The organism is Pseudomonas fluorescens, assembly GCF_902497875.1.
In the GTDB taxonomy this organism is placed as follows: domain Bacteria; phylum Pseudomonadota; class Gammaproteobacteria; order Pseudomonadales; family Pseudomonadaceae; genus Aquipseudomonas; species Aquipseudomonas fluorescens_BR.
The window spans coordinates 115,343-172,440 of the sequence record NZ_CABVHY010000015.1; the positions used below are offsets into that span (position 1 = coordinate 115,343).

Annotated in this window: 48 protein-coding genes, 3 tRNA genes and 1 pseudogene (1 of these 52 cut by a window edge); 44 read left to right on the top strand and 8 right to left on the bottom strand. The window is 58.8% G+C overall.

Annotated elements, in window-relative coordinates; genetic code table 11:
* The 3 genes in view from carB to F8N85_RS16850 are tightly spaced (at most 28 nt apart) and all read left to right on the top strand, a layout consistent with a single transcriptional unit that may run on beyond the window.
* On the top strand, positions 1 to 2,349 hold the 3' portion of the coding sequence (carB, locus tag F8N85_RS16840) for a carbamoyl-phosphate synthase large subunit (RefSeq protein WP_150804683.1). 873 nt of this gene lie to the left of the window's left edge; only the last 2,349 of its 3,222 coding nucleotides appear in the window; its start codon lies off the left edge, out of view; the stop codon is at positions 2,347 to 2,349.
* On the top strand, positions 2,346 to 2,822 hold the full coding sequence (gene greA, locus F8N85_RS16845) for a transcription elongation factor GreA (RefSeq protein WP_150804684.1): 477 nt from the start codon (positions 2,346 to 2,348) through the stop codon (positions 2,820 to 2,822). Before carB ends, greA begins: the two co-directional genes overlap by 4 nt.
* Before the next feature lie 28 nt (positions 2,823 to 2,850).
* Complete coding sequence (locus F8N85_RS16850; protein ID WP_150804685.1) at positions 2,851 to 3,255, top strand: MFS transporter; 405 nt, start codon at positions 2,851 to 2,853, stop codon at positions 3,253 to 3,255.
* Between the two features lie 9 nt (positions 3,256 to 3,264).
* On the opposite strand, the gene F8N85_RS16855 is transcribed toward F8N85_RS16850, so the two are convergent.
* Positions 3,265 to 3,573, bottom strand: a complete 309-nt coding sequence (locus tag F8N85_RS16855) for a YhbY family RNA-binding protein (protein WP_150804686.1) — start codon at positions 3,571 to 3,573, stop codon at positions 3,265 to 3,267.
* Between the two features lie 116 nt (positions 3,574 to 3,689).
* Between F8N85_RS16855 and rlmE the strand changes: the two genes are divergently transcribed.
* The 17 genes from rlmE (at position 3,690) to F8N85_RS16940 (ending at position 19,714) form a co-directional block, all read left to right on the top strand.
* The gene (gene rlmE / locus F8N85_RS16860) at positions 3,690 to 4,322 is read left to right on the top strand and encodes a 23S rRNA (uridine(2552)-2'-O)-methyltransferase RlmE (RefSeq protein WP_150804687.1); all 633 of its coding nucleotides are present in this window, start codon (positions 3,690 to 3,692) and stop codon (positions 4,320 to 4,322) included.
* 199 nt (positions 4,323 to 4,521) lie between these two features.
* Positions 4,522 to 6,429 carry an ATP-dependent zinc metalloprotease FtsH gene (gene ftsH, locus F8N85_RS16865; RefSeq protein WP_150804731.1) on the top strand — a complete coding sequence of 636 codons (1,908 nt, stop codon included), beginning with the start codon at positions 4,522 to 4,524 and terminating at the stop codon, positions 6,427 to 6,429.
* Positions 6,430 to 6,437: 8 nt separating this feature from the next.
* Entirely contained in the window at positions 6,438 to 7,289 is an 852-nt protein-coding gene (gene folP, locus F8N85_RS16870; protein ID WP_150804688.1) for a dihydropteroate synthase, read from the top strand.
* A gap of 16 nt (positions 7,290 to 7,305) precedes the next feature.
* Positions 7,306 to 8,643 carry a phosphoglucosamine mutase gene (gene glmM, locus F8N85_RS16875; protein ID WP_150804689.1) on the top strand — a complete coding sequence of 446 codons (1,338 nt, stop codon included), beginning with the start codon at positions 7,306 to 7,308 and terminating at the stop codon, positions 8,641 to 8,643.
* 66 nt (positions 8,644 to 8,709) lie between these two features.
* A complete protein-coding gene (gene tpiA / locus F8N85_RS16880; RefSeq protein ID WP_150804690.1) occupies positions 8,710 to 9,465 on the top strand; it encodes a triose-phosphate isomerase in 756 nt (251 codons plus the stop codon).
* 4 nt (positions 9,466 to 9,469) lie between these two features.
* Positions 9,470 to 9,853, top strand: a complete 384-nt coding sequence (gene secG / locus F8N85_RS16885) for a preprotein translocase subunit SecG (RefSeq protein WP_150804732.1) — start codon at positions 9,470 to 9,472, stop codon at positions 9,851 to 9,853.
* A 28-nt stretch (positions 9,854 to 9,881) separates the two neighbouring features.
* Positions 9,882 to 9,967: transfer RNA gene (locus tag F8N85_RS16890), tRNA-Leu, on the top strand.
* A 95-nt stretch (positions 9,968 to 10,062) separates the two neighbouring features.
* Positions 10,063 to 10,139 (top strand) — tRNA-Met (locus F8N85_RS16895).
* A gap of 141 nt (positions 10,140 to 10,280) precedes the next feature.
* Positions 10,281 to 10,739: a ribosome maturation factor RimP gene (gene rimP / locus F8N85_RS16900; protein WP_150804733.1), complete on the top strand. Its 459-nt coding sequence runs from the start codon at positions 10,281 to 10,283 to the stop codon at positions 10,737 to 10,739.
* A 47-nt stretch (positions 10,740 to 10,786) separates the two neighbouring features.
* On the top strand, positions 10,787 to 12,268 hold the full coding sequence (nusA, locus tag F8N85_RS16905) for a transcription termination factor NusA (protein WP_150804691.1): 1,482 nt from the start codon (positions 10,787 to 10,789) through the stop codon (positions 12,266 to 12,268).
* Between the two features lie 27 nt (positions 12,269 to 12,295).
* On the top strand, positions 12,296 to 14,812 hold the full coding sequence (infB, locus tag F8N85_RS16910; protein ID WP_150804692.1) for a translation initiation factor IF-2: 2,517 nt from the start codon (positions 12,296 to 12,298) through the stop codon (positions 14,810 to 14,812).
* A gap of 159 nt (positions 14,813 to 14,971) precedes the next feature.
* Positions 14,972 to 15,373, top strand: a complete 402-nt coding sequence (gene rbfA, locus F8N85_RS16915) for a 30S ribosome-binding factor RbfA (RefSeq protein ID WP_007942872.1) — start codon at positions 14,972 to 14,974, stop codon at positions 15,371 to 15,373.
* 3 nt (positions 15,374 to 15,376) lie between these two features.
* Positions 15,377 to 16,294: a tRNA pseudouridine(55) synthase TruB gene (gene truB, locus F8N85_RS16920; RefSeq protein WP_150804693.1), complete on the top strand. Its 918-nt coding sequence runs from the start codon at positions 15,377 to 15,379 to the stop codon at positions 16,292 to 16,294.
* Positions 16,295 to 16,411: 117 nt separating this feature from the next.
* The gene (gene rpsO, locus F8N85_RS16925) at positions 16,412 to 16,681 is read left to right on the top strand and encodes a 30S ribosomal protein S15 (RefSeq protein WP_003176135.1); all 270 of its coding nucleotides are present in this window, start codon (positions 16,412 to 16,414) and stop codon (positions 16,679 to 16,681) included.
* A gap of 194 nt (positions 16,682 to 16,875) precedes the next feature.
* The gene (gene pnp, locus F8N85_RS16930; RefSeq protein ID WP_150804694.1) at positions 16,876 to 18,981 is read left to right on the top strand and encodes a polyribonucleotide nucleotidyltransferase; all 2,106 of its coding nucleotides are present in this window, start codon (positions 16,876 to 16,878) and stop codon (positions 18,979 to 18,981) included.
* 218 nt (positions 18,982 to 19,199) lie between these two features.
* Positions 19,200 to 19,275 (top strand) — tRNA-Thr (locus tag F8N85_RS16935).
* A gap of 133 nt (positions 19,276 to 19,408) precedes the next feature.
* Positions 19,409 to 19,714 carry a DUF6388 family protein gene (locus F8N85_RS16940; RefSeq protein ID WP_150804695.1) on the top strand — a complete coding sequence of 102 codons (306 nt, stop codon included), beginning with the start codon at positions 19,409 to 19,411 and terminating at the stop codon, positions 19,712 to 19,714.
* An 80-nt stretch (positions 19,715 to 19,794) separates the two neighbouring features.
* On the opposite strand, the gene nadC is transcribed toward F8N85_RS16940, so the two are convergent.
* Positions 19,795 to 20,643, bottom strand: coding sequence for a carboxylating nicotinate-nucleotide diphosphorylase (nadC, locus tag F8N85_RS16945; RefSeq protein WP_150804696.1), 849 nt, complete (start codon positions 20,641 to 20,643; stop codon positions 19,795 to 19,797).
* A 329-nt stretch (positions 20,644 to 20,972) separates the two neighbouring features.
* Here nadC and F8N85_RS16950 point away from each other — a divergent pair, with 329 nt between their 5' ends.
* From F8N85_RS16950 to F8N85_RS16975, 5 genes are all read left to right on the top strand, one after another.
* On the top strand, positions 20,973 to 23,189 hold the full coding sequence (locus F8N85_RS16950) for a DUF1631 domain-containing protein (protein WP_150804697.1): 2,217 nt from the start codon (positions 20,973 to 20,975) through the stop codon (positions 23,187 to 23,189).
* 62 nt (positions 23,190 to 23,251) lie between these two features.
* A complete protein-coding gene (gene ampD / locus F8N85_RS16955; RefSeq protein ID WP_150804698.1) occupies positions 23,252 to 23,812 on the top strand; it encodes a 1,6-anhydro-N-acetylmuramyl-L-alanine amidase AmpD in 561 nt (186 codons plus the stop codon).
* Positions 23,809 to 24,645, top strand: a complete 837-nt coding sequence (gene ampE, locus F8N85_RS16960; protein WP_150804699.1) for a regulatory signaling modulator protein AmpE — start codon at positions 23,809 to 23,811, stop codon at positions 24,643 to 24,645. Before ampD ends, ampE begins: the two co-directional genes overlap by 4 nt.
* A gap of 1,673 nt (positions 24,646 to 26,318) precedes the next feature.
* Positions 26,319 to 27,023, top strand: coding sequence for a methyl-accepting chemotaxis protein (locus F8N85_RS35795; protein ID WP_412072499.1), 705 nt, complete (start codon positions 26,319 to 26,321; stop codon positions 27,021 to 27,023).
* A gap of 201 nt (positions 27,024 to 27,224) precedes the next feature.
* Positions 27,225 to 27,614 carry a hypothetical protein gene (locus tag F8N85_RS16975; RefSeq protein WP_150804702.1) on the top strand — a complete coding sequence of 130 codons (390 nt, stop codon included), beginning with the start codon at positions 27,225 to 27,227 and terminating at the stop codon, positions 27,612 to 27,614.
* Here F8N85_RS16975 and F8N85_RS16980 read toward each other — a convergent pair whose 3' ends face one another.
* Together F8N85_RS16980 and cra are read right to left on the bottom strand one after the other, a co-directional pair.
* Positions 27,615 to 28,391, bottom strand: coding sequence for a TatD family hydrolase (locus F8N85_RS16980; RefSeq protein ID WP_150804703.1), 777 nt, complete (start codon positions 28,389 to 28,391; stop codon positions 27,615 to 27,617).
* 2 nt (positions 28,392 to 28,393) lie between these two features.
* Positions 28,394 to 29,389 carry a catabolite repressor/activator gene (gene cra, locus F8N85_RS16985; protein ID WP_150804704.1) on the bottom strand — a complete coding sequence of 332 codons (996 nt, stop codon included), beginning with the start codon at positions 29,387 to 29,389 and terminating at the stop codon, positions 28,394 to 28,396.
* A 295-nt stretch (positions 29,390 to 29,684) separates the two neighbouring features.
* Here cra and ptsP point away from each other — a divergent pair, with 295 nt between their 5' ends.
* From ptsP to purT, 5 genes are all read left to right on the top strand, one after another.
* Positions 29,685 to 32,546: a phosphoenolpyruvate--protein phosphotransferase gene (ptsP, locus tag F8N85_RS16990; protein WP_150804705.1), complete on the top strand. Its 2,862-nt coding sequence runs from the start codon at positions 29,685 to 29,687 to the stop codon at positions 32,544 to 32,546.
* Positions 32,546 to 33,487, top strand: a complete 942-nt coding sequence (gene pfkB / locus F8N85_RS16995; protein WP_150804706.1) for a 1-phosphofructokinase — start codon at positions 32,546 to 32,548, stop codon at positions 33,485 to 33,487. Before ptsP ends, pfkB begins: the two co-directional genes overlap by 1 nt.
* Positions 33,488 to 33,498: 11 nt before the next feature.
* Positions 33,499 to 35,238: a PTS fructose-like transporter subunit IIB gene (locus tag F8N85_RS17000; RefSeq protein ID WP_150804707.1), complete on the top strand. Its 1,740-nt coding sequence runs from the start codon at positions 33,499 to 33,501 to the stop codon at positions 35,236 to 35,238.
* Positions 35,239 to 35,409: 171 nt separating this feature from the next.
* Positions 35,410 to 36,951 (top strand): alkaline phosphatase D family protein, encoded by a 1,542-nt coding sequence (locus F8N85_RS17005; RefSeq protein WP_150804708.1) that lies wholly within the window; start codon positions 35,410 to 35,412, stop codon positions 36,949 to 36,951.
* A gap of 252 nt (positions 36,952 to 37,203) precedes the next feature.
* A complete protein-coding gene (gene purT, locus F8N85_RS17010) occupies positions 37,204 to 38,385 on the top strand; it encodes a formate-dependent phosphoribosylglycinamide formyltransferase (protein WP_150804709.1) in 1,182 nt (393 codons plus the stop codon).
* Between the two features lie 236 nt (positions 38,386 to 38,621).
* On the opposite strand, the gene F8N85_RS17015 is transcribed toward purT, so the two are convergent.
* Together F8N85_RS17015 and F8N85_RS17020 are read right to left on the bottom strand one after the other, a co-directional pair.
* Entirely contained in the window at positions 38,622 to 39,878 is a 1,257-nt protein-coding gene (locus F8N85_RS17015; RefSeq protein WP_150804710.1) for an HlyC/CorC family transporter, read from the bottom strand.
* Between the two features lie 12 nt (positions 39,879 to 39,890).
* Positions 39,891 to 40,703 carry an inner membrane protein YpjD gene (locus F8N85_RS17020; protein WP_150804711.1) on the bottom strand — a complete coding sequence of 271 codons (813 nt, stop codon included), beginning with the start codon at positions 40,701 to 40,703 and terminating at the stop codon, positions 39,891 to 39,893.
* Positions 40,704 to 40,913: 210 nt separating this feature from the next.
* Here F8N85_RS17020 and ffh point away from each other — a divergent pair, with 210 nt between their 5' ends.
* The 11 genes from ffh (at position 40,914) to F8N85_RS17075 (ending at position 51,655) form a co-directional block, all read left to right on the top strand.
* Complete coding sequence (gene ffh / locus F8N85_RS17025) at positions 40,914 to 42,290, top strand: signal recognition particle protein (protein WP_150804712.1); 1,377 nt, start codon at positions 40,914 to 40,916, stop codon at positions 42,288 to 42,290.
* A 250-nt stretch (positions 42,291 to 42,540) separates the two neighbouring features.
* Positions 42,541 to 42,792, top strand: coding sequence for a 30S ribosomal protein S16 (gene rpsP / locus F8N85_RS17030; RefSeq protein ID WP_025854836.1), 252 nt, complete (start codon positions 42,541 to 42,543; stop codon positions 42,790 to 42,792).
* Positions 42,793 to 42,797: 5 nt separating this feature from the next.
* Positions 42,798 to 43,337: a ribosome maturation factor RimM gene (gene rimM / locus F8N85_RS17035; protein ID WP_150804713.1), complete on the top strand. Its 540-nt coding sequence runs from the start codon at positions 42,798 to 42,800 to the stop codon at positions 43,335 to 43,337.
* The gene (trmD, locus tag F8N85_RS17040; RefSeq protein WP_191636196.1) at positions 43,319 to 44,092 is read left to right on the top strand and encodes a tRNA (guanosine(37)-N1)-methyltransferase TrmD; all 774 of its coding nucleotides are present in this window, start codon (positions 43,319 to 43,321) and stop codon (positions 44,090 to 44,092) included. Before rimM ends, trmD begins: the two co-directional genes overlap by 19 nt.
* Before the next feature lie 45 nt (positions 44,093 to 44,137).
* Positions 44,138 to 44,488, top strand: a complete 351-nt coding sequence (gene rplS / locus F8N85_RS17045; RefSeq protein ID WP_003175895.1) for a 50S ribosomal protein L19 — start codon at positions 44,138 to 44,140, stop codon at positions 44,486 to 44,488.
* Between the two features lie 358 nt (positions 44,489 to 44,846).
* Positions 44,847 to 45,743, top strand: a complete 897-nt coding sequence (gene xerD / locus F8N85_RS17050) for a site-specific tyrosine recombinase XerD (protein ID WP_150804715.1) — start codon at positions 44,847 to 44,849, stop codon at positions 45,741 to 45,743.
* A 318-nt stretch (positions 45,744 to 46,061) separates the two neighbouring features.
* Positions 46,062 to 46,793 carry a thioredoxin fold domain-containing protein gene (locus tag F8N85_RS17055; RefSeq protein WP_150804716.1) on the top strand — a complete coding sequence of 244 codons (732 nt, stop codon included), beginning with the start codon at positions 46,062 to 46,064 and terminating at the stop codon, positions 46,791 to 46,793.
* Positions 46,794 to 46,929: 136 nt separating this feature from the next.
* Complete coding sequence (locus F8N85_RS17060; RefSeq protein ID WP_150804717.1) at positions 46,930 to 48,234, top strand: homoserine dehydrogenase; 1,305 nt, start codon at positions 46,930 to 46,932, stop codon at positions 48,232 to 48,234.
* 91 nt (positions 48,235 to 48,325) lie between these two features.
* Positions 48,326 to 49,735: a threonine synthase gene (gene thrC / locus F8N85_RS17065; protein ID WP_150804718.1), complete on the top strand. Its 1,410-nt coding sequence runs from the start codon at positions 48,326 to 48,328 to the stop codon at positions 49,733 to 49,735.
* 119 nt (positions 49,736 to 49,854) lie between these two features.
* Entirely contained in the window at positions 49,855 to 51,216 is a 1,362-nt protein-coding gene (locus F8N85_RS17070) for a transporter substrate-binding domain-containing protein (protein ID WP_150804719.1), read from the top strand.
* Positions 51,217 to 51,367: 151 nt separating this feature from the next.
* Positions 51,368 to 51,655, top strand: a complete 288-nt coding sequence (locus F8N85_RS17075) for a DUF3509 domain-containing protein (RefSeq protein WP_150804720.1) — start codon at positions 51,368 to 51,370, stop codon at positions 51,653 to 51,655.
* A 168-nt stretch (positions 51,656 to 51,823) separates the two neighbouring features.
* On the opposite strand, the gene F8N85_RS17080 is transcribed toward F8N85_RS17075, so the two are convergent.
* A complete protein-coding gene (locus F8N85_RS17080) occupies positions 51,824 to 52,756 on the bottom strand; it encodes a TIGR02285 family protein (RefSeq protein ID WP_150804721.1) in 933 nt (310 codons plus the stop codon).
* Positions 52,710 to 53,909: a CaiB/BaiF CoA transferase family protein gene (locus F8N85_RS17085; protein WP_150804722.1), complete on the bottom strand. Its 1,200-nt coding sequence runs from the start codon at positions 53,907 to 53,909 to the stop codon at positions 52,710 to 52,712. Before F8N85_RS17085 ends, F8N85_RS17080 begins: the two co-directional genes overlap by 47 nt.
* A 149-nt stretch (positions 53,910 to 54,058) precedes the next feature.
* Between F8N85_RS17085 and F8N85_RS17090 the strand changes: the two genes are divergently transcribed.
* The 3 genes and pseudogenes from F8N85_RS17090 to F8N85_RS17100 all read left to right on the top strand — a co-directional run.
* Entirely contained in the window at positions 54,059 to 54,601 is a 543-nt protein-coding gene (locus F8N85_RS17090) for a YaeQ family protein (RefSeq protein WP_150641486.1), read from the top strand.
* A gap of 66 nt (positions 54,602 to 54,667) precedes the next feature.
* Entirely contained in the window at positions 54,668 to 56,377 is a 1,710-nt protein-coding gene (gene recJ / locus F8N85_RS17095; RefSeq protein WP_150804723.1) for a single-stranded-DNA-specific exonuclease RecJ, read from the top strand.
* 210 nt (positions 56,378 to 56,587) lie between these two features.
* Positions 56,588 to 57,098: pseudogene (locus tag F8N85_RS17100) on the top strand (hypothetical protein); the annotation flags it as partial.

Sequence of the window (57,098 nt, forward strand, 5' to 3'; positions counted from 1 at the left end):
ACCGGTCGCATGGTCGTGATCGAGATGAATCCGCGGGTATCGCGTTCTTCGGCGCTGGCCTCCAAGGCCACCGGCTTCCCGATTGCCCGGGTCGCGGCCAAACTGGCGATCGGCTACACCCTCGACGAACTGCAGAACGAAATCACCGGTGGCAAGACCCCGGCGTCCTTCGAGCCGTCCATCGACTACGTCGTGACCAAGCTGCCACGTTTCGCCTTCGAGAAGTTCCCCAAGGCCGACGCGCGCCTGACCACGCAAATGAAATCGGTCGGCGAAGTCATGGCCATCGGCCGGACCTTCCAGGAATCCCTGCAGAAAGCCCTGCGCGGCCTGGAAGTGGGCGTTTGCGGGCTTGACCCGAAACTCGACCTGAGCAACCCGGAAAGCATGGGCGTGCTCAAACGCGAACTGACTGTGCCGGGCGCCGAGCGTATCTGGTACGTCGCGGATGCCTTCCGTGCCGGCATGACCGTCGAAGACATCTTCGGCATGAACATGATCGACCCATGGTTCCTGGTGCAGATCGAAGATCTGGTCAAGGAAGAGGAGCGGGTCAAGACCCTCGGTCTGGCCACTATCGACCGCGACGTGATGTACCGCCTCAAGCGCAAAGGCTTCTCCGATGCGCGTCTGGCCAAGCTGCTGGGCGTGACCGAGAAGGCCCTGCGTCGCCATCGTCACAAGCTTGAGGTCTATCCGGTCTACAAGCGTGTCGACACCTGCGCCGCCGAGTTCGCCACCGATACCGCCTACATGTATTCGACCTACGAGGAAGAGTGCGAGGCCAACCCGTCGACCCGTGACAAGATCATGATCCTGGGCGGCGGTCCGAACCGCATCGGCCAGGGCATCGAGTTCGACTACTGCTGCGTGCACGCGGCACTGGCACTGCGCGAAGACGGGTACGAGACCATCATGGTCAACTGCAACCCGGAAACCGTATCCACCGACTACGACACTTCCGATCGCCTGTACTTCGAACCAGTAACCCTGGAAGACGTGCTGGAAATCGTCCGCGTCGAGAAGCCCAAGGGTGTGATCGTCCAGTACGGCGGCCAGACTCCACTGAAACTGGCTCGCGCCCTGGAAGAAGCCGGCGTGCCGATTATCGGTACCAGCCCTGACGCCATCGACCGCGCCGAAGACCGTGAGCGTTTCCAGCAGATGGTCGAGCGCCTGAACCTGCGTCAGCCGCCGAACGCTACCGTTCGCAGCGAAGACGAAGCGATTCGCGCTGCCGGCAAGATCGGTTACCCGCTGGTGGTGCGTCCGTCCTACGTACTGGGCGGTCGGGCGATGGAAATCGTCTACGAAGAAGAAGAACTCAAGCGTTACCTGCGCGACGCGGTGAAAGTGTCCAACGACAGCCCGGTGCTGCTGGATCACTTCCTCAACTGCGCCATTGAAATGGACGTCGACGCGGTCTGCGACGGCACCGACGTGGTGATCGGCGCGATCATGCAGCACATCGAACAGGCAGGCGTGCACTCCGGTGACTCCGCTTGCTCGCTGCCGCCGTACTCGTTGCCTGCGCACATCCAGGACGAAATGCGTGAGCAGGTCAAGAAAATGGCCCTGGAACTCGGTGTGGTCGGCTTGATGAACGTTCAGTTGGCGCTGCAAGGCGAAGACATCTACGTCATCGAAGTCAACCCGCGCGCTTCGCGTACCGTGCCATTCGTCTCCAAGTGCATCGGTGTTTCCCTGGCAATGATCGCGGCTCGCGTCATGGCCGGTAAAACCCTGAAGGAAATCGGCTTCACCAAGGAAATCATCCCGAACTTCTACAGCGTGAAAGAGGCGGTGTTCCCGTTCGCCAAATTCCCTGGCGTTGACCCGATCCTCGGCCCTGAGATGAAGTCCACCGGTGAAGTGATGGGCGTCGGCGATACGTTCGGCGAAGCCTTTGCCAAAGCCCAGATGGGTGCCAGTGAAGTGCTGCCGACCGGCGGTACCGCATTCATCAGCGTGCGTGACGATGACAAGCCGCTGGTTGCAGGCGTGGCCCGTGATCTGATCAACTTGGGTTTCGAAGTGGTCGCCACTGCCGGTACTGCCAAGCTGATTGAAGCCGCAGGTCTGAAAGTGCGCCGTGTGAACAAGGTGACCGAAGGTCGTCCGCACGTGGTCGACATGATCAAGAATGACGAAGTCACGCTGATCATCAACACCACCGAAGGTCGTCAGTCGATCGCTGATTCGTACTCCATTCGTCGTAATGCCTTGCAGCACAAGATTTACTGCACCACTACCATTGCTGCTGGCGAAGCCATCTGCGAAGCGCTCAAGTTCGGTCCCGAGAAGACCGTGCGTCGCTTGCAGGATCTACACGCAGGATTGAAGGCATGATCAAATACCCAATGACCGTCCAGGGCGCAAAAGCCCTGGAAGAAGAGCACGCTCACCTGACCAAGGTCGTCCGTCCGAAGCTCAGCCAGGATATCGGTACGGCCCGCGAGTTGGGCGACTTGAAGGAAAACGCTGAATACCATGCCGCCCGCGAACAGCAGGGCATGGTCGAGGCGCGGATCCGTGCTATCGAAGGCCGCATGCAGAACGCGGTGATCATCGATGTCACGAGCATTCCTCATACCGGCAAAGTGATTTTCGGCACCACCGTCGAAATCGCCAATGTTGAAACCGATGAAAGCGTCACGTATCACATCGTTGGTGAAGACGAGGCTGACTTCAAGCAAGGCAAGATTTCGGTCGGCTCACCGCTGGCTCGCGCCTTGATTGCCAAGGAAGAGGGTGATGTGGTGGCAGTCAAAACGCCTGGCGGCGTTATCGAGTACGAGATTGTCGAAGTTCGTCACATTTGAACTGAGGCGCCCGCTACGAGCGGGCGCCATGCTCTGGCAGCTGACCCAGATGTTGTGGGTGGGCGGCGTGTGGCTGCTGCACATTGGTCTGCTACCGGTGCTGGGGCAAATTGGCCTGGCACCGCTGCTGATCGAAGAGATTGGTAATCTGTTGAGTGCGCTGCTGGTAGGATTTGCGGCAGTGTGCGTGACTCTGCAGCTTCTGGTGCTGATACGGGCCTTGGGCCTGTCGAGTCTGTGGCGCGATATTCGTGGGCAATTGCTGCTGATGGCGCTGTATGGGTGCGGGATGTATTTCGCGGTGCGCATCGGTTTGCCGGAAGCGCTTCGCTGGCAGTTGTTCAGCTATCTGGTCTTGGGGTTTTCCGGTCTTGTGCTGGTACTGCAGCCAGTGCCAGGATGGAGCGGCAGGGTGCGCGAAGCACACCCTTGACCCTTGAAATCACTTGAAGCGATGAACGTTCGACAGCTGCTTGTTGACGCTGAAGTTCTTGCGGTAAATCAACGCCATTTTGCCGATGACTTGCACCAGATCCGCCTTGCCGGCCTTGCACAATTCGGCAACGGCACCGAGGCGCGATTCGCGTTCGAGGATGTTGAGCTTGATTTTGATCAGCTCGTGATCGCTCAATGCGCGTTCCAGTTCGGCTAACACACCTTCAGTCAAACCGTTATCAGCCACAGTCAATACTGGTTTCAGATGGTGGCCAATGGATTTGTACTGTTTCTTCTGCTCTTGAGTGAGCGGCATAATCTGACCCCTGTGTCTGATCTTGTAAAAAGCGGCGGCCAGTTTACCCGAGCGAGTCCGGGACCGCCCAGTTAATCACGACCCGTTTATTTTTGAGTTTATTTTTGAGGTGGCCTGTGGCCCGTTCCAAGACAAGCCTTAAATGGCTGCAAGAACATTTCAACGACCCATTCGTGAAAATGGCGCAAAAAGACGGGTATCGCTCCCGTGCCAGCTACAAGCTGCTGGAGATCCAGGAAAGGGACCGTTTGATCCGTCCAGGCATGAGCGTGATCGACCTGGGCGCCGCGCCAGGGGGCTGGTCCCAGGTGACCAGTCGTCTGATTGGCGGGCAGGGGACCCTCATCGCTTCGGACATCCTTGAAATGGACAGCATCCCCGATGTGACCTTCATTCAGGGCGACTTTACTGAAGACGCGGTACTGGCGCAGATCCTCGAGGCGGTCGGAAATAAAGAAGTAGACCTTGTGATTTCCGATATGGCCCCCAATATGAGTGGACTGGCATCCGTTGATATGCCGAGATCGATGTTCCTGTGCGAGTTGGCACTGGATCTGGCGACTCGGGTACTCAAGCCGGGTGGTGATTTCCTGATCAAGGTTTTCCAGGGTGAGGGTTTCGACGAGTACCACAAGAACGTGCGCAAGCAGTTCGAGAAGGTTACGACGCGCAAGCCGAAATCGTCGCGCGACCGCTCCCGCGAGCAGTACCTGCTGGGCCGTGGTTTCCGCGGGCGCAGCGAGGAGTAGGGAATTTTCGACCGAGGCGATAGGATTTTCGTATTTCGCCTTGTGAGCATTAGCGAATATTGTGTAGAAAGTGTTTCACAAAGGGTTACAGACAGCGCCTGCCAGAGCTGTAGGTAATGTAGTAAGTTAGGCCGGTGAATATCATGCGAAGCGCGCGCCAGTAGCGGAGCTTGCTTCAGAGGGTAGTTAATTGAACGATATGGCAAAGAATCTGATCCTGTGGTTGATCATCGCGGCTGTCCTGGTGACGGTGATGAACAACTTCTCCAGCCCTAACGAGCCGCAGACCCTCAACTATTCCGACTTCATCCAGCAAGTGAAGGATGGCAAGGTCGAGCGCGTCGCTGTAGATGGTTATGTGATCACCGGCAAGCGCGCCGATGGCGACAGCTTCAAGACCATTCGTCCGGCGATCCAGGACAATGGCCTGATCGGCGACCTGGTGGAAAACAATGTGGCTGTCGAAGGCAAGCTGCCTGAGCAGCAAAGCATCTGGACCCAACTCCTGGTCGCCAGCTTCCCGATCCTGGTGATCATCGCCGTGTTCATGTTCTTCATGCGCCAGATGCAGGGCGGTGCGGGCGGCAAGGGCGGGCCGATGAGCTTCGGCAAGAGCAAGGCACGCCTGCTGTCCGAAGACCAGGTGAAAACTACCCTGGGCGACGTTGCCGGCTGTGATGAAGCCAAGGAAGAAGTGGGCGAGCTGGTCGAGTTCCTGCGCGACCCGGGCAAGTTCCAGCGCCTGGGCGGTCGTATTCCGCGCGGTGTGCTGATGGTCGGTCCTCCAGGTACTGGTAAAACCTTGCTGGCCAAGGCGATTGCCGGCGAAGCCAAAGTGCCGTTCTTCACCATTTCCGGTTCCGATTTCGTCGAGATGTTCGTCGGTGTCGGCGCCAGCCGTGTTCGCGACATGTTCGAACAGGCCAAGAAACACGCACCCTGCATCATCTTTATCGATGAAATCGATGCCGTCGGTCGTCACCGTGGCGCCGGCATGGGTGGTGGTCACGATGAGCGCGAGCAGACTCTCAACCAGTTGCTGGTAGAGATGGATGGTTTCGAAATGAATGACGGCATCATCGTCATTGCCGCAACCAACCGTCCTGACGTGCTCGACCCGGCATTGCTGCGTCCAGGCCGTTTCGACCGCCAGGTCGTGGTGGGTCTGCCGGACATTCGTGGTCGCGAACAGATTCTGAAAGTTCACATGCGTAAAGTGCCGATGGGTGACGACGTCGCTCCGGCAGTCATCGCACGGGGTACTCCAGGCTTCTCCGGTGCCGATCTGGCCAACCTGGTGAACGAAGCCTCGCTGTTTGCTGCCCGCACGGGCAAACGCGTGGTCGAGATGAAAGAGTTCGAACTGGCCAAGGACAAGATCATGATGGGCGCAGAGCGCAAATCCATGGTCATGTCCGAAAAAGAGAAGCAGAACACGGCTTACCACGAAGCGGGTCACGCTATCGTCGGTCGTGTTGTGCCTGAGCATGATCCGGTCTACAAGGTCTCGATCATCCCTCGCGGTCGTGCGCTGGGTGTGACCATGTTCCTGCCGGAAGAAGACCGCTACAGCCTGTCCAAGCGTGCATTGATCAGTCAGATCTGCTCGCTGTACGGCGGCCGGATTGCTGAAGAAATGACCCTGGGCTTCGACGGTGTCACCACCGGTGCCTCCAACGACATCATGCGCGCCAGCCAGATTGCGCGGAACATGGTGACCAAATGGGGTCTGTCGGAAAAACTCGGTCCGCTGATGTACGCCGAAGAAGAAGGCGAAATGTTCCTGGGTCGCGGCGGCAGCCAACACGCCAGTTTCTCGGGCGAGACCGCGAAGCTGATCGACTCCGAGGTACGCAGCATCATTGACCAGTGCTACGGCACGGCCAAGCAGATCCTCACCGATAACCGCGACAAGCTCGACGCCATGGCAGATGCCTTGATGAAGTACGAGACCATCGATGCCGAGCAGATCGACGACATCATGGCAGGTCGGACTCCACGCGAGCCTCGTGACTGGTCGGGTGGTACCGGTACTTCCGGAACACCTCCGGTAGTGCAGGGTGAGCGTCCGGAAACGCCCATCGGTGGTCCGGCTGCCGACGTCTAAGGTTTGAAATGACTTCTGTACAGTCCTCGACCCGGTTGCCTTGCGGCAACCGGGTTCTTGATTTGGCCCACACGCACGTGATGGGTATTCTTAATGTTACTCCTGATTCCTTCTCCGACGGTGGCCGTTTCAGCCAGCTGGATGCGGCCTTGCGCCATGCCGAAGCAATGGTTGCGGCGGGTGCTACGCTGATCGATGTCGGCGGTGAGTCGACCCGGCCTGGTGCGCGGGTGGTTTCCCCGACCGAAGAACTTGAGCGTGTGGCGCCCATTGTCGAGCGGATCCATCGTGAACTGGATGTGATCATCTCGGTCGATACCTCGACACCCGCGGTCATGCGTGAAACCGCGCGACTGGGTGCGGGTCTGATCAACGATGTGCGTGCATTGCGCCGTGATGGAGCGCTTGATGCAGCAGCAGCCACGGGGCTTGCGGTGTGTCTGATGCATATGCTCGGCGAGCCCGGGGATATGCAGGACGATCCACGGTACCAGGACGTGACCCGCGAAGTGGGTGCGTTCCTGGCCGAGCGCATGGCCCAGTGTGAGTCGGTGGGGATCCCTGCCGAGCGGATCATTCTCGATCCAGGCTTCGGTTTTGCGAAAAACCTGCAGCACAATTTGAGTCTGTTCAAACATATGGAAGCGCTGCATGCCTTGGGCCGACCTCTCCTGGTCGGAGTTTCGCGCAAGAGCATGATCGGCATGGCATTAAATCGTCCGGTCGGAGAGCGGCTGCACGGCGGTCTGGCTCTCGCGGCGCTGGCTATGGTCAAGGGTGCGCGGATCTTGCGCGTGCATGACGTGGCCGAAACAGTAGATGTGGTACGGATGATCGCAGCAGTAGAATCAGCCGAATAAGAATGATGGAGTACTTATGACGAAAAAATATTTTGGCACTGACGGCATTCGCGGTCGGGTCGGCGAATTCCCTATTACTCCTGATTTCATGCTCAAGCTCGGTTGGGCTGCGGGCATGGCCTTTCGCAGCATGGGCGCCTGTCGGGTGCTGGTGGGCAAGGACACGCGGATCTCCGGCTACATGTTCGAATCTGCCCTGGAGGCCGGTCTGTCCGCCGCTGGGGCTGATGTAATGCTCTTGGGGCCGATGCCGACACCGGCAATCGCCTACCTGACCCGCACCTTCCAGGGCGAGGCCGGTATTGTGATTAGTGCTTCGCACAACCCGCATGACGACAATGGCATCAAATTCTTTTCCGGACAGGGCACCAAGCTGCCGGACGATATCGAATTGATGATCGAAGAGCTGCTCGAAGCGCCGATGACAGTCGTCGAGTCGAGCAAGATCGGCAAAGTTTCGCGGATCAACGATGCGTCCGGTCGGTATATCGAATTCTGTAAAAGCAGCGTGCCGACCGGTACCAGTTTTTCCGGTCTGAAGATCGTTATCGATTGCGCCCACGGTGCTACCTACAAGGTGGCTCCAAGCGTCTTTCGTGAGTTGGGTGCGCAGGTCACCGTGCTGTCCGCTCAACCCAATGGTTTGAACATCAATGACAACTGTGGCTCGACTCATATGGGTCAACTGCAGGCAGCCGTGCTCGCCGAACATGCCGATCTGGGTATCGCCTTCGATGGCGATGGCGATCGGGTATTGATGGTCGATCACACGGGCGCGATAGTCGATGGTGATGAATTGTTGTTCATCATTGCCCGCGATCTGCATGAGCGTAATAAGCTGCAGGGTGGTGTGGTCGGGACTCTGATGAGTAATCTGGGGCTGGAGCTGGCTCTGGCTGACCTGGGTATCCCGTTCATCCGTGCCAATGTCGGTGACCGCTATGTGATTTCCGAGCTGCTTGAGCGCAACTGGCAGGTTGGCGGTGAGAACTCCGGGCACATTGTCTGTTTCCAGCACACCACTACCGGCGATGCGATCATTGCGGCGCTGCAGGTCTTGATGGCCTTGAAGAGTCGTGGCGAGAGTCTGGCGCAGTGCCGTCAGGCGGTGCGCAAGTGTCCTCAGGTTCTGGTCAATGTGCGTTTCTCGGGCGGTGCGAATCCGGTCGAGGATGCCGCGGTAAAAGAGGCGTGTGCCCGTGTTACCGCACAGATGGCTGGGCGTGGACGGGTGCTGTTGCGCAAATCCGGCACCGAGCCATTGGTTCGCGTAATGGTCGAAGGTGATGACGAAACCCAGGTTCGCGGTTATGCCGACGAGCTGGCAAAACTGGTTGCTGAAGTTTCTGCCTGATTTCGGCTTGCCAGTGTTGATGCGGTTGGGTAACATCTGCGCCCACTTTGACCGACGAGGTACAGCATGCGTCGCCCTATGGTAGCTGGTAACTGGAAGATGCACGGTACCCGCGCCAGCGTCGCTGAGCTGATCAATGGCCTTAGTCATATGGCCTTGCCGAGCGGTGTTGATGTTGCGGTATTCCCGCCTTGCTTGTTTGTCAATCAAGTGATTGATGGCTTGAAAGGCACGTCGATTTCGGTCGGCGCGCAGAATTCTGCGGTGGAAGCCATGCAAGGTGCCTTGACTGGTGAAATTGCGCCAAGTCAATTGGCGGATGCAGGTTGTTCCCTGGTACTGGTTGGGCATTCCGAACGTCGCCTGATCATGGGTGAACAGGACGGTGTGCTCAATCGCAAGTTTGCAGCGGCCCAGGCCTGCGGTCTGATTCCGGTGTTGTGTGTAGGGGAAACCCTCGAGCAGCGCGAAGCCGGAAAGACGCTGGAGGTTGTCGGGCGTCAGCTGAGTAGTATCATTGAAGAGCTGGGCGTCGATGCGCTTGCAAAGGCAGTCATCGCTTACGAGCCGGTCTGGGCCATTGGCACCGGGCTGACTGCTTCACCGCAACAGGCGCAGGATGTGCACGCAGCCATCCGCGCGCAGTTGGCGGCAGAAAATTCTGAAGTCGCACAAGGTGTGCGACTTCTATACGGCGGCAGCGTGAAGGCGGCCAATGCGGTCGAACTGTTCGGCATGCCGGATATCGATGGGGGGCTCATTGGTGGAGCTTCCCTGAATGCAGATGAGTTCGGTGCGATTTGTCGCGCCGCGGGAAACTGAAAAAATGCTGGAAACAGTCGTAGTCGTTTTTCATCTGCTGGGCGCGTTGGGCGTAATTGCTCTGGTATTGCTGCAGCAGGGTAAAGGTGCGGACGCTGGCGCGTCTTTCGGAGCAGGTGCTTCAAATACTGTGTTCGGAAGCCAAGGTTCCTCTACCTTTCTTAGTAAGTTTACTGCTATACTTGCCGCAGGTTTCTTCATAACCAGCTTAGGGTTAGGTTACTTTGCTAAAGAGAAGGCTCAAGAGCTGACTCAAGTAGGTTTGCCAAATCCAGCAGTGTTGGAAGTTCCAGTGCAAAAACCGGCTTCTGATGATGTACCGGTGCTTCAAGAGCAAAAGTCGGCACCTACTGCGACTGACGTACCTCCAGCTCAAGAGCAAAAGTAAGAAGGGTTTCAGGTAGTATTGTTGTATTGCCGAGGTGGTGGAATTGGTAGACACGCAACCTTGAGGTGGTTGTGCCCATAGGGTGTAGGGGTTCGAGTCCCCTTCTCGGTACCAATTATCAGGAGAGCCCGCTGTTGCGGGCTTTCTTGTAGGTGGAGGTTCGATTGACCCTGAAAGGGATCGGTCGTATACTTCCGCCCCAGCTTTGTCGCGGGGTGGAGCAGTCTGGTAGCTCGTCGGGCTCATAACCCGAAGGTCGTCGGTTCAAATCCGGCCCCCGCAACCAGTTTTAGCGGAGCCCCTTTTCAGGGGCTTTTTGTTAGCTGGACACTTTATAACGGCGTTATTCGACGGCGTTTCAGGGATGGGCGCTTCGCCCATTTTTTTTTATTTATACAGCATGCAAAACATGCACGAGGGGGTTCAGGTGTCGAGCAAGCTAGAACAGTTGCAGGCCTTGCTGGCCCCGGTGGTCGTGGCCCTTGGCTATGAATGCTGGGGTATTGAGTTTTCAGCTCAAGGTCGCCACTCACTGCTACGCGTTTATATCGATAAGGAAGGCGGTGTTTTGGTGGATGACTGCGCCATCGTCAGCCGTCAGATCAGCGGTCTCCTGGATGTTGAAGATCCGATCGCTGTTGAATACACCCTTGAAGTTTCCTCGCCTGGCATGGAACGCCCACTGTTCACTCTTGAGCAGTTTGCAAAATTTGCCGGTGAACAAGTGAAGATCAAGCTGCGCTCGCCTTTTGAAGGTCGACGCAATTTTCAAGGCCTTCTGCGCGGCGTAGAAGAGCAGGACATCGTGGTGCTGGTTGAAGATCATGAGTTCCTGTTGCCGATCGATATGATCGACAAGGCCAACATTATTCCCAGTTTTGACTGAGACGCGGATCCCGCGGATCCAATGGCTTGCGAAAGGCGAGGCGTACGATGAGCAAAGAAGTACTGCTGGTTGTTGAGTCGGTATCCAATGAAAAGGGCGTACCGGCAAACGTTATTTTTGAAGCGCTGGAGCTGGCTCTGGCCACTGCTACCAAAAAACGTTTCGAAGACGAAGTTGACCTGCGTGTGGAAATCAATCGCCACACCGGTGCCTATGAAACTTTCCGTCGCTGGGCGGTAGTCGAAGAAGCAGATCTGGACGATCCAGCTATCGAGATGTGGGTCGAGCAGGCTCAGGAAGCCCAGCCTGGTGCTAAAGCTGGCGACATCGTTGAAGTCAAAATCGATTCGATCGAGTTTGGCCGCATCGCTGCACAGACCGCCAAACAGGTGATCGTGCAGAAAGTCCGCGAAGCCGAGCGTGCTCAAGTCGTTGATGCCTATCGCGAGCGTCTGGGAGAAATCATCTCCGGCACCGTGAAGAAAGTCACCCGCGACAACGTGATCGTTGACCTGGGCAACAACGCTGAAGCGTTGCTGGCTCGTGAAGACATCATCTCGCGCGAAACTTTCCGGGTAGGCGTGCGTCTTCGTGCGCTGCTCAAGGAAATCCGCACCGAGAACCGCGGCCCGCAGCTGATCCTGTCGCGTACCGCGCCGGAAATGCTGATCGAGTTGTTCCGCATCGAAGTGCCGGAAATTGCTGAAGGCCTGATCGAAGTAATGGCAGCGTCCCGTGATCCGGGTTCGCGCGCCAAGATCGCGGTCCGCTCCAAAGATAAACGCATCGACCCGCAAGGCGCTTGCATCGGTATGCGCGGTTCGCGCGTCCAGGCAGTGTCGGGTGAGTTGGGTGGTGAGCGTGTGGACATCGTCCTGTGGGACGATAACCCTGCGCAGTTCGTGATCAATGCCATGTCACCGGCTGAAGTCGCGGCAATTATTGTTGACGAAGATGCCCATGCAATGGACATCGCCGTTGGCGCAGACAATCTGGCTCAGGCCATCGGTCGCGGTGGTCAGAACGTGCGTCTGGCTAGCCAGTTGACTGGCTGGACCCTGAACGTGATGACCGAATCGGACATCCAGGCTAAGCAGCAAGCAGAAACCGGCGACATCCTGCGCAACTTCATCGACGAGCTGGAAGTCGACGAAGATCTGGCACAGGTACTGGTCGATGAAGGCTTCACCAGCCTGGAAGAGATTGCCTACGTACCGTTGGAAGAAATGCTCAACATCGACGGCTTTGACGAAGATACCGTCAACGAGCTTCGCGCTCGTGCCAAGGATCGTTTGTTGACTAAAGCCATCGCTACTGAGGAAAAGCTGGCAGACGCCCATCCGGCCGAAGACCTGCTCTCGCTTGAGGGTATGGACAAGGATTTGGCGATGGAACTGGCGGTGCGCGGCGTAATTACCCGCGAAGACCTGGCCGAGCAGTCTATTGACGACCTGCTCGACATCGACGGCATTGACGATGATCGTGCCGGCAAGTTGATCATGGCCGCCCGAGCCCATTGGTTCGAGTAATTAGGCGCGGCCTGAGGAGAGAAGTGCATGACGCAAGTCACGGTGAAACAACTGGCCGATGAGGTCAAAACACCGGTAGAGCGCCTGTTGCAGCAGATGCGTGAGGCAGGTCTGCCGCACACCGCCGCCGAGCAAGATGTGACCGACAGTGAGAAGCAGGCTCTGCTGACTCACTTGAAAAGCAGCCACAAGGCGAAAGTGGAAGAACCGCGCAAGATCACTTTGCAGCGTAAAACCACCAGCACACTGCGTGTTGCTGGCAGCAAAAGTATCAGCGTTGAAGTCCGCAAGAAGAAAGTCTTCGTACAGCGCAGCCCGGAAGAAATCGAAGCCGAGCGCAAACGCGAACTGGAAGAACGTCGCGCAGTAGAAAATGCTGCTCGTCAAAAGGCTGAAGAAGAAGCCAAGCGTCGCGCCGAAGAAGAAGCGCGTCGCCAGCCTGCTACTGCGCAATCGTCCGCAAATGACGCTGTTGCAGCGCCTGCTGTTGTCGCCGCACCTGTGCGTGAAGCCGCTCCTGTAGTGGCTGCTGCACCGGTTGCCGACGCTCGCAAGCGTGATGAGCAACGTCGCCCGGACAAACCACGCAGTGATGACAGCAGTCGTCGCAGCGATGGCGAGCGCAAAAGCAATGCTCCGCATCGTGCAACCGTTAAAGAGAAGGCTCCGGCTCCACGCGTTGCCCCTCGTACTACCGACGAAGAAAGCGATAGCTTCCGTCGTGGTGGTCGCGGCAAGGCCAAGCTGAAGAAACGTAACGCCCACGGTTTCCAGAGCCCAACCGGCCCAGTGGTTCGTGACGTGCAGATCGGCGAGACCATCACTGTTGGCGAATTGGCCCAGCAGATGTCGGTCAAGGCTGCTGAAGTCATCAAGTTCATGTTCAAGATGGGCACTCCGGCGACCATCAACCAGGTACTCGATCAGGAAACTGCTCAACTGGTAGCTGAAGAACTGGGCCACAAAGTGACCCTGGTCAGCGACACCGCCCTGGAAGATTCCCTGGCAGAATCGCTGAAGTTCGAAGGCGAGGCATTCTCCCGTGCGCCAGTCGTGACCGTAATGGGCCACGTTGACCATGGTAAAACCTCGCTGCTCGACTACATCCGTCGTGCCAAGGTAGCTGCTGGCGAAGCCGGTGGTATCACCCAGCACATCGGTGCTTACCACGTTGAAACCGAACGCGGCATGGTCACCTTCCTCGACACCCCAGGTCACGCCGCGTTTACCGCAATGCGTGCTCGTGGTGCCAAGGCGACCGACATCGTGATTCTGGTAGTTGCGGCGGACGACGGCGTAATGCCGCAGACCATCGAAGCTGTTCAGCATGCCAAGGCTGCCGGTGTTCCACTGGTTGTTGCAGTGAACAAAATCGACAAGCCGGGTGCCGATCTCGATCGTATTCGTAGCGAACTGTCGGTCCACGGCGTCACGTCCGAAGAATGGGGTGGTGATACTCCGTTCGTTTCAGTGTCCGCGAAAATGGGTACTGGCGTTGACGACCTGCTGGAAGCAGTTCTGCTGCAAGCCGAGGTTCTCGAGCTGAAAGCAACCCCGTCCGCTCCTGGTCGTGGCGTTGTGGTTGAATCGCGTCTCGACAAAGGTCGTGGTCCGGTTGCAACCGTTCTGGTTTCTGACGGTACGCTGCGTCAAGGTGACATGGTCCTGGTCGGTTCGAACTTCGGCCGTATCCGGGCGATGCTTGACGAAAACGGCAAGCCGATCAAAGAAGCCGGTCCATCGATTCCGGTCGAGATTCTCGGCCTGGACGGTACGCCGGAAGCTGGCGACGAGCTGAGCGTAATGACTGACGAGAAGAAGGCGCGTGAAGTTGCCCTGTTCCGTCAAGGCAAGTTCCGCGAAGTCAAACTGGCTCGTGCTCACGCTGGCAAGCTGGAAAACATCTTCGAGAACATGGGTCAGGAAGAGAAGAAGACGCTTAACATCGTCCTCAAATCCGACGTCCGTGGCTCGCTGGAAGCTCTGCAGGGCGCCCTCGGCGGCCTGGGTAACGACGAAGTGCAAGTGCGCGTAGTCGGTGGCGGTGTCGGTGGTATCACCGAGAGCGACGCCAACCTGGCACTGGCCTCCAACGCTGTACTGTTCGGCTTCAACGTGCGTGCCGATGCCGGCGCGCGCAAGATCGTCGAGCAGGAAGGTCTGGATATGCGTTACTACAACGTGATCTACGACATCATCGAAGACGTCAAGAAAGCCCTTACCGGCATGCTTGGCAGCGACGTCCGGGAGAACATCCTGGGTATTGCTGAAGTCCGCGACGTGTTCCGTTCGCCGAAGTTTGGTGCGATCGCCGGCTGTATGGTTCTGGAAGGTGTGGTTCACCGCAACCGTCCGATCCGTGTACTGCGCGAAGACATCGTTATTTTCGAAGGCGAACTCGAATCCCTGCGCCGCTTCAAGGACGATATGTCCGAAGTGCGTGCCGGCATGGAATGCGGTATCGGCGTCAAGAGCTACAACGACGTCAAGCCGGGCGACAAGATCGAAGTCTTCGAGAAGGTCCAGGTTGCTCGCAGCCTCTAAGTCGCGAGCTCCAAGAGCCATGGTGGGTCATAGCGTGCAAATGCGCTGCGCTCACTCGGGACTCTAAACGCAACGCCCGGTCCGGCTTCTGCCAGGCCGGGCGTTTGCCGCTTTCAGACCACACGGGTTTCACCGTGGGTCAGTGACAGGTAACGATACATGGCAAAAGAATATAGCCGTACCCAGCGTATCGGCGATCAGATGCAGCGCGAGCTGGCACAACTGATCCGTCGTGAAGTCAAAGATCCGCGCGTCGGTCTGGTCACCATTACCGCTGTTGAAGTCAGCCGTGACGTCGGTCACGCCAAGATTTTCATCACCGTGATGGGCCAGGACAACGCCGAGGACATCGCCCAGAGCATCAAGGTGCTCAACTCCGCCGCCGGCTTCCTGCGTATGCAGCTGGCTCGCGAGATGAAGCTGCGCAGCGTTCCACAGCTGCACTTCCACTACGATGAAAGCGTTGTGCGTGGTGCTCATCTGTCGGCGTTGATCGAGCGCGCCGTGGCTGAGGACAACCAGCACCCGGTCGCGGCTGAACCAGAAGACGCCAAGGAGTAATCGGTGGCTCAGGTCAAACGTATCCGTCGTAATGTCAGTGGCATCATCCTGCTCGACAAACCGTTGGGGTTTACCTCCAACGCGGCGTTGCAGAAGGTTCGCTGGCTGCTCAATGCCGAGAAGGCCGGGCATACCGGCAGTCTTGATCCGCTCGCCACTGGCGTGTTGCCGTTGTGCTTCGGTGAGGCCACCAAGTTCTCGCAATACCTGCTCGATTCCGATAAGGCTTATGAAACCCTGGCGCAACTGGGCAAAACGACCACTACGGCGGATGCCGAAGGTGAAGTTTTGCTGGAACGCCCGGTGACCGTTGGTCGCGCCGATGTAGAAGCTGTTTTGCCGAACTTTCGTGGTCAAATCAGTCAGATACCACCGATGTACTCGGCCCTCAAGCGTGATGGCCAGCCTTTGTACAAGCTCGCTCGTGCAGGTGAAGTGGTGGAGCGCGAACCGCGTTCTGTTACTATTGCGCGCTTGGAATTGCTAGCGTTCGAGGGTGATACTGCCCGGCTGGCAGTGGATTGCAGCAAAGGCACCTATATCCGCACCCTGGTGGAGGATATCGGTGAGCAACTCGGTTGTGGCGCTTACGTGGCAGAATTGCGACGTACCCAGGCCGGGCCTTTCACGCTGGCCCAGACGGTCACGCTGGAAGAGTTGGAAGCAGTACATGCCGAAGGCGGCAATGAAGCGGTCGATCGCTTCCTGATGCCATCGGACAGCGGCCTGCTGGATTGGCCGCTGTTGCAGTTCTCGGAGCACAGCTCGTTCTACTGGCTCAACGGCCAACCGGTCCGAGCCCCGGATGCACCGAAGTTCGGCATGGTACGGGTACAGGATCATAACGGTCGCTTCATCGGTATCGGTGAAGTGAGCGAAGACGGGCGCATCGCGCCGCGTCGACTGATTCGGTCAGAATGACCGGAAGAGGGTGGCTGTTAACAGGCACGGTCACTACTCATTTTTAGATACAGGGATTTGTCCCTGGCCTGTTGAAGCTGTTTCTTTGAAACAGTTTCCTGATAAAAGGATTGCCTCATGGCTCTCGACGTTCAAGAAAAAGCTCAAATCGTAGCTGACTACCAGCAAGCTGTTGGTGACACTGGTTCGCCAGAAGTGCAAGTTGCACTGCTGACCCACAACATCAACAAACTGCAAGGTCACTTCAAGGCCAACGGTAAAGATCACCACTCCCGTCGTGGTCTGATCCGCATGGTAAACCAGCGTCGCAAGCTGCTGGACTACCTGAAAGGCAAGGATCTGGGTCGTTACCAGGCTCTGATCGGTCGCCTGGGTCTGCGTCGCTAATAAGCGATTGCGCTAGAGGTTGGTTGTTTGCTGTGCGTCAGTGGGTTTCCCGCTGGCGCATGGCAGGCTCCCAGCCTCAAGTTTTATCTGGATACACGTTTTACCCTGGACAGGCGTTGGGCCGATTCCCGACATTGCCCAAGAATTTCGCAAGAAGACAAGTTCCCCAAGAGCCACAAAGAAGGTAGGACACCGTGAACCCGGTAATCAAAAAATTCCAGTTCGGTCAGTCGACCGTTACCCTCGAGACCGGCCGTATCGCCCGTCAGGCCTCCGGCGCAGTATTGGTCACCGTTGACGACGACGTCAGCGTGTTGGTGACTGTCGTCGGTGCCAAACAAGCCGATCCAGGCAAGGGCTTCTTCCCTCTGTCTGTTCACTACCAGGAAAAGACTTACGCTGCCGGTAAGATCCCTGGCGGTTTCTTCAAGCGCGAAGGCCGTCCTTCCGAGAAAGAAACCCTGACTTCCCGACTGATCGACCGTCCGATCCGTCCGCTGTTCCCGGAAGGTTTCATGAACGAAGTGCAGGTTGTCTGCACCGTTCTGTCCACCAGCAAAAAGACTGATCCAGACGTTGCTGCAATGATTGGTACGTCTGCTGCGCTGGCAATCTCCGGTATTCCGTTCGATGGCCCGATCGGCGCTGCCCGCGTTGCGTTCCACGAAAGCACCGGCTACCTGCTGAACCCGACTTACGAACAATTGAAAGCTTCGAGCCTGGACATGGTCGTTGCCGGTACTTCGGAAGCTGTGTTGATGGTTGAATCGGAAGCCAAAGAGCTGACCGAAGACCAGATGCTGGGTGCCGTACTGTTTGCTCACGACGAGTTCCAGGTGGTGATCAACGCCGTTAAAGAACTGGCCGCCGAAGCTGCCAAGCCGACCTGGACCTGGGCTCCTGCGCCTGAAGCCACTGCTCTGCTGGGCGCTATCCGTGCCGAGTTCGGCGACGCGATCTCCCAGGCTTACGCCATCACCGTCAAGGCTGACCGTTACACTCGCCTGGGCGAACTGAAAGACCAGGTGGTTGCCACGCTGTCCGGCGCAGAAGGCCAACCGACTTCGGCTGAAGTCAAAGCCGCTTTCGGTGAAATCGAATACCGCACCGTTCGCGAAAACATCGTTAACGGCAAGCCACGTATCGACGGCCGCGACACCAAGACCGTTCGTCCGCTGAACATCGAAGTTGGCGTTCTGCCGAAGACCCACGGTTCGGCTCTGTTCACCCGTGGCGAAACTCAGGCTCTGGTAGTCGCGACTCTGGGTACTGCCCGTGACGCACAGCTGCTGGACACCCTGGAAGGCGAGAAAAAAGACCCGTTCATGCTGCACTACAACTTCCCTCCGTTCTCGGTAGGTGAGTGTGGTCGCATGGGTGGCGCCGGTCGTCGCGAAATCGGTCACGGTCGTCTGGCTCGTCGTTCGGTTCAGGCCATGCTGCCTGCCGCCGACGTGTTCCCGTACACCATCCGTGTTGTGTCGGAAATCACCGAGTCCAACGGTTCCAGCTCCATGGCTTCGGTCTGCGGTGCTTCCCTGGCTCTGATGGACGCCGGTGTGCCGATGAAGGCACCGGTTGCTGGTATCGCCATGGGTCTGGTCAAGGAAGGCGAGAAATTCGCCGTGCTGACCGACATCCTGGGTGACGAAGACCACCTGGGCGACATGGACTTCAAAGTAGCCGGTACCGCCAAAGGTGTTACCGCGCTGCAGATGGACATCAAGATCAAAGGCATCACCGAAGAAATCATGGAAATCGCTCTGGGCCAAGCCCTGGAAGCGCGCCTGAATATCCTCGGCCAGATGAACCAGATCATTGCTCAGTCCCGCACCGAGCTGTCGGAAAATGCTCCGACCATGATCGCGATGAAAATCGACACCGACAAAATCCGTGATGTCATCGGTAAAGGCGGCGCGACCATTCGTGCGATCTGTGAAGAGACCAAGGCTTCGATCGACATCGAAGACGACGGCTCGATCAAGATCTTCGGCGAAACCAAGGAAGCGGCTGAAGCGGCTCGTCAGCGCGTTCTGGGCATCACCGCTGAAGCTGAAATCGGCAAGATCTACGTGGGCAAGGTTGAGCGCATCGTCGACTTCGGCGCATTCGTCAACATCCTGCCTGGCAAGGACGGTCTGGTGCACATCTCGATGCTGAGCGACGCTCGCGTAGAGAAAGTGACCGACATCCTGAAAGAAGGCCAGGAAGTGGAAGTTCTGGTACTGGACGTGGACAACCGCGGCCGTATCAAGCTGTCCATCAAGGACGTAGCAGCAGCCAAGGCTTCGGGCGTTTAATTACCCCCACGCTTAGCGCTTGATCAAGCAAACGCCCCGACTGGTTCGGGGCGTTTTGCTGTGTGCAGGAAAGTCAAAAGATCGCAGCCTGCGGCAGCTCCTACAGGTCTTGCGTACGACCGCAATTACGCGGGTGGACCGGATCGGCGTAGGAGCTGCCGCAGGCTGCGATCTTGGCAGTTGCCTGACCTTGATGTCAGTGCTAGGTTTAGCCCAGCGCCGGTGTAGCTCAGTCGGTAGAGCAGCGCACTCGTAACGCGAAGGTCGCAGGTTCGATTCCTGTCTCCGGCACCAGCGAGACTTGTTTTCAGATGATCCCGAATGGTTCTGAAGGCCAGACAAACCGGGCTTCAAACGGTTTTTTTGCGTCAGAGAGATCCTTGATGATCCAGATCCATCTTCCATTCCCCAGATCAGCGAGAACGACATGACTGTTAAAGAATTGACACAAGAAGCCAGGCACGAAGAAGCCCTCAAGAAGTACGTGCTTGATGCGCCCCAGTTGGTGGAAGAGATCAAGGACTTGAGTCCCGACGATCAGAAAGACCAGATCCAGTGGGCATTCGAGGACGAGGCAGAAGCTCAGGGCTTGCAGCCGTGGGAACTGACCCTCAAGTACACCACGAGCCCCGAAGAGTTCGAGGCCGCGCGCCTGGCGCTGCACAAGGAAGCGGCAGAGGTCCTGGGCGTCGAGTGGGAAGAGTACTGCGAGATGAACAATCTGGTCGTTTGACAGCAACTTCAAGCTGCAAGCCATAAGCTGCGTGTCTAAACCCAGCTTGCGGCTTACAGCTTGAAGCTTGCAACTGCTCCTCAGATACTGAGGCGCATCGACAGATCGACTGCCTTCACATCCTTGGTCATTGCCCCGATAGAGATGTAGTCCACACCGGTTTCGGCAATCGGCAGCAAGGTGCTTTCGTTGATCCCGCCGCTTGCCTCTAGCTTGGACCTGCCAGCGTTGAGGCGCACCGCTTCGCGCATGTCATCGAGGCTCAGTTCGTCGAGCATGATGATGTCGGCACCGGCATCGAGCGCCTCCTTCAACTCCTCAAGACTTTCCACCTCAACTTCCACCGGCTTGCCCGGGGCGATCTTGTGGGCGGCACTGATTGCCTGCGCGATGCCACCGCAGGCGGCGATATGGTTTTCCTTGATCAGGAAGGCGTCGTACAGGCCGATACGGTGGTTGTGGCAGCCACCGCAGGTGACGGCGTACTTCTGCGCCAGGCGCAGCCCAGGCAGCGTTTTGCGGGTATCCAGCAGTTTGACTTGAGTCTCGGCGACGTGATCGGCGTAGTACTGCGCCCGGGTGGCAACCCCGGAGAGCAACTGCAGGAAATTCAGCGCGCAACGTTCGCCGCTGAGGAGCGAACGAGCGGGGCCCTCGAGGTGAAACAGCACCTGATTGGGGCTGACCCGCTCACCGTCACGTACCTGCCAATGCACCGCAACCCGAGGGTCCAGTTGCCGAAACACCGAATCGACCCAGGCGGTGCCGCTGATGACAGCAGCATCGCGGGTGATGATGGTGGCTTTGGCCAGGCGTCCGGCCGGGATCAGTTGGGCGGTGATATCGCCGCTGCCGATGTCTTCAAGCAACGCACGGCGCACGTTGGCTTCGATTTCGGCGGTCAGGTCGGCGAGATGTAGATTCGGCATAACGGGCTCCACAAACAAAGTGGCTCGATTATAGGGCCATGCCGTGAGCGAACCCAAGGCGCCAACACCTTCACTTCGCTCTGAAGCCTGCATTTGGTCGCATCAGTGGAGCCGATCGGCCTGGGTGAGACGTCCCGGCGTGAGGCCTGTTTCAAAATGAAATGCAAGGGTTGCTAGCATAGGCGGTATCTTTTGCAAGATAATCTGCCTTGTAATTGACGTCATGGCTTTGACGTCTTTGCGATCCGTAAGCTTCAGTTCAGTGTTTCGGCACTCGTTCACTGTATGCGTTGAGACGGAACCAGGAATCACCGTTACAGGAGACTTGGATGCACAATGACGGGAATGTAGTGCCTTTGCGCAAGGTCGCTACCCATCAGGCGAGCCCTTCGCCGCTCCCCCGCCTGCCCACCATTCTGTTTCAGGTTCGTGACAAGGCCGCCCAGCAGCTCAAGCAGGGCTTGCAGGCATTGTTCGATAATGCCGACGACACCTTGTTCGAAATGGCTGACAGCGCTCAGAACACTGTTGATCAAAACAGGCTTTTCGAGGCGATGCGCGACTTGCGGCTCAAGCGCAAAAGCATGGAACGTGGTTTTCTCGAGCAGTTCCTCGAGGCTTTTGCCGGCCTCATTCAGTACGACCAGGCGCGAGCGTCGTTGCCCCGGGCGCCAACCTGCGATCCCGTGATGCAGACACCCAATGATGAGCTGGAAAGAGCCGTGGCGCTGGATGCCATGGTCACCAGGGTGCTCAGTCGCGACGGTTTTGCCCTTGATCAATTGACTGCTCGCTTGAGCGCGCTGCTTGGCAAACGGCTCGATGATCTGCACAACCCGATGGGACCGACCCTGCTCTGCGAGTATTTCTTGCAGGCCGGGCGCAATCTCGGGGTAGAGATCAAGGTCAAGCTGATCATTCTCAAACTGTTCGAGAAGTACGTGCTCAGTGAGGCTGACCAACTCTATGCCGAAGCCAATCAACTGTTGATTGTCACCGGTGTTTTGCCCCATCTCAAAGTCGCCCCGGCTCGTCGAGCGTCGGATCGATCGACCGCCAGCGCGGATACCCGGTCAACCGAACCCGGCACGACCAAGACCCGCAGTGTGCAGATCGACGAGGGCGTGCAGGAAGTGTTCGCCGCGTTGCAGGAGTTGCTGCTTCACGTCAGGGGCAGCGTGGCACCGACCCTGGAAGCTTGTGCGCAGATTCAGCCTATTTCGACGGGGGATCTGCTGCGACTGCTCTCGCATCTCCAACAGTATGTGCCCGGACCCAATGCCCAGGATGATTTCGATCTGCGCAATCAGCTTGAGCAGCTGCTGACCCGGGTCAGTGTCAAAAGCGGCAAGTCGCGGGTTGTCGGCGTGGCTGACGAGGACGTGATCAACCTGGTGGCGATGCTCTTCGAGTTTATCCTCGACGATCGAAATCTGCCCGATTCGCTCAAGGCGCTCATCGCTCGCTTGCAGATTCCGATGCTGAAGGTCGCGGTGCTGGACAAGAGTTTTTTCAGTCGCGCCAGTCATCCGGCCCGGCGCCTGCTCAATGAAATCGCCGCCGCCGCTCTGGGCTGGGGCGAGTGCGACGATCACCAGCGCGACAGCCTGTACCTGCGAATCGAGCAGGTGGTACAGCGGCTGTTGAATGACTTTGCCGACGATCCGGCGATCTTCTCGGAACTGCTGGCCGACTTTCTCGCTTTCACCCGTGACGAGCGCCGTCGCAGTGAGCTGCTGGAGCAGCGCACCCGTGACGCCGAAGAAGGCCGGGCGAAGACGCAACAGGCTCGTCGGTGCGTCGAGCAAGCCCTGAATCAGCGGTTGTTGGGCAAAGTCCTGCCGCAGGTCGTCGTTGGTTTTTTGCAGGAGGCCTGGAGCAACGTGTTATTGCTGGCTTGCCTCAAGCACGGTGAACAGTCGGCCGAGTGGCAGGCTGGCTTGCAGACCATGGATGAGTTGATCTGGAGCGTTCAGCGCCACGAGGACGCAGAGGCGGGTCTGCAGCTGCTCAATCTGGTGCCAGGGCTGCTCAAGGCGTTGCGTCAAGGCTTGAGCAGTGCGGCGTTCGATCCTTTTGCCACCCGCGAGTTTTTCAGTCAGTTGGAAAAGTTGCACGTGCAGGTGTTCGAGCCGACCGGGCAGAAACAGGCCGGGGCGCACGACGAAGGATTTGCGGCGATGGTCGAGGTGCTTCAGGAGAATGTCCTGAGGACTGCCGACGAGGGGCCGATCGAAGTGGCGGTACGTCTGGCCGAGGATGACGCCGGCCTGCTTCAGGTCAGTCAGTTGCGTCCGGGGTGTTGGGTCGAGTTCCAGGAAGACGAGGAAAACACGCTGCGTTGCAAGCTGGCGGCGATTATCCAGTCATCGGGCAACTACATTTTCGTCAACCGTACCGGCATGAAAGTGCTGGAGCGAACCCCTATCGTGCTGGCTCTGGAATTCCGCCGAGGAGCTGTGCGAAAACTCGATGACACCTTGTTGTTCGATCGGGCACTGGAATCGGTACTCGGTAACTTGCGCCGACTCAATCGTGGCAAGTGATCGCAACCTGGGTGCCTATCGCGGCATACTGGGCCATCAAAGTCGTCGTGGAAGGAACCTGTATGCAGTTGGACCCCGTTAGCGGTTGGTTTCAGGGGGTACGTCATTGCCCGTCGCCAAACTTCAATGGGCGCCCTGCGGGTGAGATTTCTCTGCTGGTGATCCATAATATCAGTCTGCCGCCGGCGCAGTTCGCGACGGGCAAAGTGCAGGAGTTTTTCCAGAATCGCCTGGATATCACTGAGCATCCCTATTTTGCCGGGATAGCTGACCTTAGGGTGTCCGCTCATTTTTTGATCGAGCGTGACGGCGCAATCACTCAGTTTGTCTCCTGTCTTGAGCGTGCCTGGCACGCGGGCGTCTCACGCTTCGATGAGCGCGAGGGCTGTAATGATTTTTCCTTGGGTATCGAATTGGAAGGCACTGACGAGCTACCGTTCACTGATGCTCAGTATCAGTCGCTGATAGCCTTGACCCGGCAACTACGGGAGGCCTTCACCGCGATCACCTTGCAGCGCATCTGTGGCCATAGTGATATTGCCCCGGGGCGCAAGACGGATCCGGGGCCGGCGTTCGACTGGACACGCTTTCGCGCTGCCTTGGGTAAAGGGGATGGACAATGAGTTTTCTGGTGTTACTGCTGGCAGTCTGGATCGAGAAGTTCTCGGCCTTGCGTCATCGGGTCCAGCGCGACAGTGGATGGCTGCGCGAATTGGCCAAGCTGGAGGCCAGTCCTCGACTGGCGAAGCGGCCCTGGCTGGTGTTGACGCTGCTGGTGCTGCTGCCGGTCGCCGTGCTGGGGTTGTTGCTGGTCGTGCTGGACCCGGTTGCCTATGGTTTGTTGGCCTTGCCGATACATTTGCTGGTGGTGATCTACAGTCTCGGGCGCGGGGATTTGTTGGGCGGCCTGGGGCCGTTTCGTGATGCCTGGCGTCGTGAAGACTTGCAAGCCGCTGCTCATGTCGCCAAGCGTGACCTGGATATCTGCGCCGACAGCGGCGAGCAGCTGCTGGGGCGGGTTCAAGGGTACTTGCTGTGGGAGGCCTATCAAGGCTTTTTTGCGGTGATTTTCTGGTACTTCCTGCTGGGTCCGGTGGCGGCGTTGAGCTATCGCTTGCTGGCGTTGGCCGCTGAGCACGGGAAAAATCCGCAGCTGGTCGAAACCGCCGCGCAAATGCGCCATGCCTTCGATTGGTTGCCGGTGCGATTGCTGGCGGCAAGCTTTGCACTGGTCGGCAACTTTGTTGCGGTCGGCCGGGTGATGTTGCATGAGTTGCTCAACTGGAATATCAGTGCCGCGCAGCTGGTGGAAAAAGTCGGCCTGGTGGCCGGCGAGATCCCTGCCCCAATAGTCGGTGCTGATGGCATTAGCAGTCTGGACGGGTTGTGGGAACTGCTGCTCCGAGCCGCGGTGCTCTGGTATGCCGGTTTTGCATTGTGGACAGTGTTGTTCTGATAACACTGAACATCATTTGTGGCGAGGGTGGCTTGTTGTGGCGAGGGGGCTTGCCCCCGCTGGAGCGCGAAGCGGTCCTGAAACCAGTCACCGCATGTTCTCAGGTAGTACGCGTGCACCGGGTTTACGACTGCTTCGCAGCCGAACGGGGGCAAGCCCCCTCGCCACAGTAAGTCCCTTGGCCACAAGGGACCTAATCACCCTCCAAGGGACCGTTTCTCCCGCGGTTAACCTTAAGTTACAAAACTTCCTGCCGATTTAAGTTATACAAGCACCAGTGCTAAATAGTGGCTTTTTGCTGCCGTTGTACGCATGCCCATAACAATAATAGGTAAGGGAGACTTCTTGTGAAGAGCTTGCTCTATCCCGCCGTCGCACTGATGAACCGCTTGAGCTTCGGCATGAAGTTCAGCCTGATCAGTGTCCTGTTTTTCCTGCCGATGCTGGTGACCAACTTCTATCTGGTCCGTGATTCCTATCGCGAATTCCAGGGCACCCAGGTTGAATTGCAAAGCCTTGACCTGCTGGGTAGCAGCCTGACACTGCGGCGGGATCTGGAAACCCTGAATAACCTGGTGCAAATCAACGTCACGCTTGGTCAATCCGGCAAGGCCGGCGATGTCGAGTCGAAGATCGCTGCGCTTGAGCAGAGTGTCCTGGAGCGTATGCAGGGGTTGTCGGCCATGACCATCGACCCCGAGCAGATCAGCGTCTTCGATGGCAAACGCGATGAAATGATTGCGGCGTTCAAGGCGCAGCAAGCCGAGACCTCCTTGCAAAGCAAAAGCGCGTTGATCGGCAAGTTGCTCGGCAGCGCACAGATTTTCAGCCAGATCATTGCCAGCCAGTCAGGCTTGAGCCGCGATAATCAAAGCGATATGCGCCAGTTGAGTGAGCTGATTACCAGTGTCACCCCGCAAGTCACGCAAATTCTCGGCGAAGGTCGGGCCATCGGCAGCTATTCCCTGGGCCAGGGCTTTCTCAACTCGTCCTCGAGTACTCGCTTCGATGAGCTGTTACAGCAAATTGAAAAGCTTCAAGCCGAGTACGGTTTGAAATTGCAGGATGCGCTAGGCTCGAGCAAGGCCGCCCACGCAGCTCTGGAGCCAATGGCCAGCGCCAGTCGAAGCACGCTCAAGCAGGGCAGCGAGCTGTTCGAAGAACAGGTGGTGATGGTCGATACGCTGGATGCCCCTTGGCAAGCCTTTTACGATCAGGTCAGCGGGCTGATGGCGCAAACCTATGAACTCAATGAGGCCACGTTGAAATTCCTCGGTGTGGAGTTGCAGCAACGTCTGGAACAGAACCGCACGCATATGGTGTTGCTGGTGGTAGCTCTGGCGGCGGTCTTCCTGTTGATTGTTTACCTCTACGGCGGTTTCTATTATTCCACCCGCACCACGCTCAAACGTCTGGGGGAGGTCATGGACAAGGTCGCGGCGGGGGATATGACCGTCTCCTTCACCGCGCAAAGTCGCGATGAGTTAGGGGAGTTGGGCAACGTGTTCAATGGCACCGTGGCGAAGATCCATGACCTGATCGAGCTGGTGGGCAAGACCGTCAGTGAAGTCGAGCGTCAGGCCGGCCAAGTGGAATCGGTGTCGGCTCAGAGCAATCAGGCAGTGGCCGGCCAGCGCAGCCAGATCGAGCAGGTGGCGACGGCGATGAATCAGATGTCAGCGACTTCCCAGGAAGTCGCCCGTAGCGCAGCGGCGGCGGTCAGCAGTGCTCACAGCGTCAACGACGAAACCATCAGTGGACGTGGCCTGGTGGAGTCGCAACAGGGCAGCATTGCCCAGTTGGCCAGCGAGATCGACCAGTCAGTGTTGGTGATCAATCAATTGGCCAGCGATAGCCAGTCCATCAGTCGTGTGCTGGAGGTGATCAAAAGCATTGCCGAGCAGACCAACCTGTTGGCGCTCAACGCGGCCATCGAGGCTGCGCGTGCCGGTGAGCAGGGTCGCGGTTTCGCGGTAGTGGCCGACGAGGTCCGGACCCTGGCCAAGCGCACTCAGCAATCGACTGAAGAAATCGAGCAGATGATTGCCAAGCTGCACAGCGGTGTTGGCGCGGCGGTGAAGGCCATGGGCGTCAGCCATCAGATGGCCAACGGTACGGTCAGCCAGTCGGAAAAGGTTCAGCAGGCACTGGAAAACATTCTCGGCGCTGTGGGGATGATCGTCGATCAGAACCAGCAGATTGCGGCGGCGGTGGAACAGCAAACAGCGGTGGCCCACGATATCGATCAGAATATCGTCGAAATCAACCGTGCCGGAGAGCGCACGGCCGAAGGCGCGCACCAAACCGAAAACGCCAGTCGTCAGCTGTCGGCACAGGTAGTGCAGTTGAAGCAGTTGATCAGCGCGTTCCGGGTTTGAGTTAGAAAAGCCAACACTCAGTCGGCGGCTTTCAGGCCGCCGACTGTGAGGGCGCTGTATACAACCTGTAGTACTTATTTCCTGTATGCGTGAAGTATTTCCTGTTTTCCTCTCTGATCTGATTTTTCCTCTGCAATGGAGGAAGATTCGTACCTCTTGATCAGCGGGCTATGCCCGACGTAACCCTGAGGGAACCAGGTTATGACTGCTACAACGATGGGAATCAAAGGGCATTGCGCCCATTGTCAGATCACACTGGTGCTTAAACCCTGGCAACTGAATGCCATCGCGATCAATGAAGCGTTCGCTTGTGCAAATTGTCAGAGAACTTTGCAGCTCAGCTGCCCGAAACAGCTCAGGCGTCTCAAGTCGCTGGATTCGCTCGGCATGCTGCGGGCGGGCATGCTGGTGTTGATCTGCACCGCGTTATTGGTCGCGTTGGTGATGGAATGGGTGGGGCTGATCAGTGTGGTGGCACAGCTCAATTTTTCGCTGATCGCCATCTTGCTCTACTTCATCATTCTGCGTTTTGCCCGGCACCGACAGCGTATGACGCTGATCCTGCAAGCCGCCAAGGCTCATGTCGACTGATTACCAGTTGAACAATTCACAGGCGTTGGCAGTGCTGGCTGCGGCCAGTTGCTGCGGGCTGACGGCCATGATCTCGGCCAGCGCGGCCCAAATCGCCGGCAGGTGCTGCGGGCTGTTGCGTTGGCCGGGGTACATGGCGGGCGCCATATCCGGCGAGTCGGTCTCCAGTACCACGGCCTCCAGCGGTAAGCCTTTGAGGACTTTATGCATGCGCAGCGCCTGCGGCCAGGTCGCGGCACCGCCCAGTCCGAGTTTGAAGCCGAGTTTGAGGTATTCGCGAGCCTCTTCCTGACTGCCGGCGAAGGCGTGAATGATGCCCGCGCGCTTCAAGCGAAAACGCTTGAGGGTGGCGATGGTGGCCGCATGGCTACGACGGACATGCAACAGCGCCGGTAACTGAAAGTCGGCCGCCAGTTGCAACTGTGCTTCGAACAGCGTTTGTTGCCGTGGGCGGTCGAGGTGTTCGAGAAAGTAATCGAGGCCGATCTCGCCCACTGCGCACACTTGGCGATGACTGGCCAGGCGCGTCAGCCAGTCGCCAAGTTCCGTCAGGTGCGCGGGGCGATGCTCATCGAGGTACGCCGGGTGCATGCCGAACGCGGCATACAGGTCCGGGTCGCTTTGCACCAGATCCCAGACGCGCTGCCAGTTTCGCTGATAAACCCCCAGCACCACCATTCGCCGCACCCCGAGGGAGCGGCTGTCAGCCAGCAGCGCCTGACGATCGTCGTCGAAGTCCGGAAAATCCAGATGAGTGTGGCTGTCGATCAGCTCCACGTTCACGCCTCGTGAATGCGCTGCTTGAAAGTTCGGGCGATGGCTTGTACGCCCGGTTGGTAATGCTGTTCTTCAATCGCTGCCAGGGCCAGTTGCAAGGCTTTGTCGGCGATCAGCTGATGTTGCTGGGCCATGGCATTCACCGGCAGTGGCAGGAAGTCCAGCAACTGCGTGTCGCCGAAGGTACCGAGGCGCAGTGGTCGGGATTTGAGCGGGTAGTCATGCAGGGCATCGAACACGCCCTGAAGCAGCACGTAGGAGGTAGTGACCAGCGCATCCGGCAAGTGGCCGAGGCGCCGTAGCAACTCTTCCATCAGCTGCCGTCCGCAGTCGCGGCTGAACGCTTCGCCGTGCTCGATCAGGATCTCGCCGTCAAACCCGGACAAGGCCTGTTTGAAGCCGGCGGCACGTTCCTGGCTGATGCTCAGCTCGGGGCGTGCACCGATCAGCGCAATCTGCCGCGGCAAGGGCTGCAACAGGCTGCGGGTGAGCTGCAGGCTGGCTTCTTGATCATCGCTGATCACCGAGCAGAAATGCTCGGGCTCCATGACCCGGTCGATGGCGATGATCGGCAGGCCCTTGGCCTGTAGCTGGCGATAGCTGTCATCATCGGGCGGCAGGCAGCTGGCGACGAACAGCGCGTCGCAGCGCCGGGCGCGAAAGAGTTGCAGCAATTGCCGCTCGCTTTGCGGCGCATCGTCGGAGCTGGCGATCAGCAATTGATAGCCGCGAGCGCGGGCACCTTGTTCGAGCAGCTTGGCTATCCGCGCGTAACTGGGGTTTTCCAGGTCCGGCAGAATGAAACCCAGGGTGCGCGTATGCCGGCTGCGCAGCCCTGCCGCTTGCGGGTTAGGCGTGAAGCCATGTTGTTCGACCACCGCCTGCACACGCTCGACGGTGCTGCGACTGATTCGCTGTTGTTCGGCCTTGCCGTTGATGACGTAGCTGGCGGTGGTGACAGACACACCGGCCAGTTGCGCAATATCACTGAGTTTCAACCCGGGAATTCCTTGTTGTTTTGGAGCTTGCCCCGACATTTTGTCCGATCGTAACCGATCTGGGCAGGGGACCATCGTCACAACTGCAACCGACGGGTAGGGCTTCAAGGATGAGCGATAATCAAGTAACGTGGCAAATATTATAGATTAAACGTTTCAGCAGGCGTATTTTCAGGGGTGTAAACGAATTGGGCCGGCTCTGCCAAGAGGCCGCCCAAGGCTGTTCTGCCAATAAGCCTAAGCTGATTCATTCAAAACAATACCTAGCGCTACCTTGCGCTAAATAGGAGAAAGCATGCTCGAGCTCACCATAGAGCAGATATCCATGGGCCAGTCGGCTGTGGATAAGTCCGCGGCACTCCATCTGCTTGCCGAAAAGCTGGTCGACGATGGTCTGGTCGAAGAGGGGTACCTCAGCGGCTTGCAGGCGCGAGAAGCCCAGGGCTCGACCTTTCTCGGTCAAGGTATTGCGATCCCCCACGGCACTCCCGAAACCCGCGACAAAGTGTTCACTACCGGCGTGCGCCTGTTGCAGTTCCCCGAAGGGGTGGACTGGGGTGACGGCCAGATCGTCTACCTGGCGATCGGCATTGCCGCCAAATCCGATGAACACTTGCGCTTGTTGCAATTGCTCACCCGCGCCCTCGGTGAAACCGATCTGGGCCAGGCCCTGCGCCGCGCCAGTTCCGCCGAGGCCTTGCTGAAGCTGCTGCAAGGCGCGCCGCAAGAGCTGGCGCTGGACGCGCAGATGATCGGCTTGGGCGTGTCGGCCGATGATTTCGAAGAGTTGGTCTGGCGCGGCGCGCGTTTGCTGCGCCAGGCCGACTGCGTCAGCAATGGGTTTTCCGCAGTGTTGCAGCAGGTTGACGCGTTGCCACTGGGCGATGGCCTGTGGTGGTTGCACAGCGAACAGACGGTCAAGCGTCCGGGCCTGGCCTTCGTCACGCCGGACAAACCGATTCGCTACCTCGGCCAGCCGCTCAGCGGTCTGTTTTGCCTGGCCAGCCTGGGGGAAGCCCATCAAGCGTTGCTCGAACGTCTCTGTGCCTTGCTGATTGAAGGTCGCGGACATGAACTGGGGCGTGCCACCAGCAGCCGTGCGGTGCTGGAAGTGCTCGGCGGCGAAGTGCCGGCCGACTGGCCGAGTGCCCGTATCGCCTTGGCCAATGCCCACGGTCTGCATGCGCGCCCGGCGAAGATTCTGGCGCAGCTGGCGAAAAGTTTTGAAGGCGAGATTCGCGTGCGGATCGTTGATGGCCAGGAGAGTGCGGTGTCGGTGAAGAGCCTGAGCAAGTTGCTCAGCCTCGGCGCCCATCGTGGCCAGGTGCTTGAGTTTATCGCTGAGCCAAGCATTGCAGCGGATGCCTTGCCAGCCTTGCTGGCGGCTATCGAAGAGGGGCTCGGCGAGGAAGTCGAGCCGTTGCCGGCGGTCAGTGCACCCCGTGAAGTCATTGCTGAAGTCGCCCAGGTGCTGGTGGCTCCGGCCTCGGGCAGCCTGGTTCAGGCTATCGCCGCCGCGCCGGGGATCGCCATCGGTCCGGCGCACATTCAAGTGCTGCAACCGATTGATTACCCGTTGCGCGGCGAGTCCGCCGCCATTGAGCGCGAGCGTCTGAAGCAAGCGCTGAGCGAAGTTCGTCGCGACATCGAAGGCTTGATTCAGCGCAGCAAGGCCAAGGCTATCCGGGAGATTTTCATCACCCACCAGGAAATGCTCGACGATCCGGAGCTGACCGACGAGGTCGACACCCGTCTCAAGCAGGGCGAAAGCGCCGAGGCGGCATGGATGGCGGTCGTCGAGGCCGCGGCCAGACAACAGGAATCACTGCAGGATGCCTTGCTGGCCGAGCGTGCAGCGGACTTGCGGGATGTCGGACGCCGGGTGCTGGCGCAGTTGTGTGGCGTCGAAAGCCCGGTCGAACCAGAGCAAGCCTATATTCTGGTGATGGACGAGGTCGGCCCCTCGGACGTGGCGCGCCTCGATCCCGCACGGGTTGCCGGCATTCTGACCGCCCGCGGTGGCGCCACTGCCCACAGCGCGATTGTGGCCCGGGCCTTGGGCATTCCGGCGCTGGTCGGTGCTGGCGCCGCGGTATTGCTGCTGGCACCGGGCACGCCGCTGTTGCTCGACGGTCAACGCGGTCGGCTGCATGTGGATGCCGATGCCGCGACCTTGCAGCGCGCCATTGAAGAGCGCGACACCCGCGAGCAACGTCTGCAGGCAGCTGCCGCCCGGCGTCACGAACCGGCAATCACCACCGATGGCCACGCCGTTGAAGTGTTCGCCAACATCGGCGAAAGCGCCGGTGTCACCAGCGCAGTCGAGCAGGGCGCCGAAGGCATAGGCCTGCTGCGCACCGAACTGATTTTCATGGCCCATCCGCAAGCGCCGGATGAGGCGACCCAGGAAACCGAATACCGCCGGGTACTCGATGGCCTGGCCGGGCGACCTTTGGTGGTCCGGACCCTGGATGTCGGCGGTGACAAGCCGTTGCCTTACTGGCCCATCGCCAAGGAAGAAAACCCTTTCCTCGGGGTTCGCGGCATTCGGTTGACCCTGCAACGTCCGCAGGTCATGGAAGCCCAGTTGCGCGCCTTGCTGCGAGCCGCTGATAACCGGCCGTTGCGCATCATGTTCCCGATGGTCGGCAGTGTTGATGAATGGCGCCAGGCCCGGGACATGACCGAACGCCTGCGCCTGGAAATTCCGGTGGCCGACCTGCAACTGGGGATCATGATCGAAGTGCCATCGGCAGCGCTGCTTGCCCCGGTACTGGCCAAGGAAGTCGACTTCTTCAGCGTCGGCACCAACGACCTGACCCAATACACCCTGGCGATCGACCGCGGCCATCCGACCCTGTCGGCCCAGGCCGATGGCTTGCACCCGGCGGTCTTGATGCTGATCGACATCACCGTGCGCGCGGCCCATGCCCATGGCAAATGGGTCGGTGTCTGCGGAGAGCTGGCGGCGGACCCACTGGCTGTACCGGTGCTGGTGGGGCTGGGGGTGGATGAGTTGAGCGTGTCGGCACGCAGCATTCCCGAGGTCAAGGCGAGGGTTCGCGAACTCAGCCTGAGCCAGGCAAAAATTCTCGCTCAGCAGGCGTTGGCCGTGGGCTGCGCCGATGAAGTACGCGCTCTTGTGGAGGCCCTGTAATGGCTAAAATTCTGACCCTGACCCTGAACCCGGCGCTGGACCTCACCGTCCAGTTAACGAAGCTGGCGCCCGGTCAGGTCAACCGCAGCGATGCCATGCACAGCCACGCCGCCGGCAAGGGCGTAAACGTGGCTCAGGTATTGGCGGATCTTGGGCATCAGGTGACCGTCAGCGGTTTCCTGGGTGAAGACAATCCACACGCCTTCGAAACGCTGTTTATCCGGCGCGGTTTTTTCGACGAATTCATCCGCGTGCCCGGAGAAACCCGCAGCAATATCAAACTGGCTGAGGGCGATGGGCGTATCACCGACCTGAACGGACCGGGGCCGCTGGTCAGTGAAGCCGCTCAACAGGCGTTGCTCGATCGTCTCGAGCAGATCGCCGCCGGGCATGATGCGGTGGTGGTCGCCGGGAGCCTGCCGCGCGGAGTCAGTGCGCAATGGTTTCAAGCGCTGCTGATTCGGCTGAAGAGCCTCGGTTTGAAAGTCGCCCTGGACACCAGCGGCGCAGCCTTGCGCGCAGGGCTCGCGGCAGGTCCATGGCTGATCAAACCCAACACCGAAGAGCTGGCCGAGGCGCTGGACTCCCCGGTGGCGTCGGTGGCGGCACAAGCCGAAGCGGCGAGCCGGTTACAGGCTCAAGGCGTCGAGCATGTGGTGATTTCTCATGGTGCCGACGGGGTGAACTGGTTCGGTGTCGGTACTGCCTTGCAGGCATTGCCACCCAGGGTCAGCGTCGCCAGTACCGTGGGTGCCGGCGATTCCTTGCTGGCCGGGATGCTCCACGGTTTGCTCAGTGCGCATACCCCTGAACAGACCTTGCGCACGGCCACTGCGATTGCTGCCATGGCGGTGACCCAGATCGGTTTCGGAATCAGCGATGCCACGCAACTGGCGCAGCTCGAGAAGGGGGTGCGTGTTCACCCCCTGACAGAACAATAAGAGGGTTTGTAATGAAATTAGCCATTGTTACTGCCTGCCCGAACGGCATGGTCACCAGTGTGCTTTGCGCGCGTTTGCTCGATGCGGCGGCGCAACGCCAGGGCTGGAGCACCAGTGTCGAAGTGCATGATGCCGCGCACCCAGAGCGGCAGTTGTCCGCCGCGACTATCGACGACGCCGAATGGCTGCTGGTGGTCAGCAGCACGCCGCTGAATATGTCGCGTTTTGTTGGCAAACGGGTGTTTCAGAGCACCCCGGCTCAAGCGCTGCAGGATGTTGAAGCTGTGCTGCGCCGTGGGGCCGAAGAGGCGCAGATCTATGTCGCGCCGCAAGGGCTTGCCGAACCAGCTATCGCCAGCACCAACGCACCCCGGCTGGTGGCGGTGACCGCGTGCCCGACGGGCGTCGCTCATACCTTCATGGCCGCTGAAGCCTTGCAGCAAGCGGCCAAACGCCTTGGTTATGACCTGCAAGTAGAAACCCAGGGTTCGGTCGGTGCCCGCACGCCCTTGAGCGCGACAGCGATTGCCGAGGCCGATGTGGTGTTGCTGGCGGCGGATATCGAAGTCGCCACCGAACGTTTCGCCGGCAAGAAGATTTATCGCTGCGGCACCGGCATCGCCTTGAAGCAGGCCGAAGCCACGCTGAACAAGGCGCTGGCCGAGGGTAAACAGGAAAGCGCCGCGACCGCTGGCCAGGGCCCGGCGAAGGCTGAGAAGACCGGGGTCTACAAGCACCTGCTGACCGGTGTGTCATTCATGTTGCCGATGGTGGTGGCCGGCGGTTTGCTGATCGCCCTCTCGTTCGTTTTCGGCATCGAAGCGTTCAAGGAGCCTGGCACGCTGGCGGCGGCACTGATGCAGATCGGTGGCGAGACCGCGTTCAAACTGATGGTGCCGTTGCTCGCCGGTTACATTGCCTACTCGATCGCCGACCGGCCGGGCCTGGCGCCGGGGATGATTGGCGGCTTGCTGGCCAGCACCCTGGGAGCGGGATTTATCGGCGGGATTATTGCCGGCTTTATCGCCGGTTACGCGGTCCAGGCGATCAATCGCTGGGTGCGCTTGCCGCAAAGTCTCGAAGCGTTGAAGCCGATCCTGATCATCCCGCTGCTGGGGAGTCTGTTCACCGGCCTGGTGATGATCTACGTGGTGGGCAAGCCGGTCGCCGGGATGCTCGAAGCCTTGACCCACTTCCTCGACAGCATGGGCACCACCAACGCAATCCTGCTCGGGGTGTTGCTCGGCGGCATGATGTGCGTCGACCTCGGTGGACCGATCAACAAAGCCGCCTATGCCTTCTCGGTCGGCCTGCTGGCCTCGCAAAGTTACGCACCGATGGCCGCGACCATGGCCGCCGGTATGGTGCCGCCGATCGGCATGGGCATCGCCACTTTCATCGCTCGCCGCAAGTTCGCCCAGGCCGAGCGTGAAGCCGGCAAGGCGGCCTTTGTGCTTGGCCTGTGCTTTATCTCCGAAGGAGCGATTCCGTTTGCCGCCAAGGACCCCTTGCGAGTGATCCCGGCGAGCATCGCCGGTGGTGCGTTGACTGGCGCATTGTCGATGTACTTCGGCTGCAAGCTGATGGCACCTCACGGGGGGCTATTTGTAATGCTGATCCCGAACGCGATCAATCATGCGTTGCTGTACTTGCTGGCGATTGTTGCCGGGAGTTTGCTGACCGCGGTGACGTATGCGCTGATCAAACGCTCTGAGGAGGTCGAGTTGGTTCTGGAGCCGGTCAAGGCGTAAAGCAAAGATCGCAGCCTGCGGCAGCTCCTACAGGAGTTGCGCGCACCTGCAATATTGTAGGTGTATGCGGTTGGCGTAGGAGCTGCCGCAGGCTGCGATCTTTTTGCTGTCACCGCCCTTTCATCGCTCCATGCCTAAGCTTTCCTTTTGGATGGTCGAGGGACAAACACCATGAGCGAATTCGATCTCGGCCGCCGTCGGCTGGTGCAGGCCGTAGGGGCCGGGCTGTTGTTACCCGGCCTGGCACCGGCGGTGATTGCCTCGGTCAAGGATCGTCCGCAACTCACGGATGGCGTGCAGTCCGGTGACATGCTGGGCGATCGAGCGCTGATCTGGAGCCGCAGCGACCGCCCGGCGCGGATGGTCGTGGAGTGGGACACTCGCAGCCTGTTCAGCAACCCTCGACGCATCGTGTCGCCATTGACCGATGCCCGCAGTGACTTCACCGCCCGGGTCGAACTCACGGGTTTGCCCGCTGATCAAGCGATCTTCTATCGGGTGTTGTTCGAAGATGCCCAGAGCGGCGTGGCCAGCGAGCCCTGGTTCGGCCACCTGCGCAGCGTGCCACAGCAACGGCGCGATATTCGGTTCGTCTGGAGCGGTGATACGGTTGGCCAGGGGTTCGGCATCAACCCCGAGATTGGCGGTATGCGCATCTATGAGGCAATGCGCTTGCGTCTGCCGGACTTCTTTATTCACTGCGGCGACAGCATCTACGCCGACGGACCGGTGCCGGCGCAAATCAGTACCGAGGGCGGCCGTATCTGGCGCAATCTCACTACCGAGGTAAAAAGCAAAGTCGCCGAAACCCTCGGCGATTACCGCGGCAACTACCGCTACAACCTGATGGATGAAAACATTCGTCGCTTCAACGCCCAAGTGCCGCAGATCTGGCAGTGGGACGATCACGAAGTAGTCAACAACTGGTCGCCCGGCAAACAACTGGATGGGCGCTACCACAACAAAGATATCCACAACCTGGTGGGGCGGGCCCGCCAGGCTTGGCTCGAATATGCACCGATGCGTTTACAGCGCGCCGATCAGGGCGGGCGGATCTATCGCAAGCTGAGCTACGGACCGTTGCTGGAGGTATTTGTACTGGATATGCGCAGCTATCGCGGTGCCAACGACGACAATCTCGGCGGCGCCAAACCTTTCCTTGGTCGCGAGCAACTGGACTGGCTCAAGCGCGAGTTGAAGGGTTCCAGCGCGCAGTGGAAAGTCATCGCCGCCGACATGCCGATCGGCCTCGGAGTGCCGGATGGTGAACTGAGCCCTGGCGTACCGCGCTGGGACGCGGTGGCCAATGGCGACCCGGGTCAGGCTCAGGGACGAGAACTGGAAATCGCCGAGCTGCTGGGGTTCCTGCGGGCGCAGCAGGTGCGCAATTACCTGTGGCTGACGGCCGACGTGCATTATTGCGCAGCGCACCACTATCATCCGGACCGGGCGGCGTTTCAGGACTTCGAACCGTTCTGGGAATTTGTCGCGGGCCCCTTGAACGCCGGCAGTTTCGGGCCCGATACGCTGGACAAGACGTTTGGTCCCGAAGTGGTGTTCGAAAAGGCCCCCCCGGCGCAAAATACCTCGCCATTTGCCGGGTTTCAGTTTTTCGGAGAAGTGAACATCGATGGGCAGACCGCCGAAATGAGCATCATCTTGCGGGATCTGGATGGGGTGGCGGTGTTCGAGCAGAAGTTGCAGCCAATCTGAGGCTGTGTTCGAGGACCTCGCTCATCTGTTCAATGATCCAGGTTGCATTTAACCCCTTTTCCACCACCTCGCATCTGGACATCATCGGGTCGGCCGGACCTGTGTCTGGCTGGCCATGGCCTGGCGTTTGCGCAAGAGCCGGTTGCCAGGCTGAAGCCAAACCGCCCGGTTCATGTAAAATGCCGCGTTTTCTCCCATGGGAAGCCCGCGCTGCGTGCGACCCTCGATGATCCGCTCCTTTGAGGACCTGAGATGACCCGTATCGGAACTCCATTGTCGCCAACCGCGACCCGCGTTTTGCTGTGTGGCTGCGGCGAGCTGGGCAAGGAAGTGGTAATCGAGCTGCAACGCCTGGGCGTTGAAGTGATCGCCGTGGATCGCTACGCCAACGCACCGGCCATGCAAGTGGCCCATCGCAGTCATGTGATCAACATGCTCGATGGCGCGGCGCTGCGTGCGGTGATCGAAGCGGAGAAGCCGCACTTCATCGTGCCGGAAATCGAAGCCATCGCCACTGCTACCCTGGTGGAGCTGGAGGCCGAAGGCTTTACCGTGATTCCGACTGCCCGTGCCGCGCAGCTGACCATGAACCGCGAAGGTATCCGGCGTCTGGCCGCTGAAGAGCTGGACCTGCCGACCTCGCCGTACCACTTCGCCGACACTGTCGAAGACTATCGCAAGGCGGTCGAGGATCTGGGCTTCCCGTGCGTGGTCAAGCCGGTGATGAGTTCCTCGGGCAAAGGCCAGAGCCTGCTGCGCAGCGTCGATGACGTGCAGAAGGCTTGGGATTATGCGCAAGAAGGCGGTCGTGCCGGCAAGGGGCGGGTGATCATCGAAGGTTTTATCGACTTCGATTACGAGATCACTCTGCTGACTGTGCGCCATATCGGCGGCACCACCTTCTGCGCGCCGGTCGGCCACCGCCAGGAGAAGGGCGATTACCAGGAATCCTGGCAGCCGCAGGCCATGAGCCCGATTGCCTTGGCGGAATCCGAGCGGGTTGCCAAAGCGGTGACCGAAGCCTTGGGTGGTCGGGGACTGTTCGGCGTCGAGCTGTTCATCAAGGGCGATCAGGTGTGGTTCAGCGAAGTTTCGCCACGTCCCCATGACACCGGTCTGGTGACGCTGATTTCTCAGGACCTGTCGCAGTTCGCCTTGCATGCGCGGGCGATTCTGGGGTTGCCGATTCCATTGATCCGTCAGTTCGGTCCATCGGCTTCGGCGGTGATTCTGGTGGAAGGGCAGTCGACCCAGACTGCTTTCGCCAACCTGGGTGCGGCATTGAGCGAGCCGGATACGGCATTGCGTCTGTTCGGCAAGCCGGAAGTCAATGGTCAGCGCCGGATGGGTGTTGCCTTGGCTCGTGATGAGTCGATTGAAACTGCTCGCGCGAAAGCGACCCGCGCCGCTCAGGCTGTTGTTGTAGAGCTGTAGACCGAGTCGCGGCTATCGCGAGCAGGCTCGCTCCCACAGGGGGCCGCGTTCTGTCAGAAGGAATGCGGTCCCAATGTGGGAGCGAGCCTGCTCGCGATATAGGTCTATCAGGTAACCCGGTTCAAATCGGGGATATGTAGCAGCTGCCGAGCTCGCGAGGCTGCGTTCGGTCGAAGCGGTCGTCGTTGGTTAAACGCGATTTAATTGATACGGCGCGGTTGCAGGTTTTATGACCCCTACGCGGTCGAACGCAGGCTTGCGGGCTCGCCAGCGGCTACATGCCAGATCAACACGCGGCTGACACGGTTGTCTTCAGTTTCGAGGATTTCCAGGCGATAGCGACCGATCTTCAGGCAAACCGCGCTCTCCGGGATGGTTTCCAATGCTTCGGTAACCAGTCCATTGAGGGTTTTCGGGCCGTCGCTGGGCAGGTGCCAGCCGAGACTCTTGTTCAGTTCGCGGATCGATGCGGCGCCGTCGATCATCAGTCGGCCGTCAGGCTGAGGGTGAATATGCGGGTTGTCGAGGCTTTGCTGGCTTTCGAACTCACCGACGATTTCTTCGAGAATGTCTTCGAGGGTAACGATGCCGAGCACCTCGCCATATTCGTCAACCACCATGCCCAGGCGCCGCTGTTGTTTGTGGAAGTTCAACAACTGCAGCTGCAGCGGAGTGCTTTCCGGCACGAAGTAAGGTTCGTGGCAAGCTGCCAGCAAGGCCTCCTTGGTGAGGCTCGCGTCCGGCAACAGATGGCGGATCTGGCGGGTATTGAGCACCGCCTCGACCTGATTGATATCGCTGTGGAACACCGGCAGACGGGTACGGTTGGAATTCTTCAGCTGTTCGATGATCTCTTCGATCGGGTCGTCCAGATTGATCCCGTCGACTTCACTGCGCGGTACCAGGATGTCATTGACCGTGATGTTGTCCAGCGCATGAATGCCGGACAGCAGGTGCGGGCGGCAGGCGGCCTGCTCATGGTCCGGTCCCAAGTCGCGGGTTGGCGCTGGCTCGTCCTCGCTCTGCTTGACGCTGGACGGTCTGGCGCTCAGCTGGCGCAGGAACAATTGGGCGATGCCGTTGAGCAGCCAGGCGGCGGGATAGAGGATCTTCAGCGGCACGCCGAGCAGGGCATTGCCTATGCCCAGGATCGCTTCGGGATAACGCGTGGCCAATGTGCGCGGCAGGTAGTCGGCAAAGACCAGCAGGGCGCAGGTAGCGCTCAGGCAGGCCAGCCACGGTCCGTTTTCCTGCCAATAAGTCAGGGCCAGCAAGGTGCCAATGATCACTGTCAGGACCCGGCACAGGGTGTTGCACAGAATCAGGCTTTCACGCGGGAAGTTCAGCCTGGCCAGCGGCTTGTCGCTCGAACGCGAGGCGGTGCGCTGGGCCAGCAGATGCTGTTGAGCGACTTCGATGGCGGTAAACAACCCTGACCATAGAATCAGCAGGGCCAGTACAGCGAGCATCGGCCCGAGGGGCAGGTTATCCATGATTACTGCTCGTCAGACATGCAGGATGTATTCGCGGACCAGCTTGCTGCCGAAATACGCCAGCATCAGCAGGCAGAAACCGGCAAGGGTCCAGCGAATGGCCTTGTGTCCGCGCCAGCCGAGGCGGGTGCGGCCCCACAGCAGCACGCTGAAGACGATCCAGGCCAGGAACGCCAGCAGGGTTTTGTGGACCAGGTGCTGGGCGAACAGGTTCTCGACGAACAGCCAGCCGGAAATCAGCGACAACGACAGCAGCGTCCAGCCGGCCCAGAGGAAGCCGAACAACAGGCTTTCCATGGTTTGCAATGGCGGGAAGTTCTTGATCAGGCCGGACGGATGCTTGTGCTTGAGCTGGTGATCCTGGATCAGCAGCAGCAAGGCCTGGAACACCGCGATGGTGAACATGCCATAGGCCAGGATCGATAGCAGGATGTGCGCCAGAATTCCCGGTGCCTCATCGATCACCTGGACCGTGCCCGACGGCGCGAATTGCGCCAGTAGCACCGTGGCCAGCCCGAGCGGGAACAGCAATACCAGCAGGTTCTCCACCGGAATCCGCGAGCAGGCCAGCAGCGTCAGGGCAATCACCGCAACGGCAATCAGGCTGGCAGCGTTGAAAAAGTCCAGCCCCAGGCCGATCGGCGTCATCAGATGGTTGAAAAGACTGGCGCTATGGGTCAGCACGGCGAGGACGCCGAGCGTGACCAGCAGGCGTTTGTTCGCCTTGGCACCTATGGCCAGACGAGAGCCTTGATAGAGGGTCGCAGCGGCATATAAGCAGGCGGCGGCGAGGGCGGTTAGCAAACTGGGTGACAAGGGGAGCATAAATCCTGTTAGGCAAGCCCGAAAGGCCCTGAGTTTGGCATAGAACCCACATGACACGAAAGACCACAGAACCAGACAGCGAGGTGTCCGCCGGCCCCAGTCTTCGCTATAATCCGCGACCTGCCCACGCCGCAGGCTCGCCGAGCACACGTTTTTCACGGGCTGGGCCGCCATTACCTCGGTCTACTATAGGGCCTGAAAGGATCGCGCATGTTTGAAAACCTAACCGACCGTCTCTCGCAGACGCTGCGCCATGTCACCGGCAAGGCCAAGCTGACCGAGGACAATATCAAAGACACCCTGCGTGAAGTGCGCATGGCGTTGCTCGAAGCTGACGTCGCCTTGCCGGTGGTCAAAGACTTCGTCCATGCGGTCAAGGAGCGCGCTGTCGGCACCGAGGTGTCGCGCAGCCTGACGCCGGGCCAGGCCTTCGTGAAGATCGTTCAGGCCGAACTCGAAAGCCTGATGGGCGCGGCCAACGAAGACCTGAATCTGAGCGCCGTGCCGCCAGCCGTGGTGTTGATGGCCGGTCTGCAAGGTGCGGGTAAAACCACCACCGTCGGCAAACTTGCGCGTTTCCTCAAAGAGCGCAAGAAGAAGAGCGTGATGGTGGTCTCGGCGGACGTCTACCGTCCGGCGGCGATCAAACAGCTGGAAATGCTCGCCGGTGAAGTCGGCGTAACCTTCTTTCCGTCCGATCTGAGCCAGAAGCCGGTGGCGATCGCTGAAGCGGCGATCAAGGAAGCCCGACTCAAATTCATCGACGTGGTCATCGTCGATACCGCTGGTCGTCTGCACATCGACGAAGAGATGATGGGCGAGATCAAAGCCCTGCATGCGGCGATCAAACCGGTCGAAACGCTGTTCGTGGTCGACGCCATGACCGGCCAGGATGCCGCCAACACGGCCAAAGCCTTTGGCGATGCACTGCCGCTGACAGGTGTGATCCTGACCAAGGTCGACGGTGACGCCCGTGGCGGTGCCGCGCTGTCGGTTCGCGCAATCACCGGCAAGCCGATCAAGTTCATCGGTATGGGCGAGAAGAGCGATGCGCTCGAACCGTTCCACCCGGAGCGGATCGCTTCGCGTATTCTTGGCATGGGCGACGTGCTCAGCCTTATCGAACAGGCCGAACAGACCCTCGATAAAGACAAAGCCGACAAGCTTGCCAAAAAGCTGAAGAAAGGTAAGGGCTTCGATCTCGAAGATTTCCGCGATCAGCTGCAACAAATGAAGAACATGGGTGGCCTCGGCGGCCTGATGGACAAGCTGCCGAACATCGGCGGAGTGAATCTGGCGCAGATGGGCAATGCCCAGGGCGCGGCAGAGAAACAGTTCAAGCAGATGGAAGCCATCATCAATTCCATGACCCCGGCCGAGCGCCGCGACCCTGAGCTGATCAGCGGTTCGCGCAAACGTCGGATCGCCATGGGTTCCGGCACTCAGGTGCAGGACATCGGTCGCTTGATCAAGCAGCACAAGCAGATGCAGAAGATGATGAAAAAATTCTCCGCCAAAGGCGGAATGGCGAAAATGATGCGCGGCATGGGCGGAATGTTGCCCGGCGGCGGTATGCCGAAAAGGTAAAATTTTCGCGTCGACAGTCATGTCGGCGCTGCCCCACACGGACGTGGGATCTCCAGCAAACCCGCGCTTGGCGGGAGCTGACCTGCCGTTGTTCGCAACGGCTCTATAGCAAATCTTGATGGCATGCCGATAGGCGCCAGAAAAAGACATTTGCAAATGTCCGGATATTCCTTAGAATATGCGGCCTTTCGGGCACCTATGCCCGCTGTGCATTTAGATTTGCAGCACCGACTACAGGAACGATGTTCACATGCTAACAATCCGTCTTGCCCTTGGCGGCTCCAAAAAGCGCCCGTTTTACCACTTGACCGTGACCGACAGCCGCAACCCACGCGACGGTTCGCACAAAGAACAAGTTGGTTTCTTCAACCCGATCGCTCGTGGTCAAGAAGTCCGCCTGTCCGTGAACCAAGAGCGCGTAGCCTACTGGCTGAGCGTTGGTGCACAACCTTCTGAGCGTGTTGCTCAGTTGTTGAAGGATTCGGCTAAGGCTGCGGCCTGAGCAATATGAACGCGACGCCTGCCATTGCTGATGATTTGATCGTTATCGGCAAGATTTACTCCATTCATGGCGTTCGCGGCGAGGTGAAGGTCTTTTCCTTTACCGATCCGATTGGAAACCTGTTGGATTACAAGACCTGGACGCTCAAGCGCGAAGGCGATGTACGACAGGTAGAGCTGGTCAGTGGCCGTGTACATAACGGCAAGTTTCTGGTCACAAAGCTCAAGGGTCTCGATGACCGTGAAGAAGCTCGTCTTCTGGCCGGTTTTGAAATCTGCGTGCCGCGTAACCTGTTTCCTGATCTGACCGACGGCGAGTACTACTGGTACCAGCTGGAAGGCCTCAAGGTTATTGACCAACTCGGGCAATTGCTCGGGAAGATCGATCACCTGCTGGAGACCGGCTCGAATGATGTAATGGTGGTCAAGCCTTGCGCTGGCAGCCTGGATGATCGCGAACGCCTGTTGCCCTATACCGAGCAATGCGTGTTGGCCGTCGACCTGGCAGCGGGCGAGATGAAGGTGGAATGGGATGCGGACTTCTAAGCGTGGCTAACTTGCGCGTAGAAGTGATCAGTTTGTTTCCCGAGATGTTCTCCGCCATCAGCGAGTACGGCATCACCAGTCGTGCGGTGAAACAGGGGCTCTTGCAGCTGACCTGTTGGAATCCGCGAGACTACACGACGGATCGACATCACACTGTGGACGATCGCCCATTTGGCGGTGGTCCGGGCATGGTGATGAAGATCAAGCCCCTGGAAGATGCTCTGGTTCAGGCCAGGCAGGCAGCCGGGGAGGCGGCGAAGGTAATTTACCTGTCGCCCCAAGGCCGTCGATTGAATCAGTCGGCGGTACGCGAGTTGGCGAATGAGGAAGCATTAATCCTGATTGCCGGTCGCTATGAAGGCATTGACGAGCGATTTATTGAAGCTCATGTCGATGAAGAGTGGTCAATTGGCGACTATGTACTGTCCGGTGGCGAGCTGCCGGCGATGGTCCTGATAGATGCGGTTACACGACTGCTGCCTGGAGCTTTAGGGCATGCGGACTCCGCCGAGGAAGATTCCTTTACGGATGGTCTGCTGGATTGCCCGCATTACACCCGACCGGAGGTGTATGCGGATCAGCGTGTTCCCGACGTGTTGCTTAGTGGCAACCACGCACATATCCGGCGTTGGCGTTTACAGCAGTCCCTTGGTAGGACCTCTGAACGACGCGCCGATCTTCTGGAAAGCCGCTCGCTTTCTGGAGAAGAGAAGAAGCTGCTCGAGGAATACATCCGCGAGCGGGACGATAGTTAACAACGTATCGATGGTAGATCCGACGATTTACCTTAGGAGCACAGCATGACTAACAAAATCATTCTTGCACTCGAAGCAGAGCAGATGACCAAAGAGATCCCTACCTTTGCCCCGGGCGACACTATTGTCGTTCAGGTGAAAGTGAAGGAAGGCGACCGTTCGCGTCTGCAAGCGTTCGAAGGCGTAGTAATCGCCAAGCGTAACCGTGGTGTGAACAGTGCTTTCACTGTTCGTAAAATCTCCAACGGTGTTGGCGTAGAGCGTACTTTCCAGACCTACAGCCCGCAAATCGACAGCATGGCCGTTAAACGTCGCGGTGACGTACGTAAAGCCAAGCTGTACTACCTGCGTGACCTGTCCGGTAAAGCAGCTCGCATCAAGGAAAAACTGGCTTAAGTCCAGCTTTTCGATGCAAAAAAAGGCAGCCTGCGGGCTGCCTTTTTGTTGCCCGTTTTTTGTCTTTTTCGATCCTGGCGAGGTTACCCAGAGATTTTCAGCGTGTGCGAGAACGCCAGGATCGTCCGAACGCGGCCCGAACCTGCTGCAGCTCCTACGCCGACCGCGTTCCCCGTCGATTCACCGATCCCCCTCGTAGGAGCTGCCGCAGGCTGCGATCTTTTGATCTTGGGGCCGGACGATTTTTTTGCGGACTCTCCCTGTTCCTTGAAACAACTGGCTATGAAAGACTAGAGCCCATCAACCCGTTTCACTGTCTGTTCACGCGCGGCCTTGAGCTAGCGAATCCTGAGTGCTCATGCCTGCCATCGACCATCCCCTGATAGACCAGTTTCTCGATGCCTTATGGCTGGAAAAAGGCCTTGCCGAAAATACCCGTAATGCCTATCGCAGTGATCTTGCGCTGTTCAACGGCTGGCTGCAGGAGCAGGGCCTGGAGTTGATCAACGCCGGTCGCGAACTGATCCTCGATCACCTCGCCTGGCGTCTTGAGCAAGCCTATAAGCCGCGTTCCACAGCGCGTTTTCTCTCGGGCGTGCGTGGCTTTTATCGGTACTTGCTACGGGAAAAGCTGATTGCGCTCGATCCAACCTTACAGATCGATATGCCACAGCTGGGCAGGCCATTGCCCAAGTCCTTGTCTGAAGCCGATGTCGAAGCGCTGCTGGCGGCGCCGGATGTGAGTGAGGTCATCGGTCAGCGTGATCGCGCCATGCTCGAAGTGCTGTATGCATGTGGCCTGCGGGTGACCGAACTGATCAGCCTGACCCTGGAGCAAGTCAATTTGCGCCAGGGCGTGCTGCGAGTGATGGGCAAGGGCAGCAAGGAACGGCTGGTGCCGATGGGCGAGGAGGCGATCGTCTGGGTCGAACGTTATATGCGCGACGCTCGCGACGAGCTGCTGGGCGGGCGCCCCAGCGATGTGCTGTTTCCCAGTCAGCGCGGCGAGCAGATGACCCGGCAAACGTTCTGGCACCGGATCAAGCGCCAGGCAAAGGTCGCCGGGATCGGCAAATCCCTGTCTCCGCATACCTTGCGCCATGCCTTTGCCACCCATCTGCTCAATCACGGCGCTGATCTGCGGGTGGTGCAGATGCTGCTCGGCCATAGCGATCTGTCTACCACCCAGATCTACACCCACGTCGCCCGTGCCCGTTTGCAAGACCTGCACGCCAAACACCACCCGCGCGGGTAACTGGATATTGAAATGATGCAACCTATAGCAGCTGCCGCAGGCTGCGTTCGGCTGCGCAGCAGTCGTAAATCCTGTACCCGCGGATTAATTGAAACACCGTAGCGCCTGATTTCACGACTGCTGCGCAGCCGAACGCAGGCTTCGCCAGCTGCTACGAAAAGCGAATCTGCGTTGATCCGCAGGTGTCTTGCGTCAGCCGCAGTCGGCCCCGCAAGGCTTATGTGATAGGCTTTGCCGGTTTGCACAGTGGGCGGCTAAAACCCGGAGTTTCAATATCGGCGTTCCAACCGTCCCATTTGTCCGCCTTCAGGAGTTCCCATGCGCGTGACCCAGATTTTCGCCGCCGCAGCCATTGCGTTGGTCAGTACCTTTGCGGTGGCCGATCAGGCCGCCGAGCAAGCTATTCGCAAGAGCCTCGAAAACCTGCAACTCGACGTGCCAGTCGATACCATCAGTGCCAGCCCGTTGGCCGGCTTGTATGAAGTCAAACTCAAAGGCAGTCGTGTGCTGTATGCCAGTGCCGACGGCCAGTTCGTCATGCAGGGTTACATGTTCCAGCTCAAGGACGGCAAACCGGTCAACCTGACTGAAAAAACCGAGCGTCTGGGCGTTTCCAAGTTGATTAACGGCATCCCTGTCGCTGAAACTGTGGTTTATCCGGCCATCGGCGAAACCAAGTCGCACATCACGGTATTTACTGACACCACTTGCCCGTACTGCCACAAGCTGCATGCCGAAGTGCCTGAGCTGAACAAAATGGGTATTGAAGTACGCTATGTCGCTTTCCCCCGTCAGGGCCTGGGTTCGCCGGGTGACGAGCAGCTGCAGGCCGTCTGGTGCTCGAAAGACAGGAAAGCGGCCATGGACAAAATGGTCGACGGCACGGAAATCAAGGCAGCCAAGTGCGCCAATCCGGTTTCCAAACAGTTTGAAATCGGTCAGTCCATTGGTGTAAACGGTACACCGGCCATCGTTTTAGCCGATGGCCAAGTTATTCCGGGCTATCAGCCTGCGCCACAAGTCGCCAAACTGGCATTGGGTGCGAAATAATCCTGCATCGTCACGCTAAGCCGTTGACGATCATGGTGCGGTGACAGCGGTCATCGTTCCATTAATAGAGAGCCGCGCGTTGTGCGGCTGTTTTCCACGGCCGACCTTGAGTCGGCCGTTTCATGGGGAGTTCACAGTGAAACCGGTCAAAGTAGGCATCTGTGGGTTAGGGACCGTCGGTGGCGGTACCTTCAACGTACTTCAGCGCAACGCCGAGGAAATTGCTCGTCGTGCCGGGCGTGGAATCGAAGTGGCTCAAATTGCCACGCGCACGCCAAAGCCTCAGTTCCAGACGACCGGTATTGCGATTACCAACGATGTCTTCGAAGTGGCCACGAACCCTGAGATCGACATCGTCATAGAGCTGGTGGGCGGCTACACCGTTGCCCGCGAGCTGGTACTCAAAGCGATCGAAAACGGAAAACATGTGGTAACCGCGAACAAGGCGCTGATCGCCGTTCACGGAAATGAAATCTTCGCCAAGGCTCGCGAAAAAGGCGTGATTGTGGCGTTCGAAGCGGCGGTGGCCGGTGGCATTCCGGTGATCAAGGCGATCCGTGAAGGCCTGTCCGCCAACCGCATCAACTGGGTCGCCGGCATCATCAACGGCACTGGCAACTTCATCCTCACCGAAATGCGTGAGAAGGGCCGCACCTTCGAAGACGTCCTCGCCGAGGCGCAAGCCCTGGGTTACGCCGAAGCCGATCCGACCTTCGACGTGGAAGGCATCGATGCAGCCCACAAGCTGACGATCCTGGCGTCCATTGCCTTCGGTATCCCGCTGCAATTCGACAAGGCCTACACCGAAGGCATCACCAAGCTGACCACTGCCGACGTGAACTACGCCGAAGCCCTGGGCTATCGCATCAAACACCTGGGTGTGGCGCGCAGCACGGCGAGCGGTATCGAACTGCGTGTACATCCGACGCTGATTCCGGCCGATCGGCTGATCGCCAACGTCAATGGCGTGATGAACGCGGTCATGGTCAACGGCGACGCCGCGGGTTCGACGCTGTTCTACGGTGCCGGTGCCGGCATGGAGCCGACGGCTTCCTCGGTGATCGCCGATCTGGTGGACGTGGTTCGCGCCATGACCTCGGATCCGGAAAACCGCGTACCGCACCTGGCCTTCCAGCCGGACTCGCTGTCGGCCCATCCGATCCTGCCGATCGAAGCTTGCGAAAGTGCCTACTACCTGCGTATCCAGGCCAAGGACCATCCGGGCGTATTGGCCCAGGTCGCGAGTATCCTGTCAGAGCGTGGCATTAACATCGAATCGATCATGCAGAAAGAAGTCGAGGAACACGACGGCCTGGTGCCGATGATCCTGCTGGTCCACCGTGTGCTGGAACAGCGCATGAATGATGCGATCACTGCCCTGGAAGCGTTGCAGGATGTGGTCGGTCCGGTCGTACGGATCCGTGTCGAGCACTTGAATTAATTCAGCTGCACGCGTCAAGCTTCAAGCCGCAAGCCTATTTGCTTGCGGTTTGTAGCTTGAAGCTTGAAGCCCAAACCGAAGGTTTGATCTTATGCGCTATATCAGTACCCGCGGCCAGGCACCGGCCCTGAATTTCGAAGAAGTCCTGTTGGCCGGTCTGGCCAGCGATGGCGGCCTGTACGTGCCGGAAAACCTGCCACGTTTCACCCAGGAAGAAATCGCTTCCTGGGCCGGTCTGCCGTACCACGAACTGGCATTCCGGGTGATGCGCCCGTTCGTTGCCGGCAGTATTCCGGATGCCGATTTCAAGAAGATTCTCGAACAAACCTACGCAGTGTTCTCTCACGGTGCCGTGGCGCCGCTGCGTCAGCTGAACGGTAACGAATGGGTGCTCGAGCTGTTCCATGGCCCGACCCTGGCGTTCAAGGACTTTGCCCTGCAACTGCTGGGTCGCCTGCTCGATTACGTGCTGGAAAAACGCGGCGAGCGCGTGGTCATCATTGGCGCCACTTCCGGTGATACCGGGTCGGCGGCGATCGAAGGCTGCAAGCACTGCGAAAACGTCGACATCTTCATCCTGCACCCGCACAACCGCGTGTCCGAGGTTCAGCGTCGGCAGATGACGACCCTCTTCGGCGAAAACATCCACAACATCGCCATCGAAGGCAACTTCGACGACTGCCAGGAAATGGTCAAGGCCAGTTTCGCCGACCAGAGCTTCCTCAAGGGCACGCGCCTGGTTGCGGTAAACTCGATCAACTGGGCGCGGATCATGGCCCAGATCGTTTACTACTTCCATGCATCCCTGCAGCTGGGCGGCCCGGCCCGTTCAGTATCGTTCTCGGTGCCGACCGGCAACTTCGGCGATATCTTCGCCGGCTACCTGGCACGCAACATGGGCCTGCCGATCAATCAATTGATCGTCGCCACCAACCGCAATGACATCCTGCACCGCTTCATGAGCGGCAATCAGTACGTCAAGCAAACCCTGCACGCGACCCTGTCGCCGTCGATGGACATCATGGTCTCGTCGAACTTCGAACGTCTGTTGTTCGATATGCACGGTCGCAATGGCGCTGCGCTGGCCGGCCTGATGGAAACCTTCAAGCAGGGCGGCGGCTTCAGCGTTGACGACGAGCGCTGGACCGAAACGCGCAAGTTGTTCGATTCGCTGGCGGTCGATGATGCACAGACCTGCGAAACCATCGCTGAAGTCTTCGCCCAAAGCGGCGAGTTACTGGATCCGCATACGGCCATTGGCGTCAAGGCTGCCCGTGAGTGCCGTCGCAGCCTGGATATTCCAATGGTGATTCTGGGAACCGCTCACCCGGTCAAATTCCCTGAAGCCGTGGAAAAAGCCGGCGTAGGAAAAGCCCTTGAGCTACCGGCTCATCTTTCTGATTTGTTTGAGCGAGATGAACGCTGCACCGTATTGGCCAATGACCTGAAAGCCGTGCAGGCCTTTGTCAGCCAGCATGGCAACCGCGGCAAGCCTCTTTGATTGACTAGATCTGTCACATATTGAAGCCCGTCTCCTGACGGGCTTTCTCATTTCTGCGTGCCACACTTGTCGTAGTTTCGCCATTGAAGGACGGGTGAATGACAGTAGAGGGAGTGGCCATGCGGTTTTTTATCGGGTTCAAACCGGCCCTGTGCGGGTGGTTTTTTTTCGCAACGGTGGGTGTTGGTCATCCCGCCCTGGCGGCTCCCGGCGGGTCAAATGCCCCTGAGGTCTCTATCGCGGGCAAGGCCCCCGGGCTTGGCGCGGCAGAGCTGGAATGGATCCGGGAACACCCTCGAGTCATAGTGGCTTCATTGCAGTATCCGTTGTATCTGTTCAAGGACAAACGTGGGCAGTGGGCCGGTTTGAACAGCGATATCCTCAAGCGAATTTCAGCGCTGACGGGGTTGCAGTTTATCCATGAGGAAACCTTTTCCAACGCTCAGATGCTCGGGCTGCTGGAAAATGGCAAGGCGGACATGAGTACCACCCTTGCGGTGAATGACGAGCGCAAAGCGTTTCTCGACTTCAGTCATGCCTTTGGAGGATCGGGCTGGGTCTTCGTGATCCGGGCAGAGGATCCGCCGTGGGTTTCCCTTGATCAACTCTCGGGGAAGGTTCTGGCGCTACCGGAACGCCATGCTCTGGAGACCGGCATAAAGCGTGACTATCCGGATATTCGCCTGCGCTCGGTCAAGACCTATGCCGAGGCCCGGGCCCTGGTCGAAAGTGGCGAGGCGGATGTGGCTATCGAGAACGAGACGGGCGCGCATTTGTATCCGCTAGGACAACTCAAGGTGGGGCACCGTGTCGAAGGCAAATGGATGTCCGATCACCTGGCGATCCGTAAGGATCAGCCGCAGTTGTTGAGCATCCTGAATAAGGCTCTCGGTGCGTTCACCGCCGCCGAGATGCGTGCCATTCGCCAGAAGTGGCTGGGCGGCATTGTGCCTGCGGCTCCGGTCTCCCAGTGGCAGCGTGTTTCGCGCTGGGTAGGGTGGGGAGGGGGTGTCGCCGTGGTGCTTGGAATTATTTCCCTGGTCTGGAATCGCCGGCTGAAGTGGCAGATACAACAGCGTCTCAAGGTCGAAAAACAACTCAATGATCAACTGGCTTTTGAGCGAGTGCTGCTCAATGCCATTCCCAATCCGATTTTTGTCCGCGACCTGGAAGCGCGCCTGGTCATGTGCAACAACAGCTATGAAGAGCGGTTATCGGTTCGCCAGGCTCAGGTACAAGGGCGCCAATTGACGGAGGTCGATGTCTTTCCCTGGGAGATGGCCGAGCAGCTGCATGGGGAGCTCATGGAGCAGTTGAGCACGCAAAGAACCCGATTCATCAATCGACAGTTGAGGTTCAAGACCGGCGTTATGAATGTCTATCAGTGGACGGTCCCATTTTACAGTGCAGAGGGACAGTTGCGAGGATTGCTGGGTGGCTGGATCGATTTCAATGAGCACAAAGAGCCTGGTACCGATTGACTGCGGGCCGGCTGTTTTATCTCTGTCATGTTTCACCTGCATGCTCTACCCATTCACGTTGAGGTGACGAACTTTCTTCTCGGGCCGGTGGTCATTTACTGTGGACACGCCCTTAGGCACTTTGTTTTCGGACTATTGAGTGGTGATCGAGATGGAGAGTATCAGTCTGTTGCTAGGAGAGGCGTTGAGCCCGTATCAGGTAGCTCTGACGCCGTCGGGTGCCCATGGCGAATGCCTGGTGACCTTGAAGAATGCCACCGGAGCCATTGTGGTCGAACGGGAGTTCAATCAGGCCCAACTGAGCGACAAGCGTGCACTGACAGATGTTGTCGATGGCCTGCATCGTGACGTGTTGATTGCTGAAGGGCGCCTCGAACCCTGTGTTATTGCTGCTTTGCGCAACGCCGCGCAGGACAAGGCATTCGCCAGGAACAATTGATTTTTTATTTTTTGGGGAACCTTAATGCCGTCGGACCAGTCAGATTTTGTACAACAGGATCAAGCATTGTGCTCCGGTGCTTGTAGCTTGTTGTACTGGTCTTTATAGGCCACGTTTAACCCCGAGTCGTCTCCCCACTTCTCGGGGTTTCTTTTTGCCTGGTATTTGTCATTCCTGCGGCGGGCCCTGAAAAAAGGCCTTGGCGTCTGCCAGATAATCGCGCCGCATCTCTGGATCAAGCCAGGCGGCATAGAATCCGCTCAGTGTGTCCTGGCGCAAGCCGCCCAAGGCCTTGTTGATGCGGGTAATGGCTTGGTGCCCTTGTGCGGTGTCCGAGCAACCGACATGAATCGACTGATATTTTTCCGTGTCCTTGATCGGGTAGAACGCCAGCTCAGTAGGCGATATGCCTTGTTGCTGCGCCTGGTAGCGGATTTCCGGCCAATAGCCCAGTAACGCGCTCAGACGGCCCAGACGCTGCATTTGCAGCAGGCTGCCCAGCGCGTCATTGCCATAGTGCGCAGCCAATACCTCGGCTGCTGCCTGATGCAGCAGGCCATCTACCGGTTGACCATAACTGCGCTCGGCAACGACCCCGAGTTTCTTGCCGCTAGCGGCCAGCAGAGATCCCAGATCGACTTGACCGTCGACCATGAACGGCGCCAGGGCCGCACGGTCTTGAAGGCGCACTGCCAGGCCGTTGCTCATGATCCTGAGGCTCGTTATCGAATACACGATCCGCTGCGCGCGCTCCTTATTCCAGATCAGCGAAGGATCGCAGGTGAACGAGGGGGCTAGGAGCATTTGCATGCCGCGCGCACGGTTGACTCGCACAATCTGGTGCTCGTATTCCGGCATGCTGGCGATCAGGAGCGGAATCAATTGATCGATCGCTCCCCGTCCTTTTTGCGGCCCCTCGAAAATCGTCAAGGGCGGCAAGTCGCGCAGCAGCCAGATCAGCGTTTCCTTGGCCTGAGCCACTCCGGGCACTGCCAGCAGGCACGCCAGCAACGTGAAAATGCTCAGCAGGCGAATCAAAGACAAGCCCCTCAGCTTAGATAGCCCCGACTTCGCGTAGCCGGGCGATCTGTTCGGCGTCATAACCAAGATCATTCAGCACCTGCAGGTTATGTTCGCCGAGCGCGGGCCCGACCCACTCGGATGTACCCGGTGTATCCGAGAGTTTTGGCACGATTCCCGGCATCTTGAAGGCTTTGCCATCGGGCAGCCTGGCCTGCAGGAACATTTCCCTGGCGAGAAATTGCGGATCGCTGAGCATATCTTCAGCGCTGAAAATCCGGCTGGCCGGTACTTCGGCCTGATTCAATTGCTCGATCACCGCATCCAATGGCAATGAGCTGACCCAGCGATCGATCACCCCGTATAGCTCATCGCGGCGGCCGTCGCGACCATCGTTGCTACCCAGGGTTGGATCTTCAGCCAGATCCGTGCGACCGATCGCCTGCATGAAACGCTTGAAGATGGCGTCGCCATTGGCGCCGATTTGCACGTGCTTGCCGTCGGCGCTGGTGTGGATGGAGGAGGGCGTGATTCCCGGCATTATGTTGCCGCTGCGCTCACGGATAAAGCCGAAGACATCGAACTCCGGAACCATGCTTTCCATCATGGCAAATATCGCTTCATACAAGGCGACGTCCACCACCTGCCCCTGACCGCCATTGACCTCGCGGTGACGCAGCGCCATCAGCGCGCCAATCACGCCCCAGAGCGCGGCAATCGAGTCTCCGATGGAAATGCCGGTGCGCACCGGCGGTCGGTCCTCGAAGCCGGTGATGTAGCGCAAGCCGCCCATGGACTCGCCGACCGCACCAAACCCTGGCTGATCTTTCATCGGCCCGGTCTGACCGAAACCCGAGAGACGCACCATCACCAGTTTCGGATTCAACGCATGCAGAACTTCCCAGCCGAGGCCGAGTTTTTCCAGCACGCCAGGGCGGAAGTTTTCGATCAGGATGTCGGCTTCGCTGAGGAGCTGTTTGAGAATCGCCAGACCGTCCGGGTGTTTCAGGTTCAAGGTCAGGGATTTCTTGTTGCGCGCCTGAACGAACCACCACAGCGACGTTCCTTCATAAAGCTTGCGCCACTTGCGCAGCGGATCGCCGCCATCCGGGGATTCGACCTTGATCACCTCGGCGCCGAATTCGCCGCAGATGCGCGATGCGAATGGCCCGGCGATCAAGGTGCCGAGTTCGATGACTTTGACCCCGGCAAGCGGTTTGGCGGTGAGCGACATGGGAAATCCTGTAGGACAAACGGCTGAACGGAGAGAGCGTTTTAACATAGCCCGGCTATCTCGCTAAAGGTTGATGAGTCTCGGGATTCGTTGATTGGCCTGTGCATCGGTTAGACTTGCCGCCTTTCCTCGTATCAAGAAGCCCGTTCATGGCCCAGCCGTCCACGACCTACAAGTTTGAACTGAACCTTACTGACCTCGATCGTGGGGTATACCAAAGCGTCAAGCAGACCATCGCCCGCCATCCTTCGGAAACCGAAGAACGGATGACCGTGCGCCTGCTGGCCTATGCCTTTTGGTACAACGAGCAGCTGTCCTTTGGGCGTGGTCTGTCAGAAGTAGACGAACCAGCCCTGTGGGAAAAAAGCCTGGATGACCGTGTCCTGCACTGGATCGAAGTCGGCCAGCCGGACGCCGATCGCCTGACCTGGTGCTCGCGTCGTACCGAACGCACCAGTTTGCTCGCCTATGGCAGCCTGCGGGTCTGGGAAACCAAGGTGATTCCGGCAGTGAAAAACCTGAAAAACGTCAATATTGCCGCTGTGCCACAAGAGATTCTGGAAGTGCTGGCCAAAGACATGCCGCGGGTTATCAAGTGGGACGTGATGATCAGTGAAGGCACGATTTTCGTCACCGACGATCGCGGCCAGCACGAAGTCCAGCTGCAGTGGCTGACCGGCGAGCGCGGCTGACTCTCGCCAGCCGTCTGCATCACCTGTGTTTGATCCCTTTTCCTGAAGAGCAGAATCCCTCGTCCCATGCGTATCGAACCCCGCCTGTTGCCCGCTGTCCTGCCATTTCTCGGTGACCTGCCGCCGCTGCTGACCCGTCTCTACGCGGCCCGTGGCGTGCAATCGGAGGCTGAACTGGACAAGAGCCTGGCGCGCTTGATCCCGTATCAGCAACTCAAGGGTATCGATGCGGCGGTGGATCTGCTGGTGCTGGCGCTGGAGCAGCGTCAACGCATCCTGATCGTCGGTGACTTCGACGCCGATGGCGCGACCGCCAGCACCGTCGGCCTGCTCGGTCTGCGCCTGCTGGGCGCCGCTCACGTCGACTATCTGGTGCCCAATCGCTTCGAATACGGTTACGGCCTGACCCCGGAAATTGTCGCAGTGGCGTTGCAGCGCAAACCACAACTGCTGATCACCGTGGACAACGGCATCTCCAGTGTCGAAGGCGTGGCGGCGGCGAAAGCGGCGGGGCTGACCGTACTGGTCACCGACCACCACTTGCCCGGTCACGAGTTGCCAGCGGCGGATGCCATCGTCAACCCGAATCAACCGGGTTGCGAGTTCGCGAGCAAGGCATTGGCGGGGGTCGGGGTGATCTTTTACGTGCTGATGGCGTTGCGCGCGCGCCTGCGCAGCCTGGGCTGGTACGACAACACGCCGCAGCCGAACATCGGCGAGTTGCTGGATCTGGTGGCGCTGGGCAGTGTGGCTGACGTGGTGCCGCTGGATGCCAACAACCGCATCCTGGTGCATCAGGGGCTTGAGCGAATTCGCGCCGGCCGTGCACGACCAGGTCTCAAAGCGATCCTGGAGGTCGCCAAGCGCGATCATTCGCGAATCACTTCCACCGACCTGGGATTTATTATCGGCCCGCGTCTGAACGCAGCAGGACGCCTGGATGACATGAGCCTGGGCATCGAGTGCCTGCTCAGCGAAGACATGGCTGCTGCGCGGGAAATGGCGACCCAGCTCGATGAGCTGAACCAGGATCGCAAATCCATCGAGCAAGGCATGCAGCGCGAAGCGCTGGCCCAGCTCAAGGACTTGCCGCTGGAATCGATGCCGTTCGGCCTGTGCCTGTTCGAAGCCGATTGGCACCAGGGTGTCATCGGAATCCTCGCTTCGCGTATGAAAGAGCGCTACCACCGCCCGACCATCGCTTTTGCCGATGCTGGCGCAGGCATGCTCAAAGGCTCGGCGCGTTCAGTGCCGGGGTTTCATATCCGCGATGCACTGGATGCGGTGGCGGCGAAACACCCTGAATTGATCAGCAAGTTCGGTGGCCATGCCATGGCGGCCGGGCTGTCGCTACCGGAGCAGAATTTCCCAGCGTTTGCCGAGGCGTTCGACACTGAAGTCCGTCGCCAGCTGCGTGAGGAAGACCTGACCGGGCGGCTGCTCTCGGATGGCACGCTGGCGGTCGAAGAGTTTCATCTGGAGCTGGCCCGCGCGTTGCGCCACGCCGGTCCCTGGGGACAGCACTTTCCGGAGCCGCTGTTCCATGGCGTGTTTCAGCTGGTGGAGCAGCGCATCGTCGGCGAGCGGCACCTGAAAGTGGTGCTCAAAAGTGAATGCGGTTCATTGAAACTCGACGGCATCGCATTCGGCATCGATCGCGAAATCTGGCCCAATCCGACCATTCGCTGGGTCGAGCTGGCTTACAAGCTCGATCTCAACGAGTTCCGCGGCCAGGAAACCGTGCAGTTGATGATTGCCCATATCGAACCCAGATAGATCGAGCAACCTTTGTGGCGAGGGGGCTTGCCCCCGATCGGCTGCGAAGCAGTCGTAAGTCCGGCACACCGGCTCTAACTGAGGGAACTCGTTGCCTGATTCAGGACCGCTTCGCGGTCCAGCGGGGGCAAGCCCCATAGGCGCTAACCAAATCTCAAGAGATAGTAGAATCTGATTCACCAAGCAAAGTGAGCAGCAGGGAAAGCAAGCGTGACACAAAGACTGGATGAAGATTGGCCGAAGCTGTTGGCGCTATTGCCGCAGGGATGGGAAGCCAAGGCAAAAGAGCTGGGAGCGCTGAAGTTCGGTCGCCGCTTCAGCGGCCCGGAGAGTTTATTGCGCACGTTATTGATGTATCTGAGCGCTGATTGCTCGATGGTCGAAACGGTGGAACGCGCGCGCGCTGGGGACTGGGTGGAGCTATCGGACGTTGGCCTGCTCAAACGGATCAATAAATCGGGTGCATGGCTGGGCTGGATCACTGAACAGTTGATCCAGCAGGCACCGACCGTGGCGATGAAATGTCCGGCGCTGCAGGGGCGCAGATTGCTTGCCGCTGACGGCAGTGTCGTGGCAGAGCCGGGAGCGGCCACATCGACATGGCGCCTGCATTACACGATGGACGTCAGAACGCTGCGTTGTTGCGAAGTGCAAGTGACGCCGTCCAAAACAGGCGAATCGCTGGCACAGTTTTCGGTGCAACAGGGCGATGTGTTCATTG

What these genes read in the sequence shown, in the direction of transcription:
- greA (WP_150804684.1), top strand. Translation starts at nt 2,346, where the DNA reads ATGATCAAATACCCAATGACCGTCCAGGGCGCAAAAGCCCTGGAAGAA.
- F8N85_RS16850 (WP_150804685.1), top strand. Translation starts at nt 2,851, where the DNA reads ATGCTCTGGCAGCTGACCCAGATGTTGTGGGTGGGCGGCGTGTGGCTG.
- F8N85_RS16855 (WP_150804686.1), bottom strand. Translation starts at nt 3,573, where the DNA reads ATGCCGCTCACTCAAGAGCAGAAGAAACAGTACAAATCCATTGGCCAC.
- ftsH (WP_150804731.1), top strand. Translation starts at nt 4,522, where the DNA reads ATGGCAAAGAATCTGATCCTGTGGTTGATCATCGCGGCTGTCCTGGTG.
- folP (WP_150804688.1), top strand. Translation starts at nt 6,438, where the DNA reads ATGACTTCTGTACAGTCCTCGACCCGGTTGCCTTGCGGCAACCGGGTT.
- glmM (WP_150804689.1), top strand. Translation starts at nt 7,306, where the DNA reads ATGACGAAAAAATATTTTGGCACTGACGGCATTCGCGGTCGGGTCGGC.
- tpiA (WP_150804690.1), top strand. Translation starts at nt 8,710, where the DNA reads ATGCGTCGCCCTATGGTAGCTGGTAACTGGAAGATGCACGGTACCCGC.
- secG (WP_150804732.1), top strand. Translation starts at nt 9,470, where the DNA reads ATGCTGGAAACAGTCGTAGTCGTTTTTCATCTGCTGGGCGCGTTGGGC.
- nusA (WP_150804691.1), top strand. Translation starts at nt 10,787, where the DNA reads ATGAGCAAAGAAGTACTGCTGGTTGTTGAGTCGGTATCCAATGAAAAG.
- infB (WP_150804692.1), top strand. Translation starts at nt 12,296, where the DNA reads ATGACGCAAGTCACGGTGAAACAACTGGCCGATGAGGTCAAAACACCG.
- rbfA (WP_007942872.1), top strand. Translation starts at nt 14,972, where the DNA reads ATGGCAAAAGAATATAGCCGTACCCAGCGTATCGGCGATCAGATGCAG.
- rpsO (WP_003176135.1), top strand. Translation starts at nt 16,412, where the DNA reads ATGGCTCTCGACGTTCAAGAAAAAGCTCAAATCGTAGCTGACTACCAG.
- F8N85_RS16940 (WP_150804695.1), top strand. Translation starts at nt 19,409, where the DNA reads ATGACTGTTAAAGAATTGACACAAGAAGCCAGGCACGAAGAAGCCCTC.
- nadC (WP_150804696.1), bottom strand. Translation starts at nt 20,643, where the DNA reads ATGCCGAATCTACATCTCGCCGACCTGACCGCCGAAATCGAAGCCAAC.
- F8N85_RS16950 (WP_150804697.1), top strand. Translation starts at nt 20,973, where the DNA reads ATGCACAATGACGGGAATGTAGTGCCTTTGCGCAAGGTCGCTACCCAT.
- ampD (WP_150804698.1), top strand. Translation starts at nt 23,252, where the DNA reads ATGCAGTTGGACCCCGTTAGCGGTTGGTTTCAGGGGGTACGTCATTGC.
- ampE (WP_150804699.1), top strand. Translation starts at nt 23,809, where the DNA reads ATGAGTTTTCTGGTGTTACTGCTGGCAGTCTGGATCGAGAAGTTCTCG.
- F8N85_RS35795 (WP_412072499.1), top strand. Translation starts at nt 26,319, where the DNA reads ATGTCAGCGACTTCCCAGGAAGTCGCCCGTAGCGCAGCGGCGGCGGTC.
- F8N85_RS16975 (WP_150804702.1), top strand. Translation starts at nt 27,225, where the DNA reads ATGACTGCTACAACGATGGGAATCAAAGGGCATTGCGCCCATTGTCAG.
- ptsP (WP_150804705.1), top strand. Translation starts at nt 29,685, where the DNA reads ATGCTCGAGCTCACCATAGAGCAGATATCCATGGGCCAGTCGGCTGTG.
- pfkB (WP_150804706.1), top strand. Translation starts at nt 32,546, where the DNA reads ATGGCTAAAATTCTGACCCTGACCCTGAACCCGGCGCTGGACCTCACC.
- F8N85_RS17000 (WP_150804707.1), top strand. Translation starts at nt 33,499, where the DNA reads ATGAAATTAGCCATTGTTACTGCCTGCCCGAACGGCATGGTCACCAGT.
- F8N85_RS17005 (WP_150804708.1), top strand. Translation starts at nt 35,410, where the DNA reads ATGAGCGAATTCGATCTCGGCCGCCGTCGGCTGGTGCAGGCCGTAGGG.
- purT (WP_150804709.1), top strand. Translation starts at nt 37,204, where the DNA reads ATGACCCGTATCGGAACTCCATTGTCGCCAACCGCGACCCGCGTTTTG.
- F8N85_RS17015 (WP_150804710.1), bottom strand. Translation starts at nt 39,878, where the DNA reads ATGGATAACCTGCCCCTCGGGCCGATGCTCGCTGTACTGGCCCTGCTG.
- F8N85_RS17020 (WP_150804711.1), bottom strand. Translation starts at nt 40,703, where the DNA reads ATGCTCCCCTTGTCACCCAGTTTGCTAACCGCCCTCGCCGCCGCCTGC.
- ffh (WP_150804712.1), top strand. Translation starts at nt 40,914, where the DNA reads ATGTTTGAAAACCTAACCGACCGTCTCTCGCAGACGCTGCGCCATGTC.
- rpsP (WP_025854836.1), top strand. Translation starts at nt 42,541, where the DNA reads ATGCTAACAATCCGTCTTGCCCTTGGCGGCTCCAAAAAGCGCCCGTTT.
- rimM (WP_150804713.1), top strand. Translation starts at nt 42,798, where the DNA reads ATGAACGCGACGCCTGCCATTGCTGATGATTTGATCGTTATCGGCAAG.
- trmD (WP_191636196.1), top strand. Translation starts at nt 43,319, where the DNA reads ATGGGATGCGGACTTCTAAGCGTGGCTAACTTGCGCGTAGAAGTGATC.
- rplS (WP_003175895.1), top strand. Translation starts at nt 44,138, where the DNA reads ATGACTAACAAAATCATTCTTGCACTCGAAGCAGAGCAGATGACCAAA.
- xerD (WP_150804715.1), top strand. Translation starts at nt 44,847, where the DNA reads ATGCCTGCCATCGACCATCCCCTGATAGACCAGTTTCTCGATGCCTTA.
- F8N85_RS17055 (WP_150804716.1), top strand. Translation starts at nt 46,062, where the DNA reads ATGCGCGTGACCCAGATTTTCGCCGCCGCAGCCATTGCGTTGGTCAGT.
- thrC (WP_150804718.1), top strand. Translation starts at nt 48,326, where the DNA reads ATGCGCTATATCAGTACCCGCGGCCAGGCACCGGCCCTGAATTTCGAA.
- F8N85_RS17070 (WP_150804719.1), top strand. Translation starts at nt 49,855, where the DNA reads ATGCGGTTTTTTATCGGGTTCAAACCGGCCCTGTGCGGGTGGTTTTTT.
- F8N85_RS17075 (WP_150804720.1), top strand. Translation starts at nt 51,368, where the DNA reads ATGGAGAGTATCAGTCTGTTGCTAGGAGAGGCGTTGAGCCCGTATCAG.
- F8N85_RS17080 (WP_150804721.1), bottom strand. Translation starts at nt 52,756, where the DNA reads ATGACGCCGAACAGATCGCCCGGCTACGCGAAGTCGGGGCTATCTAAG.
- F8N85_RS17085 (WP_150804722.1), bottom strand. Translation starts at nt 53,909, where the DNA reads ATGTCGCTCACCGCCAAACCGCTTGCCGGGGTCAAAGTCATCGAACTC.
- F8N85_RS17090 (WP_150641486.1), top strand. Translation starts at nt 54,059, where the DNA reads ATGGCCCAGCCGTCCACGACCTACAAGTTTGAACTGAACCTTACTGAC.
- recJ (WP_150804723.1), top strand. Translation starts at nt 54,668, where the DNA reads ATGCGTATCGAACCCCGCCTGTTGCCCGCTGTCCTGCCATTTCTCGGT.